Origin of the sequence: Kitasatospora purpeofusca (genome assembly GCF_000718025.1) — a bacterium.
GTDB classification, from domain to species: Bacteria; Actinomycetota; Actinomycetes; order Streptomycetales; family Streptomycetaceae; genus Kitasatospora; species Kitasatospora purpeofusca.
Window position 1 is genome coordinate 451,830 of record NZ_JODS01000001.1, and the last position, 56,137, is coordinate 507,966.

The window sequence follows — 56,137 nt, forward strand, 5'->3', positions numbered from 1 at the left end:
GGTGGAGTGGTTCAGGGTGATGAAGTGCAGGCCGGGGGCACCCTCGGCGAGCAGCCTCTCGGACATCGCGGTGGCGTGCTCCATCCCGATCTCGCGCAGCGCCACCGGGTCGTCGATGACCGCGCGCAGCCCGGCCTCCAGCTCGGCCGGGAAGGGCGCGCCGCTCAGCTGGGGGAACCGCTCCAGCTGCCGGGCGTTGGTGACCGGCATGATCTCCGGGATGATCGGCGTCTCGCAGCCGGCGGCCGTCACCCGGTCGCGCAGCCGCAGGTAGTCGTCGACCTCGAAGAACATCTGGGTGATGGCGTAGTCGGCGCCGGAGCGGATCTTCGCCACGAAGTGCCGGATGTCCTCGTCCCAGTCGGTCGACCGCGGGTGCATGTTGGGCGAGGCCGCCACGCCGACGCAGAAGTCGCCGATGCCCTTGATCAGCTCGACCAGCTCGTAGGCGTAGGTGACGCCCTCCGGGTGGCGGACCCACTCGCCCATCGGGTCGCCGGGCGGGTCGCCGCGCACCGCGAGGACGTTGCGGACACCCTGGTCGGCGTACTGGCCGATGATGTTGCGCAGCTCCGCGACCGAGTGGTCGACTGCGGTCAGGTGGGCGACCGGGGTGAGCGTGGTCTCGGTGGCGATCCGGCCGACCATGTTCACCGTGCGCTCCCGCGAGGAGCCGCCGGCGCCGTAGGTCATGCAGACGAAGTTGGGGTCGAGCGGTTCGAGCCGCCGGATGGCGTCCCAGAGCTTCTGCTCGCCGACCTCGGTGCGGGGCGGCATGAACTCGAAGGAGAAGGACCGCTTGCCCGCCGCCAGCAGGTCGCGGACGGTCTGTGCGCGGTCCGGTCTGGTCGAAGCGATACCGAGTGCCATGGTGGCAGGTTAGCCGTCGGCGGAAGGGCACGGACAACTCCGTCCCATGTTTTGAGACATTGGATGGACGGGGGGCGAACCCCGGACGGACGGCACCGGGGGCGGGTGCGACACCCGTGTGAACAGCGCTTCACCCGTCCGGCCGGAACTCGCCCGTACGGCTGTTCTCCTCCGCCCCGGATACCCTTGCTGCACCACAGCTACCTCCGGAGCCCCATCGTGACCTCGTCCAGCCCGCGGCCGGCCAACCCCATTGACATGGAGGACGTGCGCGAGCGCGTCAACGCCGCCCTCGTCGGCTTCATGGACGGCCAGTCGGCCCTGCTCAGCAAGGTCTCCCCGCAGCTGGACCCGGTCACCGACGCGCTGCGGGACTTCCTGCTGGACGGCGGCAAGCGGCTCCGCCCGGCCTTCTGCTACTGGGGCTGGCGCGGCGCCGGCGGCCCGGCGAGGGGCGAGGGGATCACCCGGGCGGCGGCGGCGCTGGAGCTGCTTCAGGCCAGCGCGCTGGTCCACGACGACCTCATGGACCGCAGCGACACCCGGCGCGGCCTGCCCTCCGTGCACCGCCGCTTCGAGGCGCTGCACCGCGCCCGGGGGTGGCGCGGCGACCGCGAGCAGTACGGCGCCTCGGCCGCGGTGCTGCTCGGCGACCTGCTGCTGATCTGGTGCGACGAACTGTTCCTGAACTCCGGCCTGGACCCGGAGGCGGTGCTGGCCGCCAAGCCGATGTTCGACCTGATGCGCACCGAGGTCATGGTCGGCCAGTACCTGGACGTGCTGGAGCCGGTCGCCGGGGACTCCACCGACGGCGGCGCGCTGGAGCGGGCGCAGACCGTCCTGCACTACAAGTCGGCCAAGTACACGATCGAGCGGCCGCTCCAGGTCGGCGCGCTGCTCGCGGGCGCCGAGCCCCGGCTGGTGGAGGCCTACGGGGCGTTCGGCCTGCCGCTGGGCGAGGCGTTCCAGCTGCGGGACGACCTGCTCGGTGTGTTCGGCGACCCGGCGGTCACCGGCAAGCCGGCCGGCGACGACCTGCGCGAGGGCAAGCGGACGCTGCTGGTCGCGCACGCCATGCGGGGGCTGCCGGCCGACGAGGCGCGCCGGTTGGACGAGCGGCTGGGCGCACCCGACCTGACGCCCGCCGAGGTCGCCGGGCTGCGCGAGCTGGTGGCCCGCAGCGGGGCCCCGGAGCGGGTGGAGCGGCGGATCGACGAGCTGCTGCGCCAGTCGCTGGGGGCGCTGGACGCGGCCCCGCTGGCGGACGGGCAGGCCCGGACGGCCCTGCTGGCACTGGCCGAGGCCGCCACCGTCCGCAAGTACTGAGCCGGACGACGACGGCCCCGGAAGAGCGCGAGGGCCTCGGAAGGGCCCACGGGCCCCGGGGTCAGACGGCGCGCAGCCGCCGGGCGAACTCGGCGGCCGCCGCGCCCGGGTCCTCGGCCGCGGTGATGGCCCGGACGACCACCACCCGGTGGGCCCCGGCGGCCAGCACCTCGTCCAGGTTGCCGAGGTCGATCCCGCCGATGGCGAACCACGGCCGCCCGGTGGACAGCTTCGCCGCGTACTCGACCAGGCCGAGTCCCGGCGCGAAGCGGCCCGGCTTGGTCGGGGTCGGCCAGACCGGACCGGTGCAGAAGTAGTCGACGCCGGGCTCGACGGCCGCCGCGTCCACCTCCGACTCGGCGTGGCAGGAGCGCCCGATCAGCACGTCCTCGCCGAGGATCGCGCGCGCGGCCGGCACCGGCAGGTCGTCCTGCCCGAGGTGCAGCACGTCGGGGCCGGCCGCGTGGGCGACATCGGCCCGGTCGTTGACCGCGAGCAGCTTGCCGTGCCGGCGGCAGGCGTCGGCGAAGACCTCCAGCGCGGCCAGCTCCTGCTTGGCCTCCAGGCCCTTGTCCCGGAGCTGGACGATGTCCACGCCGCCGGCCAGCGCGGCGTCCAGGAACTCCGCCAGGTCGCCCTGCTCGCGCCGGGCGTCGGTGCACAGGTACAGCCGGGCGTCGGCGAGCCGGTCGCGCCGGTCCGTCACCACGCCATCGCCTGGGCCCGGCGCTTGACCTCGGTGGCCCGGTTCTCGCAGAGCGCCTGCATCGGGGTGCCGGGCAGCGACGGGTCCTCGGTGAACATCCACACCAGGATCTCGTCGTCGTTGAAGCCGCTGTCGCGCAGCACCGTCAGCGTGCCGAGCAGGTGCTTCACCAGGCCGGTCTCGTCGATGAAGGCCGCCGGGACCTGCAGCGACTTGTTGGGGCCGCGGCGGACGGCGATCAGCTCACCCTTCTTGACCATGTTGCGGACCTCGGTGATCACCACACCCCACCGCTCGGAGATGTCCGGCAGGTAGAGCCACGCGGGGACCAGGGATTCAATCTTGGCTTCGATCTCACTCACCCCCCCAGACTGCCACCTCCGCAGCCCCCCGCGCACCAATAGCCCTCCCGGCGGCCGCCCCGCGGCTACCCGGCGAGCGCCGACTTCAGCGGAACGGCCGGGTCGGCCGCCCGGGCCCGGTCCAGTACGGCGCCGCGCTCGACCAGCCGGCGGCCCTGGGTCAGGTCGCGCGGCCGGTCCACGGCGAGCAGCGCCCGCAGCACGCCGTCGCGCAGCCACAGCACCGACCAGTCGGCGTCGTCCGGCGAGCCGCGCCAGAGCAGCTCGTCCTCCGCGCCGTGCCGTCCGGCGTACTGCACCATCCGCCCGAACTGCTCCGACCAGAAGTACTGCACCGGGTCGTACGGCGGCGCGTCCGTGCCGAGCAGGGTGGCGGCGGCGGCCTCGCCGGACTGCAGCGCGTGGTCCCAGTGCTGGACGGTCAGCCGGGTGCCGGAGCGCGCCGAGGGGTAGCCGACGCAGTCGCCGGCCGCGAGCACGCCCGGCACGGTGGTGCGCAGCCGCTCGTCCACCAGGACGGCGCCGGCCGCGTCCAGCGCGACGCCGGTGCCGGCCAGCCAGCCGGTGGCCGGGCGGGCGCCGATGCCGACCACGACCTCGTCCGCGGGCAGCCGCGAGCCGTCGGCGAGCAGCACCGCGCCCGGTTCGACGGCGGCCACCCCGGTGCCGCAGCGCAGCCCGATCCCGGCCTCGGCGTACCAGGCGGCCATCGCCCGGCCGACCTCGGTGGGCAGCGCGCCGGGGACGGGCGCCGGACCGGCCTCGACCACGGTCACCTCGCAGCCGGCCGCCCGGGCGGCGGTGGCCACCTCGGCGCCGATCCAGCCCGCCCCGACCAGCACCAGGCGCAGGCCGGGGCGGAGCAGGGCGCGCAGCGCCAGCGCGTCGTCCAGGGTGTGCAGCAGGTGGGCCCGCTCCGCTCCGGGCAGGACCCGCGGTTCGGAGCCGGTGGCGATCAGCAGCGCGTCGTACCGGACGTCCCCGGCGTCGGTGTGCAGCGTGCCGGCCGCGCCGGGGCCGCCCGGGGTGAGCCCGGTGGCGCGGCGGCCGGCGAGCAGTTCGACGTCGAGCTGCCCGAAGTCGAGGTCGAGCGCGGTGCTGTCGGTCTTGCCGAGCAGGACGTCCTTGGAGAGCGGCGGCCGGTCGTAGGGCGCGTGCGGCTCCTCGCCGACCAGCGTGATCCGCCCCTCCCAGCCGTCCCGCCGCAGCACCGCGGCGCACTGCGCCCCGGCCAGCCCGGCGCCGACCACGACCACCCGATCCGTCTGTCCCGTACCGCTCAGCTCAGCCACGCCCGTCACTGTACTGAGCCCGGTCGCAGGCCCTCGGACCTAGGACCGCCTCCGGGCCGGGGCCCTCACGGGCACCTTCAGCGGCCGGACCCCCCGGAGTTAAGGTGGGGGCACCATCACGGGAGCCCGGCGGACCGGGCTGAGAGGCGGGCTGGCACGGCCCGCGACCGTCCGAACCTGATCCGGGTCATACCGGCGAAGGGAGAGCAGCGACTTTGACACGCTTGGCATCGGGCGACCGCGCCGAGGTGCTGGTGGTCGGCGGCGGGATCATCGGGCTCGTGGTCGCCTGGCAGGCGGCCCGGCGGGGCCTCGGGGTCACCGTGCTCGACCCGGCCCCCGGCGGCGGCGCCGCCCAGGTCGCGGCCGGCATGCTCGCCCCGGTCACCGAACTCCAGTACGGCGAGGAGCCCCTGCTCCACCTCGGCATGGCCTCCAACGAGCGCTGGGCGGCCTTCGCCGCCGACCTGACCGAGGCGAGCGGCGGCCTGGACACCGGCTACCGGCAGTGCGGCACCCTCGCCGTCGCCCTGGACTCCGACGACCGCGAGGAACTGCGCGAACTGCACGCCTTCCACCGGCGGCTCGGCCTGGACTCGCAGTGGCTCACCGGCCGCGAGGCCCGCCGGCTGGAGCCGATGCTCGCCCCCGGCGTGCGCGGCGGACTGCACGTCACCGACGACCACCAGGTGGACGGCCGCCGGCTGGCCGCCGCCCTGGTCCGGGCCTGCGAACGGGCCGGCGCGGTGCTGCGCCGCGCCGAGGCCGCCGAACTGCTGGTCGAGGGCGACCGGGCCACCGGCGTCCGGCTCGCCGACGGCACGGTCCTCGGCGCCGGGCAGGTCGTGCTCGCGGCCGGCTCGCGCAGCCACCTGCTGGCCGGCCTGCCGCCCGGCGTGCTGCCCGCGATCCGCCCGGTCAAGGGCCAGGTGCTGCGGCTGCGGGTGCCGGAGGCCTACCGGCCGTTCCTGTCCCGCAACGTCCGCGCCGTCGTCCGCGGCGGCCACATCTACCTGGTGCCGCGCGCCGACGGCGAGCTGGTGATCGGCGCGACCACCGAGGAGCAGGGCCACGACACCACGGTCACCGCCGGCGGCGTCTACGAGCTGCTGCGCGACGCGCACGAGCTGGTGCCCGGCATCACCGAGCTGCCGCTGGTGGAGACCGGCGCCGGACTGCGGCCCGGCTCGCCGGACAACGCGCCGCTGCTCGGCCCGACCGCCCTGCCCGGCCTGGTCGCCGCCACCGGCCACTACCGCAACGGCGTGCTGCTGACGCCCGTCACCGGCGACCTCCTCGCCGAGTACCTGGCCACCGGCGACCTGCCGGAGCTCGCCCGCCCGTTCTCCCCCCACCGATTCACGAAGGTCCCGGCATGAGCCCCCGCACCAGCGACACCCCCCCGAACGTCCGGCTGAGCGTCAACGGCGAGCCGCGCGAGGTGCCCGCCTCGACCACCCTGGCCGAGGTCGTCGCCACCCTCAGCGAGGCCCACTCCGGGGTCGCCGCCGCCCTCAACGAGACCGTGGTGCCGCGCACCCGGTGGCCGCTCACCGCGCTGTCCGCGGGTGACCGGATCGAAATCCTCACCGCCGTCCAGGGAGGCTGACCGATGGCCGACGACCTTCTCACCATCGCCGGGGAGTCCTTCTCCTCCCGGCTGATCATGGGCACCGGCGGCGCCCCCAGCCTGGAGATCCTGGAGCAGGCCCTCCAGGCGTCCGGCACCCAGCTGACCACGGTGGCGATGCGCCGGGTCGACGCCGCCACCCAGGGCTCGGTGCTCGACGTCCTGACCCGCAACGGCATCCGGGTGCTGCCCAACACGGCGGGCTGCTTCACCGCCGGCGAGGCCGTGCTGACCGCCCGGCTGGCCCGCGAGGCGCTCGGCACCGACTGGGTGAAGCTCGAGGTGATCGCCGACGAGCGGACCCTGCTGCCGGACCCGATCGAGCTGCTGGACGCCGCCGAGACCCTGGTCGACGACGGCTTCACGGTGCTGCCGTACACCAACGACGACCCGGTGCTGGCCCGCAAGCTGGAGGACGTCGGCTGCGCGGCGATCATGCCGCTGGGCTCGCCGATCGGCTCCGGGCTCGGCATCCGCAACCCGCACAACTTCCAGTTGATCGTGGAGGGCGCCGGGGTCCCGGTGGTCCTGGACGCCGGCGCCGGCACCGCCTCGGACGTCGCGCTGGCGATGGAGCTGGGCTGCGCCGCGGTGATGCTGGCCTCCGCGGTCACCCGGGCCCAGGACCCGGTGCTGATGGCCGACGCGATGCGGCACGCCGCCGAGGCCGGCCGGCTCGCGTACCGGGCCGGCCGGATCCCGCGCCGCTTCCACGCCGAGGCCTCCTCCGCGATGGCCGGCCGCGCCGACCTCGACACCCGTGAGCGTCCCGCGTTCTGAGGAGAGTCCCGACGTCCGTCCGGTGTCACGAAGCGGGCACAGAGCGGCCCCCGGAGCGGTGTCTCCGGGGGCCCTCCGATCCCGACGGCCTAGACTCGCCGGGTGGACATGGCTTTGCGCGACCCCCTGATCGGTACCCTGCTCGACGGCCGGTACCGGGTCGAGCGGCGGATCGCCGCCGGTGGGATGTCCACCGTGTACCGGGGCACCGACACCCGGCTCGACCGGGTCGTCGCGCTCAAGGTGATGCACCCCTCGCTGGCCGGGGACGCCGCGTTCACCGCCCGCTTCATCCGCGAGGCCAAGGCCGTCGCCCGGCTCGCCCACCCCAACGTGGTCAATGTCTTCGACCAGGGCGCGGACGGCGGCCATGTCTTCCTCGCCATGGAGTACGTGCCCGGCCGCACCCTGCGCGACCTGCTGAACGACCGCGGCGCGCTCTCCGTCCGGGCCGCGCTGGACATCCTGGAGCCGGTGCTCGCCGCGCTCGGCGCCGCACACCGGGCCGGGCTGGTGCACCGCGACGTCAAGCCCGAGAACGTCCTGATCAACGACGACGGCCTGGTCAAGGTCGCCGACTTCGGCCTGGTCCGGGTGCTGAACGCCGCCGACGGCGTGGCCTCCTCCAGCACCTCGACCACCGACACCGTGCTCGGCACCGTCTCCTACCTGGCGCCCGAACAGATCCACCCCGGCGCCGAGACCGACCGGCGGGTGGACGTCTACGCGGCCGGCATCCTGCTGTACGAGATGCTCACCGGCACCCGGCCGCACACCGGCGAGAACCCGGTCCAGGTGATGTACCGCCATCTGCACGAGGACGTCCCGCCGCCGTCCGCGACCGTGCCCGGCGTGGTGCCCGAACTGGACGCGATAGTGGCCGGGGCCTGCGCCCGCGACCGCGACCTCCGCCCGTACGACGCGGTGGAACTGCTCGCCGCGCTCCAGCGGGTCCGCCGCGGGCTCACGCCTGCCCAGCTGGACGCCGAGCCGCCCGCCTCCACCCGCCCCAGCCCCCGGTACCCGACCGGCGAGGCGACCTCGGTGCTCACCCCGGTGGCCCCGGCGGCCCCGGTCGAGCGCACCAGCGTGCTGGACGTGCCGCCGGACGTCATGGAGCAGCTGCTCACCGAACCCCGCCCGTACGACGAGCCGCCGCCGGACCGGACGCCCCGCGGCCGCCGGTCCGGCTCGGCCCGGCGGTCCGGGTCCTCCCGCCGGCGGCTGCCGCGCAAGCCGCTGGTCTGGGCGGCCGTGCTCACCGCCCTGGTGCTGCTGGTCGGCGGGGCGACGTACGCGATCTCGGGCGCGGTGTACGGCACGGTGCCGGGCGTGCTCGGCAAGGACCGGGCCGAGGCGGAGCGGATCCTCGACGCCGCCGGCATGCACGGGCGGATCACCGAGGTGTACAGCGAGTCCGTCCCGGCCGGCCAGGTGGTCGCGGCCGACCCCGGGGTCGGCACCCGGTCCCGGAAGAGCGACACCGTGACGCTGACCGTCTCGCGCGGGCCGAAGCGGATCGCCGTGCCGGACCTGGTCGGCAAGCCGTCCGCGCAGGCGGCCCCGGCGCTGGCCGGGGTGCAGCTGGCGGCCGGCACGGTGACCTCGACGTTCAGCGACACCGTGCCGGAGGGCTCGGTGATCAGCAGCTCGCCCGCCGCCGGGGAGCAGGTGGCGGAGAACACTCCGGTGGCGCTGGTGGTCAGCAAGGGCATGGTGGCGGTCCCGGACGTGACCGGGATGAGCAAGGAGGCCGCGGAGAAGGCGCTCCAGGCGGCCGGGTTCGCGATGCAGAGCAACGGGGTCAACCTGTTCGGCACCGGCAAGGTGACCGGTCAGTCCCCGGCGGCCGGTGAGCGCAAGCCGCAGCGCACCGTGGTGACGGTCACCTTCCCGTTCTTCTAGGAGCCGCCCCGGTCTCCCCCTCCGGGAGCCGCCCCGGCCCGGGAGCGCGCGCCCCGCGCCCTACCGGAGCGGGCCGTCGCCCGGCTCCTCCTGGTGGGAGTAGCGCTGCTCGCGCCACGGGTCGGCCCGGTTGTGGTAGCCGCGCTCCTCCCAGAAGCCGCGCCGGTCGGCCCGCATGTACTCGACCGCCCGGACCCATTTGGGCCCCTTCCAGGCGTACAGCCGGGGGACGACCAGTCGGACCGGGAAGCCGTGCTCGGCGGTGATCGTCTCGCCGTTGCGGTGGGTGGCGAGCAGGGTGTCGGGGGCGGCGAAGTCGGCGAGCCGCAGATTGGCGCTGTAGCCGTACTCGGCCCAGACCATGACGTGAGTGACATCCCGGTCCGGGGGTACCAGGTCGAGCAGCAGTGCGGCGGACACCCCGGTCCAGTCGCTGTCGAGCACCGAGAAGCGGGTGACGCAGTGCAGATCGGCCCGGACGGTGGTGCGGGGCAGGGCGTTGAAGCCCTCGAAGTCCCAGCTGTGCTTCTCGGCCAAGGCGGTCGCACCGAACACCTGGAGGTCCCAGGTCAGGGGCTTGAACCGGGGCACCGGTCCGTAGTGCAGGGCGGGCCAGCCGCGTTGGACCCGCTGGCCCGGCGGGAGCCGGGGGTCAGACGGCGACGACGGTTCTTGTTCGGACTGACCCATGGATCCATGGTGACAGACGGCGGGCGGCGGGCCGCGCGCGCCCCTTGACCGCCTCGCACGCCCCGCTCGTACGGCTCAAGACCCGGCAAATCGGATATTCCGACACATGTCCTAGTGAGTGTGAACTTACTGGAATTTCTTCCCGCCCCGGTGCCAGGATGCGTGCAGCCGGAGGGTAACGGCCCCGTCCAGCTCCCACAGCAGCCCGCACGCAGAGCAGCAGGAAGGCAGCGCCATGAAGGGCGACACCGAAGTCATCGAGTTCCTGAACGAACAGCTCACCGCCGAGCTGACCGCGATCAATCAGTACTTCCTGCACGCCAAGATGCAGGAGAACTTCGGCTGGACGAAGCTCGCCAAGTACACCCGGCACGAGTCCTTCGACGAGATGAAGCACGCCGAGGTGCTCACCGACCGGATCCTCTTCCTCGACGGCCTGCCCAACTACCAGCGGCTGTTCCACGTCCGGATCGGCCAGACGGTCAAGGAGATGTTCGAGGCGGACCGGCAGGTCGAGGTCGAGGCGATCGACCGGCTCAAGCGCGGGATCGTGGTGATGCGCGCCAAGAACGACGTCACTTCGGCGAACATCTTCGAATCGATCCTGGAGGACGAGGAGCACCACATCGACTACCTCGACACCCAGCTCGAACTGCTGGAGAAGCTCGGGGAGGCGCTCTACCTCGCGCAGCTGATCGAGCAGCCGGAGTCCTGACCGGGGCCGGGCGCCGTGGCCCGCGGGCCGGGGCTCAGGCGACGCGCAGTGCTGCCACGGGTACCGGTGCCGGGACCGGCTCGGAGTCCTCGGAGTCGGCACCCGGATCGGCCAGACCCAGCTTGGCGGCCAGCCGAGCGGTCGGGCAGGGCCGGGCGCCGTGCTCGCCGAGCAGGGCCTGGATGCGCCGGACGCAGGATCCGCAGTCGGTGCCGGCCTTGCAGCCCTTGGCGATCCGGCGCGGGGTGTCGGCCCCCGCGTCTATCGCCCGCTTCACCTGGTCCTCGGTGACCGCATGGCACATGCACACGTACATCGCGGTCTCTCCCGGGGGCTGAGCGAGTGGATCTTGACTAAGGCTTGCCTTAGTTCACTAAGCCTCACCTTACCCGTCGATCCGGGCACGCAAAAGCCTCTCCGGCCGGGGAAAACCCCAGGCCGGAGAGGCTTCGCTCACATTCGGGCCGTTCTCAGACGGTGCCGCGGTACATCTCGGCGACCAGGAAGGCCAGGTCCAGCGACTGGCTACGGTTGAGCCGCGGGTCGCAGGCCGTCTCGTAGCGCTGGTGCAGGTCGTCGACCAGCACCTCGTCGCCGCCGCCGACGCACTCGGTGACATCGTCGCCGGTCAGCTCCACGTGGATGCCGCCCGGGTGGGTGCCGAGCGCCCGGTGCACCTCGAAGAAGCCCTTGACCTCGTCGAGCACGTCGTCGAAGCGGCGGGTCTTGTGACCGCTGGACGCCTCGAAGGTGTTGCCGTGCATCGGGTCGCAGATCCAGACCGGCTGCGCGCCCGAGGCGGTGACCTTCTCCACCAGGGTCGGCAGGGCGTCGCGGACCTTGCCCGCGCCCATCCGGGTGATGAAGGTGAGCCGGCCGGGCTCGCGCTCCGGGTCCAGCTTCTCGATCAGGGTGAGCGCCTCGTCGACCGTGGTGGTCGGGCCGAGCTTCACACCGATCGGGTTGCGGATCTTCGAGGCGAACTCGATGTGCGCGTGGTCCAGCTGACGGGTGCGCTCGCCGATCCACACCATGTGGCCGGAGACGTCGTACAGCTCGCCGGTGCGCGAGTCCACGCGGGTCAGCGCGGTCTCGTAGTCCAGGACCAGCGCCTCGTGGGACGAGAAGAACTCGACCGTCCGGAACTCCTCCGGCGCGACACCGCAGGCGTTCATGAACGCCAGCGCGTTGTCGATCTCGCGGGCCAGCTGCTCGTAGCGCTGACCGGCCGGCGAGTTGCGCACGAAGTCCTGGTTCCAGGCGTGCACCTGGCGCAGGTCCGCGTAGCCACCGGTGGTGAAGGCGCGCACCAGGTTGAGCGTCGCGGCGGACGCGTTGTACATCCGCTTCAGCCGCTCCGGGTCCGGGATCCGGGACTCGGGGGTGAACTCGAAGCCGTTCACCGAGTCGCCCCGGTAGACCGGCAGGGTCACGCCGTCGCGGGTCTCGGTCGACTTCGAGCGCGGCTTGGAGTACTGGCCGGCGATCCGGCCGACCTTCACCACCGGCACGGAGGCCGCGTAGGTGAGCACGGCCGCCATCTGCAGCAGGGTCTTGAGCTTGTTGCGGATGTGCTCCGCCGAGACGCCGTCGAAGGCCTCGGCGCAGTCGCCGCCCTGCAGCAGGAACGCCTCTCCACGGGCCACGGCTCCGAGTCGGGCGCGCAGCTGGTCGCACTCGCCGGCGAAGACGAGCGGCGGATACGAGGCGAGGTCCGCAAGGGTCTTGCGCAGAGCCTCTTGGTCCGGCCATTCGGGCTGCTGCGCCGCGGGCAGGGTTTGCCAGGTGTGGGGATTCGTCACGGTCACGCGGTCAAGGCTACGGGGTGCGGCAACCGAATTGTGACCACCGCCCGAGGGATGAGACACCTTGCGGACAATCGGGTGACGGGCCTCACGGCCGTCCGGGGATCCGCTAGGCTCGGTCCCGTGAACACGCCGCACACCCGATCCTGGTGGTGGGCCGACCCTCCGGGTGGCCCACAGTCAGCGCGTTCCTAGACGCACACGACGGCCGCCCCCCGGGGCGGCCGTCGGCGTTCCACCAGCCGGTCGGCAGCCTCCCGGAGCGGAAACCCCACCCCGCCGCAGAAGCCATCCCGGAAGGAACGCCGCCACCGTGACCAGTGCCGCCGACCTGCTCGCCCGCCTCACCGCCGCCGACGCGCCGGCCTTCGCCCTGCTGCACCGCCGCACGCCCCGCACCGCCCCGGACACCGTCGAGATCCTGCTCGGCACCGTCGGCAGCCACGACCGGCTGGCCGACCTGCCGGTCCGCCACGGCGTCCCCGCCGACGGCCCCGTGCACGACCTGCTGGCGCTGGTCCCCTACCGGCAGATCCGCGAGCGCGGCTTCGAGGCGCACGACGACGACACCCCGCTGCAGGCCCTCTCCGTCACCGAGCAGTACGCCCTGCCGCTGGCCGAGGTCACGGCCGCGCTGCCGCAGCTCCCGGTCGCCCTGACCGACGGCGGCTTCGACATCGCCGACGCCGAGTACGCGGAGATCGTCCGCCGGGTGATCGAGGACGAGATCGGCCGCGGCGAGGGCGCCAACTTCGTCATCCGCCGCGACTTCACCGCGACGCTCGAGGAGTTCTCGCCCGCGCTCGCCCTCACCCTGTTCCGGCGGCTGCTGGACCAGGAGCGCGGCGCCTACTGGACCTTCCTGGTGCACACCGGCGACCGGGTGCTCGTCGGCGCCTCCCCCGAGGTGCACGTCCGGCAGAGCGGCGGGACGGTCGTGATGAACCCGATCTCCGGCACCTACCGCTATCCCGCGGCCGGCTCCGACCTGGACTCGCTGATCTCCTTCCTCCACGACCCCAAGGAGTTGGAGGAGCTGACCATGGTGGTCGACGAGGAACTCAAAATGATGTGCACCGTCGGCGACCTCGGCGGCCAGGTGCTCGGCCCCCGGCTCAAGGAGATGTCCCACCTCGCGCACACCGAGTACGAGCTGCGCGGCCGCACCTCGCTGGACGTCCGCGAGGTGCTGAAGGAGACCATGTTCGCCGCCACCGTCACCGGCAGCCCGGTGCAGAACGCCACCCGGGTGATCAAGCGGTACGAGCGCGGCGGCCGCGGCTACTACTCCGGCGCGCTCGCCCTGATCGGCCGCTCGGCCAGCGGCGGCCAGCTGCTGGACTCCCCGATCTGCATCCGCACCGCCGACATCGACCCGGCCACCGGCCGGCTCGCCGTCCGGGTCGGCGCCACCCTCGTCCGCCACTCCGACCCGGACGGCGAGGTCGCCGAGACCCACGCCAAGGCCGCCGGGGTGCTCACCGCGATCGGCGCCCGCCCGGCGCCCGCCCGGACGGCCGGCCGGAACAGCCCGCGACTCGCCGACCACCACCGCGTCCAGGCCGCGCTGGACGCCCGCCGGGCCGGCCTCGCCCCGTTCTGGCTGCGGATGCAGCAGCCGGCCCGGATCACCGAGGAACTGGAGACCCTCGTCGTCGACGGCGAGGACACCTTCACCGCGATGCTCGGCCACCTGCTGACCTCGCTCGGCCACCGGGTCACCGTGGCCCGGTTCGACGAGCCGGGCCTGCGCGAGCGGGTCGCCGCCCACCCCGGCGCGCTGGTGCTCGGCCCCGGCCCGGGCGACCCGGCCGCCGCCGACGACCCCAAGATGGCCGTACTGCGCCCGATCGTCACCGACGCGCTGGCCGCCGTCCGGGCCGGCCGGCGCACCGCCCCGCTGCTCGCCGTCTGCCTCAGCCACCAGCTGCTGTCCGGCGCGCTCGGGCTGCCGCTGGTCCGCAAGGCGGTGCCGTACCAGGGCGCGCAGGAGAGCGTGGACCTCTTCGGCGAGCAGCGGACCGTCGGCTTCTACAACACCTTCACGGCGCGCTGCACCGACGCCGACGCCGCCCGGCTGGCCGCCGCCGGCGTCGAGGTGGCCCGGGACCCGCTGACCGGGGACGTGCACGCGCTGCGCGGGCCGGGCTTCGCCGGGCTGCAGTTCCACCCCGAGTCGGTGCTCACCAGGGACGGCGTGGAGATCGTCGCCGGGCTGCTGCGCGGAGCGGTGGCCGGCGTCCCGCGCTGAGCCGCTGTCACCGGGCCGATTCCGGTGACGCCCGGGCGGGGTGGTCTGTCCGCACACCCCGCCCGGGCGTCACACCGCGTCGTCCAGCCCCTGCTCGATCGCGTACCTGACCAGCTCGACCCGGTTGTGCAGCTGGAGCTTGCCCAGGGTGTTCTGGACGTGGTTCTGCACCGTGCGGTGGGAGAGCACCAGCCGATCGGCGATCTGCTTGTACGACAGCCCCTTGGCGACCATCCGCAGCACCTCGGTCTCCCGGGCCGTCAGCTGCGGGACGACCGGCGCGGCCGGGACGGGCGGCTCGGCCGCCAGCCGGCGGAACTCGCCGAGCACCAGCCCGGCCAGGCCGGGGGTGAACACCGCGTCGCCGACGGCGGTGCGGCGCACCGCGTCGAGCAGTTCCTCCCGCCCGGCCGACTTGACCAGGTAGCCGGTCGCACCCGACTTCACCGCCTCCAGCACGTCCGCGTGCTCGCCGCTGGCGGACAGCACCAGGACCCGCACCGACGGGTCGTGCCCGACCACCTGGCGGCAGACCTCGGCGCCGGAAAGGCCGGGCAGGTTGAGGTCGAGCACCACGACCTGCGGGGAGCAGGCACGGGCCCGGCGGACGGCCTCCTCACCCTCCCCGGCGGTGGCCACCACGTCCAGCCCGGCCTCGGCGAGGTCCCGGGAGACGGCGTCGCGCCACATCGGGTGGTCGTCCACCACCATCACCCGCACCGGACGGGCGGCGGCCGCCTGCTGATCGGTCGACAGGTCGGTGGTCATGCGCGGAACCCTTTCGCGGGAGGTGTCACAGGAGGCCGGCCGGGGCGCCGGACGAGGTGCGCGGGACCCTGAGCTCCACCTCGACGCCCTCCCCGGGCGCCGAGTACAGCTCCGCGGTGCCGCCGAGGTCCAGCAGCCGGCCCCGGATCGACTGGGAGACGCCGAGCCGCCCGGCCCGCTCCGCCTCGCCGAGCCGCCCGGGCGCGAAGCCCGGACCGTCGTCGCGGACCGAGACGGTGACGGCCTCCGGCTCGTCCTCGACCAGGATCCAGGCCCGTGCCCCGGGCCCGGCGTGCCGGCGCACATTGTCCACCGCGGCGCCGACGGCGGCGGCCAGCTCACCGGCGGTCCGCCCGGGCAGCAGCACCGGGGTGCCGGGGGCCGAGACGGTCACCCGCTCGTCGGTGTACGGGGCGAGCAGGGCCCGGAGGTCCTGCGGCTGCTCCGGCGCGCGCTGCTCGGGCAGCGGTCCGCCGCTCATCAGCGCGCGCAGGGCGCGTTCCTGCTCGCCGGCCAGCCGCCCCAGCTCGGTGAGGTCGGCCCCGCCGGCCGGGGGCTCGGTACCCCGGCGCTGGACCAGCGCGAGCACCTGCAGCACCCCGTCGTGGATGTCCCGGGAGAGCCGCTCCCGCTCCCGGGTGGCCGCCTCGACCTGGAGCGCCCGGGTGAGCGTCGCCTCACTGGCCCGGGCCAGTTCGATCACATAGCCGATCGCGCAGCCGGCCACCATGAGCAGCACGATGTTGTGGAGGTTGTCGCCGGTCGCGCCGCCGTGGCCGAGGATGTTGGCCACCCCGATCACCGAGCCGGCCGCCGCCGCCCACCGCCAGCCGCCCCGGCCGGCGAAGCCGAGCACGGTGCCGGCCGCCCAGATGGTGGGCAGGGTCGGCGCGCCGTGGCTGATCCGGGAGGGCTCGTCGACCATGCCGCTCATCACGATGCCGGTGACGACGAGCGTGAGATCGGTGGCGAGCACGTACCAGGTGCAGCGCTGCGGACCGGAGAAGGCCCGGGTGGAGGCGAGCGTCCAGAGGGTCAGCGCGCCGAGGTAGATCCAGCCCGCGACGGGGTGCAGGAACTCCAGGTAGGAGTCGAAGTAGCGGAGCAGCGCGTAGCCCAGGGCCAGCACCCGGAACGAGGAGATCGCCCGCCAGAGCGGCAGTTCGACGGACATGCCGCCCGCCGCCACCGCCGCGCCGACCGTGCCCGGGCGCGCCGCCCCGGCTCTGCCGCCGTCCGTCATCCCTGTCGCCCTCCCCCGGCGCCGGGTCCGCCCCGACTCAGGCCGGCCCGGTGTCCTTCTGCTGCTCCTGCGCGGCCTTCTCCTGCTGGGCCTTCTCCTGCTGGGCCTTTTCCGCCTCGGCCTTCTCCAGCTTCTCCGCCTCGGCCTTCTCGGCCTTGGCGGCGGCCTGCTCGGCCTTCTGCACGGCCTTGCGCTCGGCGTCGGCCTTCTTCTTGTCGTCGGCCAGCTGCCGCTTGGCGGCGGTCGCGTAGATGTCCACGTACTCCTGGCCGGACAGCCGCATGATCTCGTACATCACCTCGTCCGTCACCGAACGGAGGATGAAGCGGTCGTTCTCCATGCCGTGGTAGCGGGAGAAGTCCAGCGGGCGGCCGATCCGGATGCCCGGGCGGGTGCCGAAGTTCGGGATCACCTGGCCGGGCGGCTGCACCTTCTCGGTGTCGATCATCGCGACCGGGATGACCGGCGCGCCGGTGGCCAGGGCGACGCGGGCCAGGCCGCCGACCTTGCCCCGGTAGAGCTTGCCGTCGGGCGAGCGGGTGCCCTCCGGGTAGACGCCGAACAGCTCGCCCCGGTCCAGCACGGCGATCGCCGAGCGGATCGCCGCCTCGCCGGCGCCGCGCACGCCCGAGCGGTCGACCGGGAGCTGGCCGACGCCCTTGAAGAAGGCGGCGGTCAGGCGACCCTTGATGCCCGGCGTGGTGAAGTACTCCGCCTTGGCGATGAAGGTCACCCGGCGCTTGATCAGCGCGGGGAAGAAGAAGGAGTCCGAGAACGAGAGGTGGTTGCTCGCGATGATCGCGGCACCCTCGGTGGGGATGTTCTCCTCACCCTCGATCCACGGCCGGAAGAAGATCCGAAGCAGTGGCGCGACGATCATCTTCATCAGTCGGTAGAACAACCCGGGCCTCCTGTATTGCGGACCGGTCGATCCTAATGCCCTTCGGTGTCCGCCCGTGCCCCGCCCCGCCCCGGCGGGGTGTTCCGGGGGCGGGGCGGCCCGGTGCCCGGCGGGGGTGTACGGGGCGGGCGGGCACGTGGGACGATGCGAATTCCGCAGCCTCCGGTGCCGGCCGGTCCCCGGGCGCTCCCGCACGTCCAGCGCGTACCGCTCGTACCAGCGCCACCTCCAGCGCCACCCTCCAGCGTCCTCGCCCGCGAAGGAGCCCGCCATGTCGCTGCTGCCCGGCGCCGAACCGTACCGCCACCGGGGCGGGCCGGTGGGCGTCCTGCTCTGCCACGGGTTCACCGGCTCCCCGCAGTCGCTGCGGCCGTGGGCCGAGGACCTGGCCCGGGCCGGGTACACGGTCGGGCTGCCGGTGCTGCCGGGCCACGGCACCCGCTGGCAGGACATGCAGCTCACCCGCTGGGAGGACTGGTACGCCGAGGTCGAGCGGGAACTGCTCACGCTGGCCGGGCAGTGCGAGCGGGTCTTCGTCTTCGGGCTGTCGATGGGCGGCGGGCTGGCGCTGCGACTGGCCTCCGTGCACGGGCCGAGGATCGCCGGGCTGGTGCTGGTCAACCCGTCGGTGCGGTCGGACAACCCCGCGAGTGTCATTCTGCCGGTGCTGCGGCACCTGGTGCCGAGCGTGCCCGGCGTCGCCAACGACATCGCCCGGCCCGGCGCGGACGAGCTGGCCTACGACCGCACCCCGCTGCACGCCGCCTGGTCGCTGGCCCGGCTCTGGAAGGACGTCCAGGCCCGGCTGCCCCGGGTGACCCAGCCGGTGCTGCTCTTCCGCAGCCCGCAGGACCACGTGGTCTCCGCGGCCAACTCCGAGCTGGTGCTGGCCCGGATATCCTCGACCGATGTGACGGAGCGGCTGTGCCAGCGCAGCTACCACGTCGCGACGCTGGACCACGACGCGGGGGAAATATTCGCGGCCGCCCAGGACTTCATCCGACGGTTGGCTCCCGCGCACGCGGCGGGCGTCACTCCGGTGAAATCCGACCACCACCAAGGCTGAAGGGCCGGAAGTGCACGAGAGCAGCACGGCGGGCGGCGAGGACGACGCGCCCCGCGAGGACGGTGCGACCACGGGCGGCGCGCGGCCGGGCGCCGGGCGGGCCGACGGCGAGCAGACGGGCCGGGGCCCGGCCGGGGGCGCGGCGGCCCCGGCGACGGGCGGCGAGGCCACGACGGCCGGCGCGTCCGGGTCCGGCTCGGGTCCGGGGACGGCCTCGGGTCCGGTTTCCGGCTCGGGTCCGGTTTCCGGCTCGGGCACGGCTTCGGGCTCCGGCTCCGGTGACGCCCCGGTGGCGGGCGAGGGCGGCGGTACGGCCGAGCCGTCCCGGACGCGGCGCGCGCCCGAGCGCAGCCAGGCCGAGCAGGACGAGATCTTCGCCGCGCTGGTAGCCCAGTTCGACGACCCGGTGGACCTCAACAACCCCAACTGGCCCGAGGTCGAGAACCTCCGGGCACGCAACGAGCTCAAGGGCTTCAAGGACCCCGGCGCCGACCGGCTCCCCGGCGAGCCCGGCGACCTCTCCGACCTGGCGCCCCAGCCGCGCCCCCGCTCCGGCCGTCCGGTGATGCCGGCCGCCGGCTCCGCCGGGCCGCGCGACTTCGAGCTGTCCGAGGAGACCGACGAGGGCCACTTCGTCCCGCCGGAGCCGCCGCCGCTGCCCGAGGCCGACACCACGGCCAAGTTCGCCTGGCTGGCGGTGCTCGGCGGGCCGGCGCTGCTGCTCTTCGACGCGGTGGTCTGGCGCGAGGTCTCCGGCTGGCCGGCCTGGGTCGGGGTGGCCTCCTTCCTCGGCGGTTTCGCCACCCTGGTGGTCCGGATGAAGGACCGCGACGAGGACGAGCCCGAGGACCCGCACGGCGGCGCCGTCGTCTGACGCTCCGCTTCCCTCGCCCGGGCCGCTCCCGGACGTCCGTCGCACGGCCTCCCGGGCACCGCCCGGGAGGCCGTCGGCGTGCCGGACCGGTTCCGCGGTCACTCCTCGGGGTGGAGTTCGGCGGCCAGTGGGTGCAGTGGCGCCCGGCCCTGCCGGGCCGTCGCGGGGGGCGACCCGAAGCTGTGTGCCGACGCCCCGGGACCGGGTGCCCATCGTGCACGAAGGGGCCCGTCCGGGGTGGCGGGTGCGCGGTGCACCCGTGAGGCGACGCCGCCGCCGCGAGGACCTCGGCACGAGGACCACCGGACCAGGGGTCGGCGTGACGACGAGGAGACTCGAAGTGGACCGTTTGCCCATGTCCAAGTCCAAGTCCAAGCCCGAGCGCGGGTCCGGACCGAGATCCGGCGCCTGGCCGGGATCCGGTCGGCTGGGCGCGGCGGTGGCCGCTGGCCTGCTGCTCGCACTGGCGGTCCCCGGGGCGGCGCTCGCCGCGCCCGGCGACCTCGATCCGGCCTTCGGCACCGGCGGGAGGACGACCACCGACTTCGGCGGCGGGGGCGACGAGGCCCGCGGTGTCGTCGTCCAGACGGACGGCCGGATCGTCGTGGCCGGCTACGCGGGTGCCGGCGACGACTTCGCCCTCGCCCGGTACAACACCGACGGCTCGCTGGACACCGGCTTCGGCACCGGCGGCAAGGTGACGACGGACTTCGCCGGCGGCTCGGACGAGGCCCGCGGCCTCGCCCTCCAGGCCGACGGCAGGATTGTGGCGGTCGGGCGCAGCGAGGTGCCCGAGGGCGGCGTCGGCTGGTTCTCGGTGGCCCGGTACAACACCGACGGCTCGCTGGACACCGGCTTCGGCACCGGCGGCAAGGTGACCGTCGACTTCGGCACCGGCGGCGCCGACGACGCGTTCGGCGCGGCGGTGCAGGGTGACGGGCGGATCGTCGTCGCGGGTCTGACGGGGGGTGACTTCGCGCTGGCCCGGCTCAATGCCGACGGCACCCTCGACAGCGGCTTCGACTCCGACGGCAAGGTCACCACCGACTTCGACGGCGGTGCCGACGCGGCCCGCGCCGTGGCGGTGCAGAGCGACGGGAGGATCGTCGCCGCCGGGTACACCGGCAGCGGCGGAGGCAACTACGACTTCGCCCTCGCCCGGTACACCGCGAGCGGCGCCCTCGACACGGGCTTCAGCAGCGACGGCAAGGTCGCCACGACGTTCGGCGGCGTCGAGTTCGCCCACGCGGTGGCCCTGCAGCCCGATGGGAAGATCGTCGCCGCCGGGTACACCGGCGGCGATTTCGCGCTGGCCCGCTACAACAGCGCCGGCAACCTCGACGGCGGTTTCGACACCGACGGCAAGGTCACCACCGACTTCGGCGGCAGCGAGATCGCCTACGGCGTCGCGGTGCAGTCCGGCGGCGCGATCGTCGCCGTCGGCTCCACGGTGTCGGGCGGCGCCAGTGACTTCGCGCTCGCCCGCTACACCCCGAGCGGCGCCCTCGACACCGGCTTCAGCGGCGACGGCAGGACCACCACCGACTTCGGCGGGGGCTTCGACCAGGCGCTGGGCACCGCCGTCCAGGCGGACGGCCGGATCCTCGCGGCCGGCTTCAGCGACGGTGACGCGGCCCTCGCCCGCTACGACGGCGCGGCCGGCACGCCGGCCGGGGTCGACCTCTCGGTCACCAAGACCGGTCCCGCCACCGTCACCGCCGGCGGCCAGGCCCCGTACACCGTGACGGTCACCAACAACAGCGCCGCGGCCGCCACCGGGGTGACCCTCACGGACTCGCTGACCGGCCCGGGCACCGTGCTCTCGGCCACGCCGGGCCAGGGCAGCTGCACCACCACCGCCACCGGCGCCAACTGCGCTCTCGGCACCCTCGCGGCGGGCTGAACGCCCCGGCCGGTGTCGACCTGGCCGTCACCCGGAGCGCTCCCAGCACCACCAGCATCGGCGACACCCCGTCGTACACCGTGACGGTCACCAACCGCGGCACCGGCCAGAGCGCCACGGGCGTCACCCTCACGGACTCGCTCACCGGCCCGGGCACCGTGCTCTCGGCCACGCCGGGCCAGGGCAGCTGCACCACCACCGCCACCGGCGCCAACTGCGCTCTCGGCACCCTCGCGGCGGGCCGGCCAACAACACCGCCACCACGAACACCGGCGTCAACAACGCCCACGGCTGCACGATCATCGGTACCGCCAACGGCGAGACCCTGTTCGGCACCGGCGGCAGCGACGTCATCTGCGCCCTCGGCGGCAACGACACGGTCAACGCGGGCGGCGGCAACGACACCGTCTACGCCGGCTCGGGCAACGACACGGTCGACGGCGGGTCCGGCAACGACACGCTCCTCGGCGGCCTCGGCAACGACCGTCTGACCGGTGGCATCGGCAACGACTCGCTCAACGGCGGCCCCGGCACCGACACTCTGAACGGTGGCTCCGGCACCGACAGTTGCACCGCGGCGGCGGGTGACACCGTCATCAGCTGCCCTTAGCACTCCCCCGGCGGTACGTCGGCGCGGCGCGGCACCCGAGCGGGTGTGCCGCGCCGCGCGGCCGTGTCACCGGCCGGCGGCGCCCGGTCCCGGTGCGGGCAGCCGGAGCACGGCCAGGACCGGCAGGTGGTCGGTGGCGGCGAGCAGGTCGGCCCCGGTGACGCCGGGCAGTCCGTGCGGGACGCCGCAGGACAGCACCTCGATGTCGGGGGTGGCGAAGACGGCGTCGAGCCGCTGGTAGGGGTTCTCCGGCACGGAGGTCATCTCGCCGCCCCAGGGCGCCACCGTGTAGCCGTCCTGGAGCCGCTCGGCCAGCGACCGCCAGCCGGGCCCGTCCGGGTGCTCGTTGAAGTCCCCGGCGATCACGCCGGGTCCGGCGTACCGCAGCTGTCCGGCGAGCAGTCCGAACTGCCGCAGCCGCTCGTCCGCGTCCAGGCTGAGGTGGCAGCTGGTGACGGTGAACGGCGCCGCGTCGGCCACCTCGACCAGCGCGGTCGCGAAGCCGCGCGCGTGCAGCCCCCTGGTCTTCGGCAGCAGCCGGTCGTGGACGGCCAGCAGCCGGACGCCGGGGCGGCCTAGCAGCAGCGGCCCGGCCGCGGTCCGGCCGCCGCCGCTCAGCACCACGGTGCCGGTCGCCCGGGCGAGCCAGGCGGCCTGCCCCTCGGGGCGCCAGTAGCGCGGCGACTCCTGTACGCAGACGAGGTCCGGCTCGCAGGCCCGGATCACCCGGGCGAGCGCCTGCCGGTCGTCCCGCAGGGAGCGGACGTTGTAGCTGAGCAGCCGGATCCTGCCCGGTGCGGGCGGCGGAAGTTCGGCCGGTGCGGCGGTCATGGGCGGTCCTCCCCTGGGCGTCCCGGACGACGCTACCGCCCGGACCGCCGGGGCCGCCGACGGCGCGACACCGCCCGGCGGAGCGACACCTCCCGACGGAGCGGGAACGACGGCGGCCCGGTCCGCGCGGGACCGGGCCGCCGTCGGCGGTGCGGGGGGACGGGTCAGACCGTGCGGGCCAGGTCGGCCGCGCCGGCGATGCCGGCGGCCGAACCGGTCGAGGCGAGCACCACCTCGGCGCGCGGGCGGTGCACCCCGCCGGTCAGGTAGTGCTCGAAGGCCTTGGCGACCGGGTCGAGCAGCAGCCGGCCGGAGTCGGAGACGCCGCCGCCGAGCACGAAGACGGCCGGGTCGAAGAGCGCCGCGAGGTCGGCCATCCCCCGGCCCAGCCAGTCGGCCAGCTCGGCGTAGCACTCCAGGGCGAGCGGGTCGCCCTCCTCGGCGGCCTGGGTGATGTGGATGCCGCGGATGGTCTCGGCGACGCCGTCGTTGAGCTCCAGCATCCGCTTGCCGCGCACGGAGTCCTCGGCGGCGCGCTCCCGGCCGTACCGGCGCAGGGCGCGGCCGGAGCCGTACTGCTCCCAGCAGCCCCGGCCGCCGCAGCCGCAGGGCAGGCCGTCCGGGACCATGTTGAGGTGGCCGATCTCGCCGGCCACGCCGAACCGGCCGCGGTGCAGCCGGCCGTCCAGGACGAGGCCGCCGCCGATGCCGGTGCCGACGGTGATCAGCACCATGTCGCTGTAACCGGCCGCGGCGCCGAAGCGGTACTCGGCCCAGGCGGCGCAGTTGGCGTCGTTCTCGACCACCGCGGGCAGGCCGGTCAGCTCCTCGACCCGGCCGCGCAGGGGCTCGTCCTCCCAGTCGATGTTGGGGGCGAAGATCACCGTCGAGCGCTCGCGGTCGACGAAGCCGGGGGCTCCGATGCCCGCAGCGGTCACGTCGGGGTACTGCTCCTTGAGTTCGCGCACGGCCTGCGCGATGGCGTCGACCGCCCACTGCGGGTCGGCCGGGGTGGGCACCCTGGTCCGGGCCAGGATCTCGCCGGCCTCGTCGACCACGCCTGCCGCGATCTTGGTCCCGCCGACGTCGACGCCGATGGTCAGAGCCATGTGTCCCTCAGCTATTCACTCGTTCCCGCTGGACGGAACGGTACCGCCCAACCAAGCCCCCGTACACACCGTCGCATACATTAACCGAAGACAATCCGCTCCCAACCCGCCCGAGCCCCTTCAAAAGTCGTACATTTTCACCGGTGGCATCACAGGGTGAAGCCACGATGTGACCCGGAGGGGATCAGGGGTTCACTGCTTGGCGGACGGTCCCTCAGCTGCGTCGTCGAGGTCCACCCGTTCGGTGCGGGTCGGCTCCCCGGCGGTCCAGCGGTGCTCGTGGCCCGCCACGGCGGCCCGGTAGGCGGCCAGCAGCTCGGCCCCGGCGGCGGCCAGGCCGGTACCGGCGGCGGCGAGGTGGTCGTACACCTCGGGCTGCTTCTCGCGCAGCCGGTCGGCCAGCCCGGCCAGCGAGAGCAGGGTCTCGGCGCTCGCCTCCTGGGCCTTCTCGCCGACGACGGAGGCGAACCGGCGCACCTCGTCCACCAGCGGGCCCAGTTCCGGCCCGAACGGGTGCTCGGCGGTGGGCTCGTTCCGGTCGGTGGTGGTCATCGCGCGCGCCTCCTCAACAACGGTGCCCGCGCCCGCGGCCACCCGCCCCGACGCTACCGGACCCCGTTGGGCCCCCTGCACGGAAGACAGGCGGGCGACCCCCGCCCCGAGCCCCGCGAAGGAAAGCGAGCGGGCGACCCCCGCCCCGAGCCGAAGAGGCGCGCCGGTGCCGAAAGGGAGGCGCGAGGGAGCGACGAAGGAGCGAGGGAGCAACGACCGTCGGCACCGGACAGAAGCGCCCCGGAGGCGAGCGGGCGACTATCGGGGCCAGAGAGCCGGGTCCGGGGCGAAGCGGATCGCCAGCACCCCGTCCTGCAGCCCCGCACCGGCGACCGTGCACCGCCGCAGCGCCGACGGCAGGGCCAGCACCCGGCGGTGCGCGCCCAGGCCGACCACCAGCTCGTCCCCGCGCCGGACCAGGTCCAGGTCCTCCCGCGCGGCACCCGGCAGTTCCAGGCGCCAGACCAGCAGGCCGTCCGCGGCCCGCCGGTCCTCGACGGTCCACGGCCCGGCGGCCCGCGCCTCCGGGCCGGGCCCGGTGCCGTAGAGGCGGTCGGCGACGGCCTCCAGGGTGGCCTCGGCGGGCCCGGTGGTGAGCAGCGGGATGCCGTCCAGAGTGGCGGCGAGCGCGGTCAGCTCGTCCCGGCGGCGACCGGCGAGGGCGGCCAGCCACGGGTCGGGCGAGTCGGCGGCGGCGTCGGGCAGCACCCCGTGCACCACCACGGCGTCCGGGCGGTGGCCGTGCAGGGCGAGGCCGGCCCGGATCCGCCGCAGTTCGGCGAAGGGGTGGGTGTCGGCGGCGGTGACCAGGCGGACGCTGGTTCCGGGCGCGGTGATCGCGGCGCGGGCCTCGGCGAGCGCGCCGGCGGCCTTGGCGCGCGTCTCGTACAGCCAGTCGGCGGGCATCGGGACCCCGGCGAGGCCGGCCAGCAGGGGCCGCAGGGCCCGGGCGGCCTGGCGCTGCTCGGGGACGAGCCGGGCCAGGTAGCGCTCCAGCTGCTCGGGCAGGGCGAGGGTGGCGATGAGGTCGGCGGGCGGCGGGGCGAGCACCACCAGGACCTCGGCCTCGACCGCGGGCAGCGCCCGGAGCAGGGCGAGCCGGGCGGTGCCGGGGAGCGCGGTGAGCTCCTCGGGGTCGAGCGGGTCGGCGCCGAGCAGGTCGAGGGCGGGCTTGAGCCGACCGCCGATCTCGTCGAGCGCGTGCCGGAAGGCGGCCTGCTCGTCGGTCCTGGCGACGGCCAGGCCGGGCGCGTACCCGGCCGGCTCGGCCTCCAGCCGGACGCCGAGCACGGCGTCCAGGGTGCGGTGCGGGTCGTCGGCCGCGAGGAGCAGGGTGCGCCGGCCCTGCCGGGCGGCGTGCAGGGCGGTGGCGGCGGCCACCTCGGGCGCCGCCGGGTCGCCGCTGACCAGGATGGTGCGTGTCGCCGTCATGCCGTACCGCCCCTGTTCCTCCGCGCCGCCGGGCCTCAGAGCGCCGTGCCGGCGGCGGTGTCCTCGACCCGCTTCTTCAGGCCGGCCAGGGCCCGGTCGATGATGACCTTCTCCGCCTTGCGCTTGATCATGCCCAGCATCGGGATCTTGACGTCCACCGCGAGCTGGTAGGTGACCTCGGTGCGGTCGGCGCCGAGCGGGGCCAGGGTGTAGGAGCCGTCGAGCGAGCGGAGCATCTGGCTGCGCACCAGGGTCCAGGCGCACTCGCGGTCGCCGTCCCAGGTGTAGGCGAGGACGTGCTCGTCGCGGATCGCGCCGGCGTCGAGGACCAGCCGGACCTGGGCGGCGCGGCCGTCCTCCGCCGTCTCCAGGACCTCGATCTCCTTGACCTCGCCGGTCCAGGCCGGGTAGGCGGCGAAGTCGGCGATCACGGCCATGACCGTCGCCGGGGTCGCGTCGATGGTGATGCTCGACCTGGTGTGCTCCGCCATGGAATGGCCCTCCGCGTCGTCCCGTGCTGGTCCGGCCGAGCCTGCTCGGCCGGGTGCGCCCGGAGCAGGCTATCGCGCCCCGCGATCAGGGCGGTCCCTCGGTACGCCCCGGAGCGCCCGGGTGCGCCCCCGCCGCGGGGGCGTACGGTCCGTGGCCGACGGCTACCGGCCGGTCACCTCCGGGCTGCCGTAGGGTGCCATTCGAACGACCTGGTCCCGACCTGGTCGGACGGGTCAAGGTGTGACACTTCGAACACCGGAGCCGACCCCCCTGGTCGAAGCTGCCTACCGGGCAGTAACGTCCTGCCGTCCCGCAGCGTCGCGAACGAGGAGCAGTCTTGCTCGACTTCAGCCTTCCGGCCCTCTACCAGGTACCGAGCGGCGGTAACCTCTCCGACCTCGTGCACCAGAACGCCGAGCGGCACCCCGATGTCGCGGTGCTCAGCCGCAAGGTGGACGGCCAGTGGCAGGAGTTGACCGCCGCCCAGTTCCAGGTCGAGGTGCGGGCGGCCGCGAAGGGCCTGATCGCCGCCGGTGTCGAGCCGGGCGACCGGGTGGGCGTCATGTCCCGCACCCGGTACGAGTGGACGCTGCTGGACTTCGCGATCTGGACCGCCGGCGCGATCACGGTGCCGGTGTACGAGACCTCCTCCGCCGAGCAGGTCGAGTGGATCCTCGGTGACTCCGGGGCGGTCGCGGTGTTCACCGAGACCGACACCCACACCGCGGTGGTCGCGGAGGTCCGGGAGCGGCTGCCGGAGCTGCGGCACACCTGGCAGATCGAGGGCCCGGCGCTCGCCGCGCTGGCGGAGTCGGGCCGCGAGGTCACCGACGCCACCGTCGACGAGCGCCGCTCGGTGGCCGACGCCGACGCGATCGCCACCATCGTGTACACCTCGGGCACCACCGGCCGCCCCAAGGGCTGTCAGCTGACCCACGGCAACTTCATGGCCGAGTGCGGCAACGTGGTGGAGCGCCTGGCCCCGCTGTTCCGCACCGGCGAGAGCTCCGTCCTGCTGTTCCTGCCGCTGGCCCACGTGCTCGCCCGGATCGCCGAGATCGCCCCGGCGATGGCCCCGATCAAGCTCGGCCACGTCTCCGACATCCGGGACGTCACCGCCGAACTGGCCGCCTTCCGGCCGACCCTGATCCTGGGTGTGCCCCGGGTCTTCGAGAAGGTGTACAACACCGCCCGGGCCAAGGCGCAGGCGGACGGCAAGGGCAAGATCTTCGACAAGGCCGCCGACACCGCGATCGCCTACAGCCGGGCGCTGGACGCGGGCGGCGCGGGCCTGCTGCTCAAGCTCAAGCACGCCGTCTTCGACAAGCTGGTCTACAGCAAGCTGCGGGCCGCGCTCGGCGGCCGGGCCACCCACGCGATCTCCGGCGGCGCGCCGCTGGGCGAGCGCCTCGGGCACTTCTACCGGGGCATCGGCTTCACCGTGCTGGAGGGCTACGGCCTGACCGAGACCTGCGCGGCCACCGCCTTCAACCCGTGGGACAAGCCGAAGATCGGCACGGTCGGCCAGCCGGTCCCCGGCGCCGCCGTCCGGATCGCCGAGGACGGCGAGGTGTTCTTCAAGGGGCCGCACGTCTTCACCGGCTACTGGAACAACCCGCAGGCCACCGCCGACACCCTGAAGGACGGCTGGATCGCCACCGGGGACATCGGCTCGCTGGACGACGAGGGCTATCTGACCATCACCGGCCGCAAGAAGGAGATCATCGTCACCGCGGGCGGCAAGAACGTCGCCCCGGCCGTGATCGAGGACCGGATCCGGGCGCACGCCCTGGTCGGCGAGGTCATGGTGGTCGGCGACCGCAAGCCCTTCGTGGCCTGTCTGATCACCGTCGACGAGGACTTCTTCCCGAACTGGAAGCAGCTCAACGGCAAGCCCGCCGACGCCACGGTGGCCGACCTGCGCGAGGACCCGGACCTGCTGGCCGCGCTCCAGCAGGCGGTGGACGACGGCAACGCGGCGGTCTCGCAGGCCGAGGCGGTGAAGAAGTTCCGGCTGCTCGACACCGTCTTCTCCGAGGAGAGCGGCCATCTGACGCCCTCGCTCAAGCTCAAGCGCAACGTCGTGCTGAAGGACTACGCGGCCGACGTCGAGGCGATCTACCGCAAGTAGCACCGTACGCACGCGGCTGCGGCCCGCCCCCGTCGTCCGGGGGCGGGCCGCAGCCGCGTGCGCGTCGGGCCGGGCGTTCAGCCCGCCAGCAGCGAGGTCAGCCGCCCGGCCAGCAGGTCCCAGCGCCAGGAGCGGTCCACCCAGCGCCGTCCGGCCTCGCCCATCCGCCGCCGCAGCTCCTCGTCCCGCAGCAGCCGGACGATCCGCTCCGCCGCCGCCGCGGGCGTGCCGCCCGGCACCACGTAGCCGGTCTCGCCCTCCAGCACCGCGTCCGGCGCGCCGCCGGAGTCCCCCGCCACCACCGGCAGGCCGGTCGCCGAGGCCTCCAGGTAGACGATGCCGAGCCCCTCGACGTCCAGTCCCCCGCGCCGGGTGCGGCACGGCATGGCGAAGACGTCGCCGGCGCCGTAGTGCGCGGGCAGCTCCTCCCACGGGACCGAGCCGGTGAACCGGACGGAGGAGCGCACGCCCCGGGCGTCCACCAGCTTCTCCAGCTCCGCCCGGTACGGGCCGCCGCCGACGATCAGCAGCACGGCGTCCGGCACCTCGGCGAGGATCTGCGGCATCGCCTCGATCAGGGTGTCCTGCCCCTTGCGCGGCACCAGCCGGGAGACGCAGACCACCACCGGGCGGTCCGCCAGCCCGAGCCGCTCGCGCACCGCGGCGCCACCGGAGTCCGGGTGGAAGGTCCGCTCGTCCACGCCGGGCGGCAGCTGCGCCATCCGCGCGGCCGGCTCCGGGCCGACCGCGGCGGCGATCCGGGAGCGGGTGTACTCGCCGAGGTAGGTGAGCACGTCGGTGCCCTCGCCGATCCGGCGCAGCAGCTGCCGGGCCACCGGCAGCTGGGCCCAGGCGGCCTCGTGGCCGTGGGTCATGCCGAGCAGCCGGCCGGCCCCGGCCCGGCGCAGGGCGGGGGCCATCAGCCCGAGCGGCGCGGCGGCGCCGAACCAGACCGAGTCGCAGCCCTCCGCCCGCAGGATCTCGGCGGCCCGGCGGGTGACCCGGGGTGTGGGAACCATCACCTTCGTACGGTCGCGCACCACCGGGAAGGGCTGCTCGGCGTCGAAGCGCGCGACCTCGGTGCCGTCGCGCCAGGTGGAGGCGTACACCACGATGCTTCCTGCGGGCTGACGGACGGCCATGTTGTGCACGAAGGCCTGGATACCGCCGGGCCTCGGCGGGAAGTCGTTGGTGACGATCAAGGTCTTGTGCATCAGGCCACGGCTCGCTCGGTCGGGGGGTGCTCGGTGTACCGCTGGGTGATCCGTACGATAGGTCAACACGACGACCCGCCGGGAACGGATCCGTGCAAGGCAACCGTTCCCTCCCCGGGTCTGTCCTAGGACAAGGGTGGTCGGCGTGTCCGGCCCGGCCCCGCGGTGGCGGCCGGTCCCGACCCGCCCGGACTGCCCGGGCGTCCGTCGCGCGGCGCCGCCGACGGAACGTCCGAGACGAACGAGGGAGCGTTGTGGAGTTGGCCCCGGCCACCGAGTCCGGTACACCCAGCGGCGCCGAGGGCTCCGGCACGGCGCTCGCCGTCCGCCGCGAGCCCGTGCAGCGCACCACGCGCCCCTCCGGCCGTTCCGGCGCGCTGCTGGCGCTCGGCGCGAGCTGGGTGGCCACCCGGACGCTGCTGATGCTCCTGGTGACCGGCGTGTTCCGGATGCCCGGTGGGGACATCACCGCCGACGTCTGGCTGATCTACCACGGCTGGTACGGCGTACTGCAGACCGGCACCTTCCCGCTGGACGACGTCACCTGGCAGTACCCGCCGGGCGCCGCCCTGGTGATCCTGCTGCCCGGCCTGCTGCCCTGGTCGTACCTGGTCTCCTTCTGGGTGATCTGCGGCATCGCCGACGCGCTCGCGATGGGCCTGCTGGTCCGCACCGGGCTGCGCAAGGGCCGGGCGCTGACCGGCGCCTGGGTCTGGGTGGCCGGCGTCCCGCTGCTCGGCCCGATGATCTACAACCGCTACGACGTGATCGTGACCGCGATCGCGGTGGCCGGCCTGCTGGCGCTGATCCGCCGCCCGGCGATCGGCGGCCTGCTGCTCGGGCTCGGCGGCATCGTCAAGATCTGGCCGCTGCTCGGCCTCATCGGCACCCCGTCCGGCCGCCGCACCCGGCGGTCCTGGACGGCCGCGGCCGCCACCACCGCCTCGATCGGCTTCCTGCTGGCGGCGGGGATGAACGGCGCGTTCGAGTTCCTGACGTTCCAGAAGGACCGCGGCATCGAGGTGGAGTCGGTCGGCGCGCTGCCGATCCACTTCGCCCGGATCGCGGGCGGCTGGGACGGCAAGGTGATGATGAACTACGGCTCGGTCGAGATGCTCGGGCCGTGGGTTCCGCTGGTCAGCAAGGTGATGCTGGCCGGTACCGTGCTCGGCTTCGGCTGGCTGCTGCTGTGGCGCTTCACCGCCCGCCGGCGCAACGCCGCCACCATGTACGACGCGGCGCTCGCCGCGCTGCTGATCTTCACCGTGACCAGCCGGGTGATCAGCCCGCAGTACCTGGTCTGGCTGGTCGGCGCGGCGGCGGTCTGCCTGACCGTGCGCGGCACCAGCCAGCGGCCGGTGGCGCTGCTGATCCTGGCCGCGACACCGCTGACCCTGGTGGAGTTCCCGCTGGTCTTCGGCGACGTGGTCGCCAGCAGGCCCGGCGCGATCGCCGTCCTGACCGCCCGCAATCTGCTGCTGCTGGTCGCGACCGTGCTGTCCTGCATCCGGCTCTGGCGCTCGACCCGGCGCACCGACCGGGTCCCGGCCACCGTGGTGCTGGCCCGCCCGGAGCCGGTGCCGGCCGCCGCGTTCTCGGTGCGGCCGGGCATCGCGTACGAGCAGGACCTGCTGGACGGCGTGGACGGCACGGCACGGCCCGCGGCCGCCCCCAGCGAACGGCGCTGACCCCGGGCGGACAAGGCCGGCCGGGACGGCGCCGGAGCGCCCGGCTCAGCCCGCCAGGGCGCGGACCTCGGCGAGCCAGAGCCGGGTGAACTCGGCCAGCCCGAGGCCCAGCCGGTCCCGGAACAGCCCGTCCAGCCACGCCTCCCGGTCCGCCCCGGGGGCGGCCGCGCCGGCCGCCCGGTAGAGCGCCACCAGGCGCTGCGGGCCGTACCGGCGGGCGATCAGGTCGCAGGCCAGCCAGGACTGCTCGTAGGCCTGCGCCAGGCCCTCCCCGCCGGCCGTGAGGGCGGCGTCCGCGGGCAGCGCGACGGGCAGCCGTCCGGCCGCGACGTCCCGGGCCAGCTCCGGCGCGATCTGCCGGGCCGTGCGGCCGGAGTCCCGGTAGCCGGTCCAGTCGGCGACCCCCTCGGAGAGCCAGAGCGGTGTCCAGGCCCGGGTGTCGGCCCGGGTCGCCACGTGCACCGCCTCGTGGGTGACCACCACCTGCCGGCCGAAGTCGCTCAGCCGGGCGTACACCTCGGGGTTCACCAGCACCCGGTCGGCCGGGGCGTGCAGGGGCGCGCCCGGCGCCGAGACGGTGACCGCGGCGAGGTCCGACCAGCCGGGCCGGTCGTCGGCCAGCAGCCGGGCGAACTGCTCCCCCGTGGCGGGCAGTTCGAGCAGCAGCCGGCCCGCCCAGGAGCTGCCCCAGAGCGCCTCCACGGCGGACACCGCCCGGTCGCCGACCACGGCCGCCCCCGCGCGCGCGGCCGGGCCGTCGGTGTCCGCGCCGTCCACCCCGAGCACCAGGCAGCGCGCCCCGGCGGCCGCCCCGACGGTGCCGAGGTCCCACAGCGGCGGCGGCCCCCCGGCGCCCTCCTCGCGTTCGATCCGCGGGCCGCCGGCGGTCCGCAGCAGCGTCAGCCGGCGCGGGTGCACCACCGGCTGCTCGTCGTACCCGGTCACCGTGACGGTCAGCTCGGCGGTGGCGGTGGACCGCCCGGCCCGGTCCACCGGTCCGAGCAGCAGGTTCCGGTAGCCCGCCCGCAGCGGTAGCGGGGGCGGCCCCGCGCCCAGCGCCCGGGCCCGCTCGGCGAGCAGCGCCGAGACCTCGGCGTACTCGTCCGAGGCCGCCGCGGCGGGCCGCGCGGGGACGGCCCCGGGCAGCGACAGCTGGGCGAGGCCGCCGGCCGCGAGCAGCAGGGCGGTGCGCCGGGACGGGCCGCGGCCGCCGGCGGGCTCCGGGCGGCTCAGAGCCGGATCACCCCCGAGACCGGCATGGCGTTGACGCTCTCGTAGCGCACCCGGGCACCCGGGTAGGGGGCGTGCACGATCACCCCGCCGCCGGCGTACATCCCGACGTGGTGCATGTCCCGGTAGAAGATCACCAGGTCTCCCGGCCGTGCTTCGGAGATGCTGACCCGCTGCCCGGCGAAAGCCTGGGCCTGCGAGGTGCGCGGCAGGGTCACTCCGGCCTGCCGCCAGCTGTAGTACATCAGACCGGAGCAGTCGAACGCCTTGGGCCCGGTGGATCCGTAGACGTAGGGCGAGCCGATCATCCGCACCGCGGCGGCCAGCGCGGCGCCGCCGCGCTCGGAGGCGGGCGGGGTGGTGCCGAGGTCCAGGCGGTCGGTGCCCCGGGTGGCGCGCTGCTCGGCCTCACGGGCGTCCTGGGCGGCGAGCCGGGCGCGTTCGGTGACGCCGAGGCTGTTGAGCAGCCGCTGCGCCTTGGCGAGCCGCTGCTGGATCTGCTGCTTGCCGTCGGCCAGCACCCTGCGGGTCTGTTCCAGCTCGGCGAGCTTGGCCGAGGCCTCGGCCCGGCGCTGGTCGAGCACCCGCTGACGGCCCAGCACCTCGTGCAGGGTCTCGTTCTGCCGCTCGGCGGCCTGGTCGAGGGTGCGGGCCCGGGAGAGGTAGCCCTCCGGGTCGGTGGAGAGCATCAGTTGGACGGTCTGCGCCATGCCACCGCCCCGGTACTCCGCCCCGGCCACGGTGGCGAGGTCGCCGCGCAGCCGGTTGAGCTCGTCCTGGGAGAGGGCGATCTGCTGCTGGAGCGTGCCGGTCTCGTGCTGGAGCCGCTGCTGGGCCTCCTGGGCGGCGTTGAACCGCTCCGAGGCCTGCTCGGCCTCGTCGTAGAGCTGCTCCACCTGGGCCTTGACGTCCTTGCGGTTCGCCGGGGCGTCGGGCGCGCCGGGGACCGCCTGCGCGGTGCCGCCGGTCGCCACGCCCAGCGCGGTGGTGGCCGCCGCGGTGAGCACCAGCGCCCGGGCGAGCGTGTGGACACCTGACAGCGGGGAACGGCGGTGCGCGGTCATTCGACGTCAACTCCGATCCTGGGCCCGGACCCGCCGCCGCACCGGACCGAGCGGCTGTCGAAGCGGGCGTCCGGTGGCAGACGTTAGCGAGTCAGGGCAACCGTTTCCAAACCCCTCCGAATCCGAATATTCAGTCACTGATCGGACATCAGACCGGTTCGCCCGCCGGAGCCACCGGTGACCGGGGCAAAGCCGCAGGCCCGGCCTCCCCCGCGGGGAGACCGGGCCTGCCGGGAGTCTGCCGACCCGGGGGTCAGAGGCGCACGATGGTGTTGACCGGCATGTTGGACGCCGACTCGTAGCGGACCGACGCGCCCGGCTTCGGGGCGTGGATGACCTGGCCGCCGCCGACGTAGATGCCGACGTGGTGGCGGTCGCCGTAGAAGATCACCAGATCGCCGGGCTGGGCCTGGGAGATGTCCGAGCCGATCCGGGTACCGGCGTTGGCCTGCTCCTGCGAGGTGCGCGGCAGCGACACACCCGCCTGGGCGTACGCCCAGCCGGTGAGGCCGGAGCAGTCGAACGAGTTCGGGCCGGTGGCGCCGTAGACGTACGGGGCGCCGAGCTTGCTCTCGGCGGCGGCGATCGCGGCGGCGGCGCGCGAGCCGTTGGCGGCGGGCGCGGCGGGCGCGGCCGGCTTGGCCGCGGCGGCGGGCGCGGGCGTCGAGGCGCTCAGGTCGGTGCGGTTGGTGTCGCGGGTGGCGCGCTCGGCGTCCGCCTTCGCCTTGGCGGCCTTGGCGGCCTCGGCCTTCGCGGCGTCAGCCTTGGCCTTGGCCTCGGCGGCGGCCTTCTCCTCGGCCGCGCGCAGGGCCTGGCGCTCCTGCTCGGTGAGCGTGTTGAGCAGCTGCTGGGCCTTCGCCAGCTTGCCCTGGACGTCGTCCTTGGCGGTCTTCAGCTGCTGGGTGGTGGACTCCAGCTCGCCGAGCTTGGTCTGGGTCTCGTTGCGGTCCTGGTCGAGCCTGCGCTGCTGCTCCTGGAGCTCCTTCAGCGCGCCGGACTGGGTGGAACCGGCCTGGTTCAGGGCGTCGGCCTGGCTGAGGAAGTTGTCCGGGCTGGCGGACAGCATCAGCTGGACGGTCTGCGATATGCCGCCGGTGCGGTACTGCTCGCCGGCGATCTCGGAGAGGCCGCCCTGGGCCTCCGTCACCACGGCCTGCTGGCGGGCCACCTTGTCCTGCAGCTCGGCGACCTGCTTCTGCAGCTCCTGCTGCTTGGCCTGGGCGCCGTTGTAGTTCTCGGTCGCGACCTCGGCCTGCTCGTTGAGCTGGTCGACCTGCTCCTTGACCTGGTCCTTGGTCGGCGCGGGGTCGGCGTGGGCGCCGGACTGCGCGGAGAGGGCGACGGCAGCGGCGGCGAGACCGGTCATGATCGAGACCCGGGTACGGCCGACGGGCTTGGGACGACGATGGGACGCCACGAAGGCGGACTCCTTCTTCCTCATCCGCCTACCGGGTGAGCTGACGGGTTCGGGCGGAAGCGTGCCCTACGACGCCTCACCGTCCGCGCGAGCGGCCGACCTGGCGCCGATTCACCCCGGAGGAACGTGGTTCCCCGGCTCCGCTCCACCAGCGGACCCCCGACTGCTGGGTCTGGTTCGGACGGGCACCTGAGGCCCCGCCCGGCTGCTTCGCGAACTCGGCGGCGAACCCCACCGCCACCCAGGCTGGGTGATCGACTGTGCGAGGTTCGAAGCACGACCCTAGTAACAGATCCGTGATCCGTTCAAATCCTTGTCAGAAAAAAGCCAGAAGAATACCCAAGTTCCTTTGTGAATATGACCGAGCGTGATCACATCCCCACATCAGGCTGATCATTTCCACCTGGACGGCCCAACGCCCGACCCAAACCTCAGCGCCACCCCCGATCGGAGGTGGCGCTGATCACAGGGGCCGAGAACCGCCCCCGGGAGTGTCGTGGCGGACCGTCAGACCCGGCGGATCGTGTTGATCGGCATGGCGTCGGCCTTCATCACCTTCACCACGTCACCGGTGTGCGGCGCGTGGACGACCATGCCGTTGCCGATGTACATGCCGACGTGGCTGCGGTCGGGGCGGTAGATGATCAGATCGCCCGGCTGCGCCTCGGCCAGCGAGGAGACCTTGCTGCCGTAGTTGCCCTGCGCCTGCGAGGTCCGCGGCAGCGAGACGCCGGCCTTCCCGTACGCCCAGACCATCAGGCCGGAGCAGTCGAAGGTGCTCGGACCGGTGGCGCCCCAGACGTAGGGCGAGCCCTGCTTGCCCATCGCGTTGGCGACCGCGGCACCGGCCATGCCGCTGGCCTGCGGCAGGCTGCCCAGGTCGGTCCGCTCGCTGCCGCGCGAGGCGCGGTCGGCCTGCTGCTGCGCCGCCTTCACGGCCGCGCGGTCGGCGGCGCTGAGCGAGTTCAGCAGGTCCTGGGCGTCCTTGAGCTTCTTGCCGACCTCGGCCTTGGACTGGTTCAGGTCCTTGGTGGTGCTGTCCAGCGAGGCGAGCACGGCGGCCGCCTCGACCTTCTGCTGGTCGAGCCGGCGCTGCTGGTCCTGCAGCCCCTTCAGCGCCTCGGCCTGGCTGGAGCTGGCCTGCTGCACGCTGGAGGCCTTGTCCAGGTACCCGGACGGGTCGGAGGTGAGCATCAGCTGGACGGACGGGTCGATGCCGCCGGTGCGGTACTGCTCGCCCGCCACCTCGGCCAGCCCCGCCTGAAGCTGGGTCATCTGCTCCTGGCCGCGGGCGACCTGGTCCTGGAGCTGGTCCGCCTGCTTGCGCAGCTGGTCGGCCCGCTCCTTGGCGCCGTTGAACCGCTCGGTGGCCTGCTCGGCCTCCTCGTTCAGCTGGTCGATCTGCGCCTTGACGTCGTCCTTCTTGGGCGACGGGCTCGGCGCTGCGTGTGCGGCGACCTGGGCGGAGAGAGCGACCGCGGTCGCAGCGGCCGCGGTGAGCACGGAGACCCGCGCGCGGCTCGGCTGCTTGGGACGGCGGTGGGAGGCCAAAAGGACCGGCTCCTTCTTCCAATGGCCTCACCCGTTGGGGTGAGAATCCGGAAAATAGGTTTGACGCCAGACCCTAGTGAAGATCCACGTTTCGCGCCACTCCCACGATTACTTGAACCTGCCGCCCGCACCGGGACTTCACGAAACCCGCACATGACTGCAATCCCGGCGCTGACCAGCCGTCATTACCGTCGGTTTGCACTCCGGAGAGCTAAGGACGGGACAGCCGGTTCAGCAGCAGCACCGAGGCGACGGGGCGCGCGCCCGCCTTCCGCACGCCGTCCGCCACCTCCTTGTCCGCCGAGACCACCACCACCGGACGGCCCTGCGGCTCCGCCCGGACCAGCCGGCGGATCAGCTCGTCCGCCGTCTCACCGGTCCGGCTGAACCGCACCCGCACCCCGCGCGGTGGCGCCATGATCACCGGCACATCGAGGTCCTGGCCGTCGAACACGCAGGTGACCTCCGCCTGGGTGCGCTGCGCCAGCATCGCCAGTCCACCGAGCAGCCGGATCCGCTGCTGCTCCAGCGGCAGCGTCGGATAGCCCGTCTTGGTGACGTTGTAGCCGTCCACCACCAGATGGACCTGCGGAATCGCCAGCAACTGGTCCAGCAGCGCCGGGTCGTCCTCGGCCAGCCCGCGCCGTGCCACGTCGTGCGGCGAGGCCGAACCCGGCACCACCGCCTCCACCAGGTCCGCCGGACGGATCTGGGAGACCGGCAGCGCCAGCTCCCGCTGGAGGCCCTGGGCCGACTGCAGCACCGTGTCCAGCAGCAGCCGCAGCCGCATGTCCTCGACGCCGCGCCCCTCGCGGGCGGAGCGCCGGCCCTGCTCGGCGGAGTTCTCCAGTTCCGTGACCCGGTGCCGCAGCCGCCGCGCCTCGGTCTCCGCCGCGCCGCGCTCGGCCGCCGCCTGCGCCCTGACCGCCTCCAGCTCGGCGGCGACCTTCCGGGTCTCCGCCTGCGCCCGGCGGGTGTCACTCTCCAGCGAACGCAGCCGTCGGCGCAGCGACTCGGCCTCCTTGCGGACGTCCTCCGACTCGGCCCGCTGGCGCTCCAGGTCGGACCGGGCCGTGCTCCGCAGCTCGGCCAGCTCGGCCTGCAGCTTCTCGACCAGCCGGGTCGCCTCGGCGACCGCGCCCTCGGTACCGGCCCGCTCGGCCTCCTCGCCGGCCTCGGCCACCAGCCGGCTCCAGCCGGCGGACCGCACGAGATAGGCGGCCGCGGCCACGTCCATCGGGTCGGCGGCGCCCGGCACTGCACCCGCCTCCAGGGCCCTGACCAGGTCGGGCTGACCCAGCCGCAGCCGCTCCGCTATCCGCACCCGGAAGGCCGGCTCCGCCTCCAGCGCCGCGGCCAGCGCGGTCGCCGCGTACTTGGCCCGGCGGGCGGGGGTGAACTTGGCGTACTGGCGCAGCGACTGGGGCAGTTCGCCGAGCGGCAGACCGCCCAGCGCGTCGGAGGCCAGACCGACCACCCGCCGGCGCACCCCCTCCGGGAGCGGGCGGTCCAGCGCCTCGGCGGCCGGTCCCGCCGACTCCTCCGAACCGTCCGGCCCCGTCGGCCCGTCCGACCCGACCGCTCCGCCGTCCGCTGCCGCCGGCTCCTCACCGGCGCCGGACTCCTCGCCCGCGGGCGCCTCCGCCGGGGCCTCGGTGCCGGAGGGGGCGGCCACTGCCGCGTCCGGCGCCTGCGCGTCCACAGCGGGCTGCCGCCCCTGCGGCCCGGCGGGCTCCTTCGCTGCGTCCACCACGTCCTCGGCTCCGATCCTGTCCAGCGGGGTACGGCCCTCGGCCGCCACCCCCGTCACACTCCGCGCGTTCTCTCTGTATTGTCCCGTGCGGCGGGCGGCCACGCCGCTCACCGCCCACCGCACGGACCGGGCGGTCAGCCCTGCTCGGGAGCCTCGGCGGCCTCGGCCGCCTCGTCGGCGCCGGGACGGGCGACCAGCTCGACCTGGTCCACGGCGTTGCACCAGCGGCAGCGCACCGACTCCACGGTCTCGCTGAGCACCTGGGTCTCCTCGACCTTGGACTCGCCGGCCAGGTCGAAGTGGAGGAACTCGGTCACCCGGGCGGTCCGGGTCACGTCGAAGCGGGTCAGGTTTCCGCAGAGCGTGCAGCGCCAGCGCGTCTCGGCGGTCAGGGCGGGGACGGTCATCGGGGGTCCTCTCGGGTGGTCCCGGAACGGGCTCAGGCGCTCCCCCCGGAGCCCCGGCGTCGGCGGCGGGAGGCGGGAATGCCCGCCCCAAGCCTATTGCCTGGGGCAACCTTCCCGGCCACCGGCCGAACACTCCCGGGCGGTAGCCCACCTGCCGTAACCGCGCGGTGCCCGGCCGGTACCGGGGGGATGCTGGAGCCCATGGCGATCCCGGTCCCCCACCCCGGCGCGCACCGCGGCCGACCGGCCGCCACCGCTCCGGCCGTCTGCTACGCGCTGATCGCGCTGAACACCGCGGTCTTCCTGCTCGGACCGGCCGCGGGGCTCAATCCGCTCTACGGCCGGGACCAGGCCCGGGTCTGCGCCGAGCAGCGCTACGAGCAGCGCTGGGGGGCCGTGCCCGCCGAGCTCCTGACCGGCCACCCGCTGACCGCGGACCAACTGGCGGAGGCCCCCGAGCCGGTGCCCGGCTGCCCGGCCTCGGCCACCCCCGGCAAGCATCCGGCGCTGTCCGTGCTCAGCGCGCTCTTCCTGCACGCCGGCTGGCTGCACCTGCTCGGCAACCTGCTCTTCCTCCACGTCTTCGGCCCCGCCGTGGAGCACCGGCTCGGGCGCCCCCGGTTCCTCCTCTTCTATCTGGCGGCCGGCGCGCTCACCACCTACGGCTTCGCGCTGGCCGAGGCGCACTCGGCGGACTCGACCCGGGTGCTGATCGGCGCCTCGGGCGCGATCTCCGCCGTGCTCGGCTCCTACCTGCGCTTCCACCCGCACGCCCGGGTCACCACGCTCGTCCCGCTGCTGCTCTTCCTGCCGCTGCGGTTCCCGGCCTGGCTGGTGCTGGGCCTCTGGTTCGCGCTCCAGTGGTGGTCGGTGCACTCCGCCGGACCGGGGGTGGCGTACCTGGTGCACGTGATCGGCTTCATGGCGGGCTTCCTCTTCGCCTGCACCGTGGCCGAGCGCCGCCCCCGCCGCACCCGTCCCCGCGACGGTGCGACCGACGCCCGCTACCCTGGCGGCACCTCACAAAGGAGTACGCCACCGTGATCACCGCCATCGTCCTGATCAAGACCAGCGTCGACCGCATCCCGGAGATCGCCGAGGCGATCGCCGCCATCGAGGGCGTCAGCGAGGTCTACTCGGTGACCGGCGGCTACGACCTGGTCGCGATGGTGCGGGTGCGCCGGCACGACGACCTCGCCGAGGTGATCCCCGGCCGGCTGAACAAGGTCCCGGGCGTGGCGCACACCGAGACCCAGATCGCCTTCCGCACCTACTCCCAGCACGACCTGGAGGCCGCGTTCGCGATCGGCCTGGAGGAGTAGCCGACCGCGAGCCCGCCGGAGCGACGGTCCTCGACGGGGCCTCAGCCCTCCCGGCGGGTGTCCGCGACGCAGCGGCCGCCCTCGTTCCGGTAGCTCCACGCCGCGCCGTCCGTGACCAGCTCGCGGACGGCGGTCAGGAACCGGTCCACGTGCTCGTCCGGGGTGCCGGCGCCGAAGCTCACCCGGATCGCGTTCAGGCTGCGCTCGCCCGGCAGCGAGGCCTCCGGCGCGCCGCACTCCGAGGGCGCGGCCTCCTCGTCGCCGAGCAGGGTGCGCACCAGCGGGTGGGCGCAGAACAGGCCGTCCCGCACCCCGATGCCGTACTCGGCGGACAGCGCGGCCGAGAAGTGCGAGCTGTTCCAGCCCCGGACGACGAAGGACAGCACGCCCACCCGGTCCGCCTCGGCGCCGAACAGGTTCAGCACCCTGACCTCGGGGATCTCCGCCAGACCGGCCTTCAGCCGGGCCACCAGCGCCCGCTCGCGCGCCTCCAGCGCGTCGAACCCGGCCTCGGTGAGCGCCCGGCAGGCCGCCGCGATCGCGTACACGCCGATGACGTTCGGGGAGCCGGCCTCGTGCCGGGCCGGGCCGGTGTGCCACTGTACGGCCACCGTGCCGTCGGTCTCCCGGGCCACGGTCCGGGTGGCGCCGCCGCCGGCCAGGTAGGGCTCGGCCTCGTCCAGCCAGTCGGCCCGGCCGGCCAGCACCCCGGCGCCGAACGGCGCGTACAGCTTGTGGCCGGAGAAGGCGATCCAGTCGACCCCCAGCTCGCGCACCGAGACCCGGTGGTGCGGGGCCAGCTGCGCGGCGTCCAGCACCACCCGGGCGCCGTAGCGGTGGGCGGTCCTGGTCAGCTCGGCGACCGGCCAGAGCTCACCGGTGACGTTCGAGGCGCCGGTGACACAGAGCAGCTTCGGGCCCTCGGGCGCCTCGGCGAGCGCGGCGTCGAAGGCGGCGACCGCCTCGGCGTGCGAGCGGGGGGCGCGCAGACAGGTGACGGTCAGACCGGCGTGCGCCCAGGGCAGCAGCGAGGCGTGGTGCTCGGTCTCGAAGGCGAACACCTGGGTCCCGGCCGGGACGGCGCCGGCCAGCAGGTTGAGCGAGTCGGTGGTGGCGCGGGTGAAGACCACCTGGTCGCCCTCGCGCAGGTCCAGGAACTCGGCGACGGTGCGGCGGCTCTGCTCGAACAGGTCGGTGGAGAGCTGGGACAGGTAGCCGGCGCCGCGGTGCACGCTGCCGTAGTAGGGGGCGTAGGCGGCGACCTCGTCCCAGACCCGCTGGAGCGCCGGGGCGCTGGCGGCGTAGTCGAGCGCCGCGTAGGCGACCTTGTCGCCGTTGGCGAGCGGGACCTCGACATCGTGGCCGAGAACGGCGAGGGGGGTGCTGAGGCCGGTAGCAACAGACATGGGAATGCACTCCGTCTACGGGTCTGGGACCCCGGGAGTGCGTGATGATCCGGGTGTCCGCGCTTGCCACGCGGACGGTTCGCCGCACGGCCCGGTCCTCACCCAGGGCACCCCGCCACGGACGGAGGGTTGCCGGACAGCAAGCTGGGGCTTGTCGCTGTCGCTCATGACCTGGCCAAGACTGTAGGTCGGGTCCGCCCGCCGGTCAAACAAGGGTCCACATCCCGGACAGGCGTCGGGGCCCACCGGGAGGATTCCCGATGGGCCCCAACCGCCGTGTCACACCCGGGCGGTGGCCTCCGACCAGTGCTTCAGCAGGTCCCGCGCGGCACCCGAGTCGACGGCCGCCGCGGTACGCCGCATGGCCGCGCCGAGCTGCTCGGCGAGCGGCGCGTCGGTGAGGTCCAGTGCCACCAGCGCGGCCGCCGAGTTCAGCAGCACCGCGTCCCGGACCGGCCCGTGCTCCCCGGCGAGCACCCGGCGCGCGACCTCCGCGTTGTACGCCGGGTCCGCGCCGCGCAGCGCCTCGATGCCGACCGGCTCGATGCCGACCTCGCGCGGGTCGAAGGAGGTCTCGGTGACGGCGCCGTCGCGGACCACCCACACCCGCGAGGTGGTGGTGATGGTCAGCTCGTCCAGTCCGTCGTCGCCCCGGAAGACCAGCGCGGTGGCACCGCGCCGGGCGAGCACCCCGGCGATCAGCGCCGCCAGGCGGGTGTCGAAGCAGCCGATCGCGTGCGCCGTCACCCGGGCCGGGTTGGTCAGCGGCCCCAGGATGTTGAACGCGGTGGGCACCCCGAGGTCGCGCCGGGCCGGCGCGGCGTGCCGCATCGACGGGTGGAAGGTCGCGGCGAAGCAGAAGGTGAGCCCGACCTCCTCGGCGATCTCGGCGACCCGGCGCGGCCGGAGGTCCAGGCTGATGCCCAGCTTCTCCAGCACGTCCGAGGATCCGCTGGACGAGGAGGCCGCCCGGTTGCCGTGCTTGACCACCTTGGCGCCGGCCGCGGCCGCGACGATCGCCGACATGGTGGAGATGTTGACGGTCTTGGCCCGGTCGCCGCCGGTGCCGACGATGTCCACCGCCGGGCCGGGGATGTCCAGCGGCTCGGCGTGCGCGTACATCGAGTCGACCAGTCCGGAGATCTCCTCGACCGTCTCGCCCTTGGCCCGCAGCGCCACCATGAACCCGGCCACCTGCACCGGGGAGGCCTCGCCGCTCATGATCCGGTCCATCGCCCACGCGGTGGCCGAGCGGTCGAGGTCCTCTCCCCTCAGCAGCGCCGACAGGATGTCCGGCCAGGAGCGGACCACCTGCGCGGGGTCGCTCCCACCGTTCGCAGGCTGCACGTTCACCATGGCTGACTCCGGCTCTCGCTGCCCCGGCTACCCGGGGAAGGACGTAGGGACGGAGTCAGCCTATCGAGCGGCGGGCCGCCGGGGCTCCGCCGTTCACCCTTCTTCTCTTGTCGTGAGACGCCGGGTGGAACGCGGGGCGGGACCGGACTAGCGGACGGCGGGCGCCCGCTTGGCCAGCCGGGCCCGCAGCAGCGTGGCGGCGGCCTCCGCCAGCGCCACCGGGTCCACCGGCTGGGAGATCGCCGCGTCGGCCCGGCTCCAGGCGGCCAGCCAGGAGTCCTGCGGCCGGCCGATCAGCACCAGCACCGGCGGGCAACCGTAGATCTCGTCCTTCAGCTGCCGCGCGAGCCCGAGCCCGCCGGCCGGCACCGCCTCACCGTCCAGGACGCAGAGGTCGACACCACCCTTCTCCAGCGCCTTGAGCACCGCGGGGGTGGTCGCGCACTCCAGGTAGGCCAGCTCCGGCAGGTCCTCCGCGGGCCGCCGCCCGAGAGCGGTCAGCACCTGCTCACGGGTGGTTCGGTCGTGGCTGTAGACGAGAACGGTCAGCGTCTCGTCGGTCGTGTACGCCATGGGCCCTGCTCCCTCACGTGTGATCCGGACCACGTTCGCCTCTCCCCGGATGCTACTCCCGATCACCGCCCGCCGAGCCCCTCCCGCGCGATCTCTTCCCGACGGCGCCGCGTCCGCCACTGGTCCGGCCGGAGCACGGCGCGTCACCCCCGCCCGCACGGTCCACCCGTACGGCGGACGAGTGGAACTTCCCCTTACCCCCGAGGACCCCCGAAGGCCCGCCACGACACGCCGGACAGGGTCCGGACGGGCCCTTCGAGCAACCGTCAGAAAAGGGACACGCCGCTGCTCAGCGGCAGTACGGACGCCCCGTCGGGCCCCAGGGGGGCATACCGCACGCACCGGACACTCCGAGGGTGACCCCCCGACGTGAAGACGGAATAAGGGACCGACATAATGTCCGTCGTGGCGACAGCAACAGCAGTAGAAACCGGGCACGCGCACGGATCGGTCAACCGGCCGAACATGGTCAGCGTCGGAACGATCGTCTGGCTCAGTTCCGAGTTGATGTTCTTCGCGGCCCTCTTCGCGATGTACTTCACGCTCCGCTCCGTCAAGGGGCCGGAGTTCTGGACCGAGAAGGCGCACGCCCTCAACGTGCCCTTCTCCTCGGTCAACACCACGATCCTGGTGCTCTCCTCGCTCACCTGCCAGCTCGGCGTCTTCGCCGCCGAGCGCGGGGACGTGAAGAAGCTCCGCTCGTGGTTCGTCATCACCTTCGTGATGGGCGCGATCTTCATCGGCGGCCAGATCTTCGAGTACACCGAGCTGGTCAAGAAGGACGGCCTGTCGCTGTCCTCCGACCCGTACGGCACGGTGTTCTACCTGACCACCGGCTTCCACGGTCTGCACGTGACGGGTGGTCTGATCGCCTTCCTGCTGGTCCTGGGACGGACGTACGCAGCCAAGCGCTTCACGCACGAGCAGGCCACCGCCGCCATCGTGGTGTCGTACTACTGGCACTTCGTCGATGTCGTGTGGATCGGCCTGTTCGCGACCATCTACCTGATCAAGTAACCAGCTGATCAGGTCGCTGGCCACCGGCCTCGGGTCCCGCCCTCACCGGCGACGGCCCGATTTCGCCGGTGGCGACGCTCCCACCGACCGACCGCGCGCGCAGCCCTAGACAAGGCAGCCTCGTGCCGGCCAGACCGGCCGCCGGGTGCAACCACCAGTCGACCAGATCCTGACACCGGGGTTATTCCGTGAAAAAGCTCTCCGCACGACGGCGCCACCCACTGGCGGCGCTGGTCGTCCTACTTCTCGCCCTGGCGGCAACCGGGGGGCTGTACGCCGCGTTCGCGCCCGCCGGCAAGGCGCAGGCCGACGTGGCGGCGCAGTCGCTCGCGATCGATGAGGGCAAGAAGCTCTTCGCCGTGGGCTGCTCCTCCTGCCACGGCCTGAACGGCGAGGGCAGCAGCGACGGCCCCAGCCTGGTCGGCGTCGGCTCCGCCGCGGTCGACTTCCAGGTGGGCACCGGTCGTATGCCGGCCCAGCAGCCCGGCGCCCAGGTGCCGCGCAAGCCGAACATCTACTCGCAGGCCGAGATCGACCAGCTCGCCGCCTTCGTCGCCTCGCTCGGCCCCGGTCCGGTCACGCCGACCGAGGAGCAGTACACCTCGACCAACCCGGACGACCTGTCCAAGGGCGGCGAGCTGTTCCGCACCAACTGCGCCCAGTGCCACAACTTCGCCGGCCAGGGCGGTGCCCTGACCCAGGGCAAGTACGCCCCGTCGCTGGAGGGCGTGGACGCCAAGCACATCTACGAGGCCATGCAGACCGGCCCGCAGAACATGCCGTCGTTCCCGGACAGCACCATGCCCGAGGAGCAGAAGAAGCAGATCGTGGCCTTCGTCCGCCACACCACCAACGATGAGCCCAACCCCGGCGGTCTCACGCTCGGCAGCCTCGGTCCGGTGACCGAGGGCCTGTTCGGCTGGATCTTCGGTCTCGGCGCGCTCATCGCGGTCGCGATCTGGGTCGCCGCCCACACCACCAAGGCCAAGAAGTCATGAGCCACGACATGTCAGAAGAGAAGCTCCCGGAGTCCCACGGCTCCGCCGGGCACCACGAGGTGGCCGCCCACGGCGATCCGTTCGCCGACCCGGGCCTGCCGGCCCACGAGCCGCGCCGCACCGACATCGACGAGCGGGCCGCCAAGCGGGCCGAGCGCCAGGTGTCGCTGATGTTCGTGGTCTCGATGCTCGCCACGATCGGCTTCATCGCCTCGTACGTGGCCATCGACCCGGACAAGATCGTCTACATCTGGCCGCTGGGCCACGTCAGCGCGCTGAACTTCGCGCTCGGCATGACCCTCGGTCTGGCGCTGTTCCTCATCGGCGCGGGCGCGGTCCACTGGGCCCGCACCCTGATGTCGGACCACGAGATCCCGGCCGAGCGTCACCCGATCGAGGCCGACGACGAGGTTCGCGCCGACGTCATCGAGCAGTTCCGGACCGGTGCCGCGGAGTCCGGCTTCGGCCGCCGCAAGATGATCCGCAACACCCTCATCGGTTCGATGGCCCTGGTGCCGCTGTCCGGTGTGGTCCTCCTGCGCGACCTGGGCCCGCTGCCCGAGGACAAGCTGGAGCACACGGGTTGGGAGGAGGCGACCGACGCCAAGCCCCTGCAGCTCATCAACATGAACACCAACCAGCCGATGAAGGCCGAGGACATCATCACGGGGTCGCTGACCTTCGCGATGCCCGAGGGCCTGAGCACCCACGACGAGGACTTCCAGCAGCGCATCGCCAAGGACGCCCTCATGCTGGTGCGCATCGCGCCGGAGAACATCAAGGACGACAAGTCCAAGGAGAAGGGCTTCGAGGGCATCCTCGCCTACTCCAAGATCTGCACCCACGTCGGCTGCCCGATCAGCCTGTACGAGCAGCAGACCCACCACGCGCTCTGCCCCTGCCACCAGTCGACCTTCGACCTGGCGGACGGCGCGCGCGTGATCTTCGGCCCGGCCGGTCACCCGCTGCCGCAGCTGAAGATCACCACTGACGAGAAGGGCTTCCTGGTCGCCCACGGCGACTTCGACGAGCCCGTCGGCCCGAGCTACTGGGAGCGTGCTCGATGAGCAGTACGAGCAGCACCACCTCCGGCGCCGCCAAGCCGGCCAGCACGCGCGCCAAGCCCGCGAACAAGTGGGAGCAGGCCGCGGACTGGACGGACGGTCGGCTGGGGATCTACTCCCTCGCCAAGACCAACCTGCGGAAGATCTTCCCGGACCACTGGTCCTTCATGCTGGGCGAGATCTGCCTCTACACGTTCATCATCATCATCCTGACCGGTGTCTACCTGACGCTGTTCTTCAAGCCCTCGATGGGCGAGGTCGTCTACAACGGCTCGTACATCCCGCTCAAGGGCATCCCGATGTCCGAGGCGTACGCGTCGACGGTCGACATCAGCTTCGAGGTGCGCGGCGGCCTGCTGGTCCGCCAGATCCACCACTGGGCGGCCCTGGTCTTCGTCGCGGCGATGTTCGTGCACATGATGCGCGTCTTCTTCACCGGCGCGTTCCGCAAGCCCCGTGAGATCAACTGGGTCTTCGGCTTCCTGCTGCTGGTCCTGGGCATGTTCGACGGCTTCTTCGGCTACTCGCTGCCCGACGACCTGCTCTCCGGCACCGGTATCCGGTTCATGGAGGGCGCCGTCCTGGCGACCCCGCTGATCGGCACCTACGTCCAGATGTTCCTGTTCGGGGGCGAGTTCCCCGGCCACGACATCGTGCCGCGGTTCTTCACCATCCACGTGCTGCTGATCCCGGGCATCATGCTCGGCCTGCTGGTGGCGCACCTGATCCTGGTCTTCTACCACAAGCACACCCAGTGGGCGGGCCCGGGCAAGACCGAGAAGAACGTCGTCGGCATGCCGCTGATGCCGGTCTACATGGCCAAGGCCGGTGGCTTCTTCTTCCTGGTGTTCGGTCTGATCGCGGCCATCTCGGCGATCGCCTCGATCAACCCGATCTGGGCGTACGGCCCGTACCGTCCCGACCAGGTGTCCACGGACGCCCAGCCGGACTGGTACATGGGCTTCTCCGAGGGCCTGATCCGCATCATGCCGGGCTGGGAGGTCAGCCTGTGGGGCCACACCCTGAACCTCGGTGTGGCGATCCCGCTGATGGTCCTCTTCCCGATGGTGCTGGTCTCGATCGCCGCCTACCCCTTCATCGAGGGCTGGATCACCGGCGACAAGCGCGAGCACCACATCCTGGACCGTCCGCGCAACGCCCCGGTCCGCACCGCCCTGGGTGCCGCCTGGATCAGCCTCTACCTGGTCCTGCTGGCGGCCGGTGGCAACGACCTGTTCGCCACCCACCTGCACCTGTCGATCAACTCGGTCACCTACTTCGTCCGCGTGGGCATGTTCGTGGTCCCGGTCATCGTCTTCATCGTCACCAAGCGCTGGTGCCTCGGCCTCCAGCGCCGTGACAAGGAGAAGGTGCTGCACGGCCGCGAGACCGGCGTCATCAAGCGCCTGCCGCACGGCGAGTTCGTCGAGGTGCACGCCCAGCTGCCGCAGAAGGACCTGCACAAGCTCACCGCGCACGAGCAGATCGAGCCGTTCGAGCTGCCGGCCGAGACGGACGAGAACGGCGTGGCCAGCAAGGCCAACGTCCTCGACCGCACCCGGGCGAAGCTCTCCCGCGGCTTCTACGGCGAGGGCAGCCAGATCCCCAAGCCGACCTCCGAGGAGCACCACGAGATCACCAGCGGCCACGGCCACCACTGATCCCGTACGCACCCCGCGTCGCACCCCGAGGGCCGCCGACCAGAGTTCTTCTGGTCGGCGGCCCTCGGGCTTTCCCGTCCCCGGGGGCGCCCCGCGATGCCCCCGCCGAACGTCAGGAGCCTCCTGTGCAGCTGTCCGTCGACCCCGCGGCCGGCACTCCCCCGTACGAGCAGATCCGGGCCCAGATCGCCGAACAGGCCCGGACCGGCGAACTGGCGACCGGACTGCGGCTGCCCACCGTCCGCGCGCTGGCCGAGCAGCTCGGGCTGGCCGCCGGGACGGTCGCCCGCGCCTACCGGGAGCTGGAGGCGGACGGGGTGGTGGAGACGCACGGCCGGCGCGGCACCCTGATCGCCGCCGTCGGCGACTCCGCGCACCGACTGGCCGCCGCGGCCGCCGCGGAGTACGCCGAGCGGGTGCGGCGGCTCGGGCTGCCGGCGGCGGACGCCCTGGCCGCCGCCGACAACGCGCTGCGCCTGGCCTACCGGGAGGAGGGCGCCACCGAGGGCCTGCAGGGGCCCTGAGGGCCCTCGGGGCCGGTCCTCAGAGCTGCGGGGCGATCATCCCGCCGGCGGGGGCCCTGGTGGCCGGCGTGGTGGTGCTGACGGGCTGCCCGAGGGCGCTGTGCCCGACCCACTCGCCCCAGCCGATGTTCCAGTCCCCGAAGCCGTTGCCGAACGGCTCCATGCTCTTGCCGCGGCTGTTCACCACCGTCACCAGGTCCCCCACCCTGGTGTTCTGGTAGAACCAGTGGGCGTTCTCGGTGCTCATGCCGGTACAGCCGTGGCTGACGTTCTCCACCCCCTGGGAGCCGACCGACCAGGGCGCCGCGTGCACGTACTCGCCGCTCCAGGTGACCCGGGTGGCCCACTCGACGTCGAGGTCGTAGGACTCCTGGCTGCCGGCCGCTATACCGATCGTCTCGCCGCTCATCCGGACCTTGCGCTCCTGGCCGAGCACCACCTTGACGCCGTTGCGGGTGTCGAAGCCGGGCTTGCCGGTGGTGACCGGGATCGTCCGGACCACCTGGCCGTCGCGCTTGAGGGTCAGCTCGTGGGCGGCCGCGTCGACCACCGTCTCGACCCGCTCGCCGATCCGCATCGACAGCGCCGCCCGGTCGCCGCCGTACAGGCCGTCCGAGATCCGGCCGCCGGTGGCCTCGAAGGCCAGCGCGACGACGGTGCCGGTGGGCCAGTACTCCTCGGGGCGGAAGTGCAGGTTCTTGTCGTCCACCCAGTACCAGGCACCGGTCACGGCGGGCTGCGAGGTCACCGTCAGCGCCCGCTCCACCTCCTGGCGGGCCTGCGGGTCCTTGACCGCCTCGGACAGCTGCACGGTGAGCGGCTGGCCGACCCCGTAGACGCCGCTGCCGGAGGAGTCGGGACCGAGCTTGGCGGTCAGCAGCCGCTGGGCGGCCAGGGTGGCGAAGCCGGAGGTGGTCTCGCCGCGCCCGCCGCTGCCGTCGTCGGCGGCGATCCGCACCGTGTAGGCGGTGGCCGCCTTCAGCCGGCCGGTGGTCTGCCAGCTGCGCTGGTCCTCCGAGAGCCGTCCGGCGACGATCCGGCCGTCCGGGCCGACCACGGTGACATCGGTCAGCCGGCTGCCCGGCTCCGCGGTGACCGTGACCGGCTGCGAGGGGTCCACCTTGTCCGTGGCGGAGAGGTGGACCAGCCGGGCAGCGTCGACCTTGCGGACGGAGTCCGCGACCTCCTCGCCGCCGGAGCTGCAGCCGGCCAGCGGGGCCAGCACAACGAGGGCCAGCGTGATGCCGCCTAGACCCGCGATTCCGCGCCTGTCGGCCATGACCGCCTCCCAGGGTTTCGCACGATTGGTCAGATCGTAGGAACCCCCTCCGGGTGAGCGACATTCGAACGGCGTCCCGTTGGGCCGCCGGGGTGAGGCCGTCACTCCGGGGACGCAACAGGGCCGGGCTTCCCGTGCGGGAAGCCCGGCCCTGTGGGAGAGAACCGGTCCTACTGGTTCTGGTTCTCGCCCCGGTAGAACTCGAAGACCCAGCCGAAGAGGCCGATCAGGATGACCGGGATCGACCAGTACAGCAGCCACCAGCCGAAGATCACGCCGAGGAAGGCCAGCGCGCCGCCGACCGCCAGCGAGAGCGGCTGCCAGCTGTGCGGGGCGAAGAAGCCCAGCTCGCCGGAGTCGTCCGCGACCTCGGCCTCGGGGTTGTCACCCGCGCCGCTGTCCACCCGGCGGGCGGTGAAGGCGAGGTAGTACCCGATGAAGGCGCACAGCGCGAAGGCGAGGAACAGCGCGGTGGTACCGGCGGCCTCGATGCCGTGGTCGGAGTTGTTGGTCCACAGGCCGTAGGTGATCGCCATGGCCAGCACGAAGACCGCCAGGCCCAGGAAAATCTTGCCCTGTTCCCTCATCAGGCGTCGCCTTCCTTCTTGCCCTTGCCGAGCTTCGGGGCGTCGTACTTGGCCGGGGTCACACCGGCGAAGTGCTTGGCCGGCTCACCGTGGTACTCCAGGTAGTCCAGCGCGGCGATCTCCGGGTAGTGGAGGTCGAAGGCCGGGGATTCGGAGCGGATCCGGGGCAGGGTGAGGAAGTTGTGCCGCGGCGGCGGGCAGGAGGTCGCCCACTCCAGCGAACGGCCGTAGCCCCACGGGTCGTCGACCTCGACCTTCTCGCCGTACTTCGCCGTCTTCCACACGTTGTAGAGGAACGGCAGGATCGACAGGCCGAGCAGGAACGAGCCGATGGTCGAGACGGTGTTCAGGGTGGTGAAGCCGTCCGAGGCCAGGTAGTCGGCGTAGCGGCGGGGCATGCCCTCCGCGCCGAGCCAGTGCTGCACCAGGAAGGTGGTGTGGAAGCCGATGAACAGCGTCCAGAAGGTGACCTTGCCGAGGCGCTCGTCGAGCATCTTGCCGGTCATCTTCGGCCACCAGAAGTGGAAGCCGGCGAACATCGCGAAGACGACGGTGCCGAAGACCACGTAGTGGAAGTGGGCGACGACGAAGTACGAGTCCGAGACGTGGAAGTCGATCGGCGGGGAGGCCAGCAGGACACCGGTCAGACCACCGAAGAGGAAGGTGACCAGGAAGCCGACCGTCCAGAGCATCGGGGTCTCGAAGCTCAGCGAGCCCTTCCACATGGTGCCGACCCAGTTGAAGAACTTCACACCGGTCGGGACCGCGATCAGGAAGGTCATGAAGGAGAAGAACGGCAGCAGCACCTGTCCGGTGACGTACATGTGGTGGGCCCACACCGTCACGGACAGACCGGCGATCGCGATGGTGGCCGCGATCAGGCCGGAGTAGCCGAACATCGGCTTGCGGCTGAAGACCGGGATGATCTCCGACACGATGCCGAAGAACGGCAGCGCGATGATGTACACCTCGGGGTGGCCGAAGAACCAGAACAGGTGCTGCCAGAGCAGCGCGCCACCGTTGGCCGGGTCGAAGACGTGTGCCCCGAACTTGCGGTCCGCCTCCAGGGCGAACAGCGCGGCGGCGAGCACCGGGAAGGCCAGCAGGACCAGCACGGCGGTCAGCAGGACGTTCCAGACGAAGATCGACATCCGGAACATCGTCATGCCGGGCGCGCGCATGCAGATGATCGTGGTGATGAAGTTGACCGCACCGAGGATCGTGCCGAAGCCGGAGAAGGCCAGACCCATGATCCACATGTCCGCGCCGATGCCCGGCGAGCGGACCGCGTCGGAGAGCGGCGCGTAGGCGAACCAGCCGAAGTCGGCGGCGCCCTGCGGGGTGAGGAAGCCGGCCACCGCGATCAGCGAGCCGAACAGGTACAGCCAGTAGGCGAACATGTTCAGCCGCGGGAAGGCGACGTCGGGCGCGCCGATCTGCAGCGGCATGATCCAGTTCGCGAAGCCGGCGAAGAGCGGCGTCGCGAACATCAGCAGCATGACCGTGCCGTGCATCGTGAACGCCTGGTTGAACTGCTCGTTCGACAGGATCTGGGTCCCGGGACGAGCCAGCTCGGCGCGCATGACCAGGGCGAGGATGCCACCGATCAGGAAGAAGGCGAACGACGTGCCCAGGTACAGCGTGCCGATCGTCTTGTGGTCAGTGGTGGTCAGCCACTTGATGATGGTGGAACCCGGCTTCCGGGTCCGCTGCGCCCCGACCGTGACGGCCCCGGCGCCCCCGCCGGCCGCGGCGGGCTCGTTGAGGATGGTCACTTCTCTTCACTTCCCATGGTCGTGATGCCGGAGGGCACCGCGCCGGTCTGACCCTTGGCCCTGAGGTCCTTCAGGTGCTGGTCGTACTCGGCACGGTCGACGACCTTCACGTTGAACAGCATGCGCGAGTGGTCGACGCCGCAGAGCTCGGCGCACTTGCCCTTGTACTCACCCTTGACGGTCGGGGTGACCTCGAACTTGTTGACCACGCCCGGGACGACGTCCATCTTCATCATGAAGTTGATGGGCCAGAAGTCGTGGATCACATCACGCGAGGTGAGGCGGAACTGCACCGTCTCGTTCACCGGCAGGTACAGGGTGGGGGCCTCGTTGGGCGTGCCCACCTCGTACGCGGCCTGCTGGTTGGCCGGGTCGGGGTTCTCGGTGTTCTCGTAGTTGAACGCCCAGCTCCACTGGAAGCCCACCACGTTGACCATGTGCTGTGGCTTCTCGGAGACGGAGATCAGCTTCGACTCGTCGCGGGCGACGAAGTAGAAGAGCACCGAAACGATGATGATCGGGACCGCGGTGTAGAGCGCCTCGATGGGCACGTTGTACCGGGTCTGCGGGGGGACCTGCACACCGGTGCGGCTGCGCCGGTGGAAGATCACGCTCCAGATGATCAGACCCCACATCAGTACGCCGACCACCAGCGCCGCGATCCAGGAGCCCTGCCACATGTGGAGGACCATCGGCCCTTCCTTGGTGACAGGACTCGGGAGGCCAAGCCTGGGGAGGTCGTTGGCCGAGCAGCCGGTGGCGGTCGCGATGACGAGGCCCAGTGCCAGCGCCTGAGGCAGCTTCCGCCGCATCGTGCGCCGCGGCGAGCGGTCGGAGCCGTTGGGACTCACGTAGCGCCTTCCCGAAGTCTCGCCCGCCTTCGCGTCGCCCCGGGGAGGCTTTCCCTCCCCGGCGACCCGACCACGGGCACGGTTTGAATGCTTATGCGGGCCAAACCCTACTCCAGCCTTATGCGCTGCTGACGGGCAGGTCCCAGTAACGCGCCGCCCGGACACCCGATCAGGCCCGGCAGGGGCTGCGCCGCAGGTCATCCTAGGCATTAGGGGTCCGTACGCCCGATCGAGGGATGACCTCGGACAACGTGGTGACGCCCCGTCGGGAGCGGACTATCCGGACATTCGGGATGATCGACTGACGGAGGGTGAGCCGTCGGCGGAAGCCCGGACACGCCCGTCGGTGTCGTTAAATGTGACCGTGTACTTCGATGTGGCCTCCACCGCACCGCTCCACCCCGTCGCACGGCAGGCACTGACCGCCGCCCTGGACGAGGGATGGGCCGACCCGGCCCGGCTCTACCGCTCCGGACGCCAGGCCAGGATGCTCCTGGACGCCGCCCGGGAGACCGTGGCCGAGGTGATCGGCTGCCGGGCCGACGAGATCGCCTTCACGTCGAGCGGCACCCAGGCCGTCCAACTCGGGGTGCTGGGCGCGCTGCGCGGCAACCGGCGGCGCGGCGGGCACCTGGCGCACTCCGCCGTCGAGCACTCCAGCGTGCTGCACAGCGCCGAACGCCACCTCGCCGAGGGCGGCGAGGTCACCTCGGTGCCGGTGGACCGGCACGGCCGGGTGGACCCGGAGGAGTTCGCCGCCGCGCTGCGGCCGGACACCGCGCTCGCCGTGCTGCAGTCCGCCAACCACGAGGTGGGCACGGTGCAGCCGGTCGCCGAGGTGGCCGCGCTCCGCGGCGAGGTGCCGCTGCTGGTGGACGCCGCGCAGAGCGCCGGACGGGTGGACCTGCCCACCGGCTGGTCGCTGCTCACCGCCAGCGCGCACAAGTGGGGCGGACCGGCCGGGGTCGGGGTGCTCGCGGTGCGCAAGGGCGTCCGCCACGTCTCGCCGCTGCCCGCCGACGAGCGGGAGGCGGGCCGGGTGCCGGGCTTCGTCAACGTGCCGGCGATCGTCGCGGCCGCGGCCTCGCTGCGCGCGGTACGGGCCGAGGCGGAGCGGGAGAACGCCCGGCTGCACGAGCTGGTCGAGCGGATCCGGGCCCGGGTGCCGCGGCTGGTGCCCGAGGTGGAGGTGGTCGGCGACCCGGTGCGGCGGCTGCCGCACATCGTCACCTTCTCCTGCCTGTACGTGGACGGCGAGGTCCTGCTGGGCGAGCTGGACCGGGCCGGGTTCGCGGTCTCCTCCGGCTCCTCCTGCACCTCGTCCACGCTGACGCCGAGCCATGTGCTGGCCGCGATGGGCGTGCTCACCGAGGGGAACGTCCGGATCTCACTGCCGTTCGGCACCGCCGGGGCGGACGTCGACCGCTTCCTGACGGTGCTGCCGGAGCTGGTGGCCGGCGTCCGCGCGCCGCTGGGCCTGGACCTGCCCGCGCCCGCCGCGGCCCGGGAGTCCGACGGGGGCCCGCTGGTCCTGGACGCGCTGGGCAAGCGCTGCCCGCTGCCGGTGATCGAACTGGCGAAGCGGATCGGCGAGGTCCCGGTGGGCGGCACGGTCGTGGTGCTGGCCGACGACGAGGCCGCCCGGCTGGACGTGCCGGCCTGGTGCGGGATGCGCGAGCAGGAGTACCTGGGCGAGGCCCCGGCCGCCGAGTACGGCGGCGACCGGGGCTCGGCCTACCTGGTGCGGCGGGTCAGTTGACCAGGTGCGCCCGGACGTCGGCGCCGGCCTCGTCGCCGTAGGCCGCGACGAAGCGCTGCAGGAAGTCGTGCGGGCGCAGCTCGTACTCCTGGGTGCCGACGGTCTCGATCACCAGGGTGGCCAGCATGCAGCCGAGCTGGGCGGCGCGCTCCAGCTCCAGCTCCCAGGAGAGGCCGGCCAGGAAGCCGGCCCGGAAGGCGTCGCCGACACCGGTCGGGTCGACCTTGGCGGCCTCGGGGGCGCAGCCGACCACGATCGGGGACTCGCCCTTGCGCTCGATCCGGACGCCCTTGCTGCCGAGGGTGGTGATCCGGGTGCCGACCCGGGTGAGGATCTCCTCCGCGTCCCAGCCGGTCTTGGACTCGATCAGCGCGGCCTCGTACTCGTTGGTGAAGAGGTACGCGGCGCCGTCGACGATCTGGCGGATGTCGTGGCCGTCGAGGCGGGCCAGCTGCTGCGACGGGTCCGCGGCGAAGGCGTAGCCGCGGGTGCGGCACTCCTGGGTGTGGCGGACCATCGCCTGCGGGTCGTCGGCGCCGATCAGCACCAGGTCGAGGCCGCCGACGCGGTCGGCGATCGGCTTGAGCTCGATGCTGCGGGCCTCGGCCATGGCGCCGGTGTAGAACGAGGCGATCTGGTTGTGGTCCTCGTCCGTGGTGCACATGAAGCGCGCGGTGTGCCGGGTCTCGGAGATGTGGACGGACCGGCAGTCCACGTTGTTGCGCTCCAGCCAGCTGCGGTACTCGGCGAAGTCCGCGCCGGCCGCGCCGACCAGGACCGGGCGCAGGCCGAGCACGCCCATGCCGAAGGCGATGTTCGGCGCGACGCCGCCGCGGCGGATGTCGAGGGTGTCGACCAGGAAGGACAGCGACACGGTGTGCAGCTGCTCGGCGACCAGCTGGTCGGCGAACCGGCCGGGGAAGGTCATCAGGTGGTCGGTCGCGATCGAACCGGCGACGGCGATACGCACGGGGTCTCCTCAGGATGGCAGCGGGGCCATGGAACAGCGGGGGGTGCAACCCACCTACGGTACCCGGCGGGCCCGGGGCACCAGCAAGACGCCGGGTGCGTTCCCGGCCGTCCGCTGTCACCCGCCGCCCCCGAAGGTGTACTACCCCGGGGTAGCTCTGGTGGCTGCCGGACGCCCGGCCTAGGGTCGCAGTCAGGGGCCCCTCCCGGCCCCGACCGGACCGTGGCGGCGCTGCCACGGCAGGTGGATCGGAGTTGATGGCCGATGTTGCCCAGTCACCACCCGCTGCGGGTTCCGCCCGCCCTGCTCGGCGACGCCGACGGGGAGTCGCTCGACGCGCTGGTGGACTCCTCGCGCCGGCTGCGGCGGTTCTGGCCGCTGCTGGCCGCCGGTCCGCAGGACAGCGCGCCGGCCGGCTCCGGCTTCCG

The 56,137-nt window shown here is 73.2% G+C and carries 52 protein-coding genes, 1 pseudogene and 3 riboswitches (2 of these 56 only partly in view); of the genes and pseudogenes, 23 read left to right on the forward strand and 30 right to left on the reverse strand.

Annotation, left to right across the window (positions count from 1 at the left end):
• On the reverse strand, positions 1–870 hold the 5' portion of the coding sequence (gene metF / locus IF01_RS0102095) for a methylenetetrahydrofolate reductase [NAD(P)H] (protein WP_030391468.1). It extends 45 nt beyond the left edge of the window; only the first 870 of its 915 coding nucleotides appear in the window; the start codon lies at positions 868–870; its stop codon lies beyond the left edge, outside the window.
• Positions 871–1,128: 258 nt separating this feature from the next.
• On the opposite strand from metF, the gene IF01_RS0102100 reads away from it, so the two are divergent.
• Complete coding sequence (locus IF01_RS0102100) at positions 1,129–2,196, forward strand: polyprenyl synthetase family protein (RefSeq protein ID WP_030391469.1); 1,068 nt, start codon at positions 1,129–1,131, stop codon at positions 2,194–2,196.
• A 61-nt stretch (positions 2,197–2,257) separates the two neighbouring features.
• Here IF01_RS0102100 and thiE read toward each other — a convergent pair whose 3' ends face one another.
• From thiE to IF01_RS0102115, 3 genes are all read right to left on the reverse strand, one after another.
• Positions 2,258–2,905 carry a thiamine phosphate synthase gene (gene thiE / locus IF01_RS0102105; protein ID WP_030391470.1) on the reverse strand — a complete coding sequence of 216 codons (648 nt, stop codon included), beginning with the start codon at positions 2,903–2,905 and terminating at the stop codon, positions 2,258–2,260.
• A complete protein-coding gene (locus IF01_RS0102110; RefSeq protein ID WP_030391471.1) occupies positions 2,899–3,264 on the reverse strand; it encodes an Rv2175c family DNA-binding protein in 366 nt (121 codons plus the stop codon). The genes thiE and IF01_RS0102110 overlap by 7 nt, the downstream gene beginning before the upstream one ends.
• Before the next feature lie 65 nt (positions 3,265–3,329).
• Positions 3,330–4,556, reverse strand: a complete 1,227-nt coding sequence (locus IF01_RS0102115) for an NAD(P)/FAD-dependent oxidoreductase (RefSeq protein WP_051754821.1) — start codon at positions 4,554–4,556, stop codon at positions 3,330–3,332.
• 108 nt (positions 4,557–4,664) lie between these two features.
• Positions 4,665–4,777, forward strand: a riboswitch (TPP riboswitch).
• Here IF01_RS0102115 and thiO point away from each other — a divergent pair.
• The 4 genes from thiO to pknB all read left to right on the forward strand — a co-directional run bounded on the left by thiO (position 4,772) and on the right by pknB (position 8,871).
• Positions 4,772–5,935 (forward strand): glycine oxidase ThiO, encoded by a 1,164-nt coding sequence (gene thiO, locus IF01_RS0102120; RefSeq protein WP_030391473.1) that lies wholly within the window; start codon positions 4,772–4,774, stop codon positions 5,933–5,935. Its footprint overlaps the riboswitch before it by 6 nt.
• Positions 5,932–6,165: a sulfur carrier protein ThiS gene (thiS, locus tag IF01_RS0102125; protein ID WP_030391474.1), complete on the forward strand. Its 234-nt coding sequence runs from the start codon at positions 5,932–5,934 to the stop codon at positions 6,163–6,165. The genes thiO and thiS overlap by 4 nt, the downstream gene beginning before the upstream one ends.
• 3 nt (positions 6,166–6,168) lie before the next feature.
• Complete coding sequence (locus tag IF01_RS0102130; protein ID WP_030391475.1) at positions 6,169–6,966, forward strand: thiazole synthase; 798 nt, start codon at positions 6,169–6,171, stop codon at positions 6,964–6,966.
• A 102-nt stretch (positions 6,967–7,068) separates the two neighbouring features.
• The gene (pknB, locus tag IF01_RS0102135) at positions 7,069–8,871 is read left to right on the forward strand and encodes a Stk1 family PASTA domain-containing Ser/Thr kinase (RefSeq protein ID WP_157855139.1); all 1,803 of its coding nucleotides are present in this window, start codon (positions 7,069–7,071) and stop codon (positions 8,869–8,871) included.
• 60 nt (positions 8,872–8,931) lie between these two features.
• On the opposite strand, the gene IF01_RS0102140 is transcribed toward pknB, so the two are convergent.
• Positions 8,932–9,561 (reverse strand): sulfite oxidase-like oxidoreductase, encoded by a 630-nt coding sequence (locus tag IF01_RS0102140; protein ID WP_030391477.1) that lies wholly within the window; start codon positions 9,559–9,561, stop codon positions 8,932–8,934.
• Positions 9,562–9,796: 235 nt separating this feature from the next.
• On the opposite strand from IF01_RS0102140, the gene bfr reads away from it, so the two are divergent.
• The gene (gene bfr / locus IF01_RS0102145) at positions 9,797–10,276 is read left to right on the forward strand and encodes a bacterioferritin (protein WP_030391478.1); all 480 of its coding nucleotides are present in this window, start codon (positions 9,797–9,799) and stop codon (positions 10,274–10,276) included.
• Between the two features lie 34 nt (positions 10,277–10,310).
• On the opposite strand, the gene IF01_RS43450 is transcribed toward bfr, so the two are convergent.
• Both IF01_RS43450 and IF01_RS0102155 read right to left on the reverse strand, forming a co-directional pair.
• The gene (locus IF01_RS43450) at positions 10,311–10,592 is read right to left on the reverse strand and encodes a (2Fe-2S)-binding protein (protein ID WP_051742008.1); all 282 of its coding nucleotides are present in this window, start codon (positions 10,590–10,592) and stop codon (positions 10,311–10,313) included.
• A gap of 154 nt (positions 10,593–10,746) precedes the next feature.
• A complete protein-coding gene (locus IF01_RS0102155; protein ID WP_030391480.1) occupies positions 10,747–12,084 on the reverse strand; it encodes a class II 3-deoxy-7-phosphoheptulonate synthase in 1,338 nt (445 codons plus the stop codon).
• A gap of 310 nt (positions 12,085–12,394) precedes the next feature.
• Here IF01_RS0102155 and IF01_RS0102160 point away from each other — a divergent pair, with 310 nt between their 5' ends.
• Positions 12,395–14,332, forward strand: a complete 1,938-nt coding sequence (locus IF01_RS0102160; protein ID WP_030391481.1) for an anthranilate synthase family protein — start codon at positions 12,395–12,397, stop codon at positions 14,330–14,332.
• 69 nt (positions 14,333–14,401) lie between these two features.
• On the opposite strand, the gene IF01_RS0102165 is transcribed toward IF01_RS0102160, so the two are convergent.
• Genes IF01_RS0102165 through IF01_RS0102175 form a run of 3 tightly spaced genes read right to left on the reverse strand, consistent with a single transcriptional unit; the run spans position 14,402 to position 17,229 of the window.
• Entirely contained in the window at positions 14,402–15,100 is a 699-nt protein-coding gene (locus tag IF01_RS0102165) for a response regulator (RefSeq protein WP_030391482.1), read from the reverse strand.
• Positions 15,101–15,125: 25 nt separating this feature from the next.
• Entirely contained in the window at positions 15,126–16,343 is a 1,218-nt protein-coding gene (macS, locus tag IF01_RS0102170; protein WP_369826237.1) for a MacS family sensor histidine kinase, read from the reverse strand.
• Positions 16,344–16,380: 37 nt separating this feature from the next.
• A complete protein-coding gene (locus IF01_RS0102175; RefSeq protein WP_037778794.1) occupies positions 16,381–17,229 on the reverse strand; it encodes a lysophospholipid acyltransferase family protein in 849 nt (282 codons plus the stop codon).
• Positions 17,230–17,515: 286 nt separating this feature from the next.
• On the opposite strand from IF01_RS0102175, the gene IF01_RS0102180 reads away from it, so the two are divergent.
• From IF01_RS0102180 to IF01_RS49570, 5 genes and pseudogenes are all read left to right on the forward strand, one after another.
• The gene (locus tag IF01_RS0102180) at positions 17,516–18,310 is read left to right on the forward strand and encodes an alpha/beta hydrolase (protein ID WP_037778630.1); all 795 of its coding nucleotides are present in this window, start codon (positions 17,516–17,518) and stop codon (positions 18,308–18,310) included.
• Positions 18,311–18,320: 10 nt separating this feature from the next.
• Positions 18,321–19,184: a hypothetical protein gene (locus tag IF01_RS51325; protein WP_051754823.1), complete on the forward strand. Its 864-nt coding sequence runs from the start codon at positions 18,321–18,323 to the stop codon at positions 19,182–19,184.
• A 340-nt stretch (positions 19,185–19,524) separates the two neighbouring features.
• Complete coding sequence (locus IF01_RS41195) at positions 19,525–21,087, forward strand: DUF11 domain-containing protein (RefSeq protein ID WP_157855140.1); 1,563 nt, start codon at positions 19,525–19,527, stop codon at positions 21,085–21,087.
• Positions 21,088–21,143: 56 nt separating this feature from the next.
• Positions 21,144–21,278: pseudogene (locus IF01_RS49560) on the forward strand (hypothetical protein); the annotation flags it as partial.
• 161 nt (positions 21,279–21,439) lie between these two features.
• Positions 21,440–21,697: a calcium-binding protein gene (locus tag IF01_RS49570; protein WP_279617245.1), complete on the forward strand. Its 258-nt coding sequence runs from the start codon at positions 21,440–21,442 to the stop codon at positions 21,695–21,697.
• 66 nt (positions 21,698–21,763) lie between these two features.
• Here IF01_RS49570 and IF01_RS0102195 read toward each other — a convergent pair whose 3' ends face one another.
• The 5 genes from IF01_RS0102195 to IF01_RS0102215 form a co-directional block, all read right to left on the reverse strand.
• Positions 21,764–22,528, reverse strand: a complete 765-nt coding sequence (locus tag IF01_RS0102195; RefSeq protein WP_051742013.1) for an endonuclease/exonuclease/phosphatase family protein — start codon at positions 22,526–22,528, stop codon at positions 21,764–21,766.
• 164 nt (positions 22,529–22,692) lie between these two features.
• On the reverse strand, positions 22,693–23,637 hold the full coding sequence (locus IF01_RS0102200; protein ID WP_030391489.1) for an ROK family glucokinase: 945 nt from the start codon (positions 23,635–23,637) through the stop codon (positions 22,693–22,695).
• Between the two features lie 192 nt (positions 23,638–23,829).
• Complete coding sequence (locus tag IF01_RS43460; protein WP_051742016.1) at positions 23,830–24,189, reverse strand: DUF5304 family protein; 360 nt, start codon at positions 24,187–24,189, stop codon at positions 23,830–23,832.
• 258 nt (positions 24,190–24,447) lie between these two features.
• Entirely contained in the window at positions 24,448–25,620 is a 1,173-nt protein-coding gene (locus tag IF01_RS0102210) for an ArsA family ATPase (protein WP_030391491.1), read from the reverse strand.
• Positions 25,621–25,655: 35 nt separating this feature from the next.
• On the reverse strand, positions 25,656–26,111 hold the full coding sequence (locus tag IF01_RS0102215; RefSeq protein WP_030391492.1) for an SRPBCC family protein: 456 nt from the start codon (positions 26,109–26,111) through the stop codon (positions 25,656–25,658).
• 338 nt (positions 26,112–26,449) lie between these two features.
• Here IF01_RS0102215 and IF01_RS0102220 point away from each other — a divergent pair, with 338 nt between their 5' ends.
• Positions 26,450–28,243, forward strand: coding sequence for an AMP-dependent synthetase/ligase (locus tag IF01_RS0102220; RefSeq protein WP_030391493.1), 1,794 nt, complete (start codon positions 26,450–26,452; stop codon positions 28,241–28,243).
• 77 nt (positions 28,244–28,320) lie between these two features.
• Here the strand turns inward: IF01_RS0102220 and IF01_RS0102225 are convergent, their stop codons facing one another.
• Positions 28,321–29,457 carry a glycosyltransferase family 4 protein gene (locus IF01_RS0102225; protein ID WP_030391494.1) on the reverse strand — a complete coding sequence of 379 codons (1,137 nt, stop codon included), beginning with the start codon at positions 29,455–29,457 and terminating at the stop codon, positions 28,321–28,323.
• A 254-nt stretch (positions 29,458–29,711) separates the two neighbouring features.
• On the opposite strand from IF01_RS0102225, the gene IF01_RS0102230 reads away from it, so the two are divergent.
• Entirely contained in the window at positions 29,712–31,145 is a 1,434-nt protein-coding gene (locus IF01_RS0102230) for a glycosyltransferase 87 family protein (protein WP_063764109.1), read from the forward strand.
• A 45-nt stretch (positions 31,146–31,190) separates the two neighbouring features.
• On the opposite strand, the gene IF01_RS0102235 is transcribed toward IF01_RS0102230, so the two are convergent.
• The 6 genes from IF01_RS0102235 to IF01_RS0102260 all read right to left on the reverse strand — a co-directional run bounded on the left by IF01_RS0102235 (position 31,191) and on the right by IF01_RS0102260 (position 38,567).
• Entirely contained in the window at positions 31,191–32,138 is a 948-nt protein-coding gene (locus tag IF01_RS0102235; RefSeq protein ID WP_051754825.1) for a hypothetical protein, read from the reverse strand.
• 236 nt (positions 32,139–32,374) lie between these two features.
• Positions 32,375–33,439 carry a C40 family peptidase gene (locus IF01_RS0102240; RefSeq protein ID WP_030391497.1) on the reverse strand — a complete coding sequence of 355 codons (1,065 nt, stop codon included), beginning with the start codon at positions 33,437–33,439 and terminating at the stop codon, positions 32,375–32,377.
• 253 nt (positions 33,440–33,692) lie between these two features.
• Positions 33,693–34,856, reverse strand: coding sequence for a C40 family peptidase (locus tag IF01_RS0102245; RefSeq protein ID WP_030391498.1), 1,164 nt, complete (start codon positions 34,854–34,856; stop codon positions 33,693–33,695).
• A 10-nt stretch (positions 34,857–34,866) separates the two neighbouring features.
• Positions 34,867–35,020, reverse strand: a riboswitch (cyclic di-AMP (ydaO/yuaA leader).
• 343 nt (positions 35,021–35,363) lie between these two features.
• On the reverse strand, positions 35,364–36,407 hold the full coding sequence (locus IF01_RS0102250; protein ID WP_030391499.1) for a C40 family peptidase: 1,044 nt from the start codon (positions 36,405–36,407) through the stop codon (positions 35,364–35,366).
• Between the two features lie 211 nt (positions 36,408–36,618).
• Positions 36,619–37,920, reverse strand: a complete 1,302-nt coding sequence (locus IF01_RS0102255) for an NYN domain-containing protein (protein ID WP_051754856.1) — start codon at positions 37,918–37,920, stop codon at positions 36,619–36,621.
• 374 nt (positions 37,921–38,294) lie between these two features.
• Positions 38,295–38,567, reverse strand: coding sequence for a hypothetical protein (locus IF01_RS0102260; protein ID WP_030391501.1), 273 nt, complete (start codon positions 38,565–38,567; stop codon positions 38,295–38,297).
• Between the two features lie 201 nt (positions 38,568–38,768).
• Here IF01_RS0102260 and IF01_RS0102265 point away from each other — a divergent pair, with 201 nt between their 5' ends.
• Positions 38,769–39,611 (forward strand): rhomboid family intramembrane serine protease, encoded by an 843-nt coding sequence (locus IF01_RS0102265; protein WP_244215399.1) that lies wholly within the window; start codon positions 38,769–38,771, stop codon positions 39,609–39,611.
• Positions 39,608–39,889: an Lrp/AsnC ligand binding domain-containing protein gene (locus IF01_RS0102270; RefSeq protein ID WP_030391503.1), complete on the forward strand. Its 282-nt coding sequence runs from the start codon at positions 39,608–39,610 to the stop codon at positions 39,887–39,889. Before IF01_RS0102265 ends, IF01_RS0102270 begins: the two co-directional genes overlap by 4 nt.
• A gap of 41 nt (positions 39,890–39,930) precedes the next feature.
• On the opposite strand, the gene IF01_RS0102275 is transcribed toward IF01_RS0102270, so the two are convergent.
• From IF01_RS0102275 to IF01_RS0102285, 3 genes are all read right to left on the reverse strand, one after another.
• On the reverse strand, positions 39,931–41,295 hold the full coding sequence (locus IF01_RS0102275; RefSeq protein ID WP_030391504.1) for an aminotransferase class V-fold PLP-dependent enzyme: 1,365 nt from the start codon (positions 41,293–41,295) through the stop codon (positions 39,931–39,933).
• A gap of 54 nt (positions 41,296–41,349) precedes the next feature.
• Positions 41,350–41,467, reverse strand: a riboswitch (SAM riboswitch).
• Between the two features lie 107 nt (positions 41,468–41,574).
• On the reverse strand, positions 41,575–42,651 hold the full coding sequence (gene trpD, locus IF01_RS0102280; protein WP_030391505.1) for an anthranilate phosphoribosyltransferase: 1,077 nt from the start codon (positions 42,649–42,651) through the stop codon (positions 41,575–41,577).
• Between the two features lie 147 nt (positions 42,652–42,798).
• Complete coding sequence (locus tag IF01_RS0102285) at positions 42,799–43,224, reverse strand: hypothetical protein (protein WP_030391506.1); 426 nt, start codon at positions 43,222–43,224, stop codon at positions 42,799–42,801.
• Positions 43,225–43,620: 396 nt separating this feature from the next.
• Here IF01_RS0102285 and ctaE point away from each other — a divergent pair, with 396 nt between their 5' ends.
• From ctaE to IF01_RS0102310, 5 genes are all read left to right on the forward strand, one after another.
• Positions 43,621–44,241 (forward strand): aa3-type cytochrome oxidase subunit III, encoded by a 621-nt coding sequence (ctaE, locus tag IF01_RS0102290; protein ID WP_030301107.1) that lies wholly within the window; start codon positions 43,621–43,623, stop codon positions 44,239–44,241.
• A gap of 188 nt (positions 44,242–44,429) precedes the next feature.
• A complete protein-coding gene (gene qcrC, locus IF01_RS0102295) occupies positions 44,430–45,239 on the forward strand; it encodes a cytochrome bc1 complex diheme cytochrome c subunit (RefSeq protein ID WP_030391507.1) in 810 nt (269 codons plus the stop codon).
• Entirely contained in the window at positions 45,236–46,306 is a 1,071-nt protein-coding gene (qcrA, locus tag IF01_RS0102300; protein WP_030391508.1) for a cytochrome bc1 complex Rieske iron-sulfur subunit, read from the forward strand. Before qcrC ends, qcrA begins: the two co-directional genes overlap by 4 nt.
• Entirely contained in the window at positions 46,303–47,964 is a 1,662-nt protein-coding gene (gene qcrB, locus IF01_RS0102305; protein ID WP_030391509.1) for a cytochrome bc1 complex cytochrome b subunit, read from the forward strand. Before qcrA ends, qcrB begins: the two co-directional genes overlap by 4 nt.
• A 125-nt stretch (positions 47,965–48,089) precedes the next feature.
• On the forward strand, positions 48,090–48,488 hold the full coding sequence (locus IF01_RS0102310) for a GntR family transcriptional regulator (protein WP_030391510.1): 399 nt from the start codon (positions 48,090–48,092) through the stop codon (positions 48,486–48,488).
• A 19-nt stretch (positions 48,489–48,507) separates the two neighbouring features.
• Here IF01_RS0102310 and IF01_RS0102315 read toward each other — a convergent pair whose 3' ends face one another.
• The 4 genes from IF01_RS0102315 to ctaC all read right to left on the reverse strand — a co-directional run bounded on the left by IF01_RS0102315 (position 48,508) and on the right by ctaC (position 52,980).
• Complete coding sequence (locus IF01_RS0102315) at positions 48,508–49,767, reverse strand: L,D-transpeptidase (protein WP_051754827.1); 1,260 nt, start codon at positions 49,765–49,767, stop codon at positions 48,508–48,510.
• A gap of 170 nt (positions 49,768–49,937) precedes the next feature.
• The gene (locus IF01_RS0102320) at positions 49,938–50,354 is read right to left on the reverse strand and encodes a cytochrome c oxidase subunit 4 (RefSeq protein WP_030391512.1); all 417 of its coding nucleotides are present in this window, start codon (positions 50,352–50,354) and stop codon (positions 49,938–49,940) included.
• Positions 50,354–52,129: an aa3-type cytochrome oxidase subunit I gene (gene ctaD / locus IF01_RS0102325; RefSeq protein WP_030391513.1), complete on the reverse strand. Its 1,776-nt coding sequence runs from the start codon at positions 52,127–52,129 to the stop codon at positions 50,354–50,356. The genes IF01_RS0102320 and ctaD overlap by 1 nt, the downstream gene beginning before the upstream one ends.
• Positions 52,126–52,980, reverse strand: coding sequence for an aa3-type cytochrome oxidase subunit II (gene ctaC / locus IF01_RS0102330; protein WP_030391514.1), 855 nt, complete (start codon positions 52,978–52,980; stop codon positions 52,126–52,128). The genes ctaD and ctaC overlap by 4 nt, the downstream gene beginning before the upstream one ends.
• 364 nt (positions 52,981–53,344) lie before the next feature.
• On the opposite strand from ctaC, the gene IF01_RS0102335 reads away from it, so the two are divergent.
• The gene (locus tag IF01_RS0102335) at positions 53,345–54,739 is read left to right on the forward strand and encodes a cysteine desulfurase/sulfurtransferase TusA family protein (protein WP_030391515.1); all 1,395 of its coding nucleotides are present in this window, start codon (positions 53,345–53,347) and stop codon (positions 54,737–54,739) included.
• Here IF01_RS0102335 and IF01_RS0102340 read toward each other — a convergent pair.
• The gene (locus IF01_RS0102340; RefSeq protein ID WP_030391516.1) at positions 54,732–55,709 is read right to left on the reverse strand and encodes a carbohydrate kinase family protein; all 978 of its coding nucleotides are present in this window, start codon (positions 55,707–55,709) and stop codon (positions 54,732–54,734) included. The two genes, IF01_RS0102335 and IF01_RS0102340, sit on opposite strands and share 8 nt — an antisense overlap.
• Positions 55,710–55,973: 264 nt before the next feature.
• Here IF01_RS0102340 and IF01_RS0102345 point away from each other — a divergent pair, with 264 nt between their 5' ends.
• Positions 55,974–56,137: the 5' portion of a hypothetical protein gene (locus IF01_RS0102345; protein ID WP_030391517.1), read on the forward strand. The gene runs 55 nt beyond the window's last position; 164 of the gene's 219 nt are visible here — the first part of the coding sequence; the start codon lies at positions 55,974–55,976; its stop codon lies off the right edge, out of view.

Bases quoted from the DNA above. Each gene is read 5' to 3' on its own strand.
- IF01_RS0102100 (WP_030391469.1), top strand. From the start codon at position 1,129: ATGGAGGACGTGCGCGAGCGCGTCAACGCCGCCCTCGTCGGCTTCATG.
- thiS (WP_030391474.1), top strand. From the start codon at position 5,932: ATGAGCCCCCGCACCAGCGACACCCCCCCGAACGTCCGGCTGAGCGTC.
- IF01_RS0102130 (WP_030391475.1), top strand. From the start codon at position 6,169: ATGGCCGACGACCTTCTCACCATCGCCGGGGAGTCCTTCTCCTCCCGG.
- IF01_RS0102140 (WP_030391477.1), bottom strand. From the start codon at position 9,561: ATGGGTCAGTCCGAACAAGAACCGTCGTCGCCGTCTGACCCCCGGCTC.
- bfr (WP_030391478.1), top strand. From the start codon at position 9,797: ATGAAGGGCGACACCGAAGTCATCGAGTTCCTGAACGAACAGCTCACC.
- IF01_RS43450 (WP_051742008.1), bottom strand. From the start codon at position 10,592: ATGTACGTGTGCATGTGCCATGCGGTCACCGAGGACCAGGTGAAGCGG.
- IF01_RS0102165 (WP_030391482.1), bottom strand. From the start codon at position 15,100: ATGACCACCGACCTGTCGACCGATCAGCAGGCGGCCGCCGCCCGTCCG.
- macS (WP_369826237.1), bottom strand. From the start codon at position 16,343: ATGACGGACGGCGGCAGAGCCGGGGCGGCGCGCCCGGGCACGGTCGGC.
- IF01_RS0102175 (WP_037778794.1), bottom strand. From the start codon at position 17,229: ATGAAGATGATCGTCGCGCCACTGCTTCGGATCTTCTTCCGGCCGTGG.
- IF01_RS0102180 (WP_037778630.1), top strand. From the start codon at position 17,516: ATGTCGCTGCTGCCCGGCGCCGAACCGTACCGCCACCGGGGCGGGCCG.
- IF01_RS0102195 (WP_051742013.1), bottom strand. From the start codon at position 22,528: ATGACCGCCGCACCGGCCGAACTTCCGCCGCCCGCACCGGGCAGGATC.
- IF01_RS0102200 (WP_030391489.1), bottom strand. From the start codon at position 23,637: ATGGCTCTGACCATCGGCGTCGACGTCGGCGGGACCAAGATCGCGGCA.
- IF01_RS43460 (WP_051742016.1), bottom strand. From the start codon at position 24,189: ATGACCACCACCGACCGGAACGAGCCCACCGCCGAGCACCCGTTCGGG.
- IF01_RS0102210 (WP_030391491.1), bottom strand. From the start codon at position 25,620: ATGACGGCGACACGCACCATCCTGGTCAGCGGCGACCCGGCGGCGCCC.
- IF01_RS0102215 (WP_030391492.1), bottom strand. From the start codon at position 26,111: ATGGCGGAGCACACCAGGTCGAGCATCACCATCGACGCGACCCCGGCG.
- IF01_RS0102225 (WP_030391494.1), bottom strand. From the start codon at position 29,457: ATGCACAAGACCTTGATCGTCACCAACGACTTCCCGCCGAGGCCCGGC.
- IF01_RS0102240 (WP_030391497.1), bottom strand. From the start codon at position 33,439: ATGACCGCGCACCGCCGTTCCCCGCTGTCAGGTGTCCACACGCTCGCC.
- IF01_RS0102260 (WP_030391501.1), bottom strand. From the start codon at position 38,567: ATGACCGTCCCCGCCCTGACCGCCGAGACGCGCTGGCGCTGCACGCTC.
- IF01_RS0102265 (WP_244215399.1), top strand. From the start codon at position 38,769: ATGGCGATCCCGGTCCCCCACCCCGGCGCGCACCGCGGCCGACCGGCC.
- IF01_RS0102275 (WP_030391504.1), bottom strand. From the start codon at position 41,295: ATGTCTGTTGCTACCGGCCTCAGCACCCCCCTCGCCGTTCTCGGCCAC.
- trpD (WP_030391505.1), bottom strand. From the start codon at position 42,651: ATGGTGAACGTGCAGCCTGCGAACGGTGGGAGCGACCCCGCGCAGGTG.
- IF01_RS0102285 (WP_030391506.1), bottom strand. From the start codon at position 43,224: ATGGCGTACACGACCGACGAGACGCTGACCGTTCTCGTCTACAGCCAC.
- ctaE (WP_030301107.1), top strand. From the start codon at position 43,621: ATGTCCGTCGTGGCGACAGCAACAGCAGTAGAAACCGGGCACGCGCAC.
- qcrA (WP_030391508.1), top strand. From the start codon at position 45,236: ATGAGCCACGACATGTCAGAAGAGAAGCTCCCGGAGTCCCACGGCTCC.
- qcrB (WP_030391509.1), top strand. From the start codon at position 46,303: ATGAGCAGTACGAGCAGCACCACCTCCGGCGCCGCCAAGCCGGCCAGC.
- IF01_RS0102315 (WP_051754827.1), bottom strand. From the start codon at position 49,767: ATGGCCGACAGGCGCGGAATCGCGGGTCTAGGCGGCATCACGCTGGCC.
- IF01_RS0102320 (WP_030391512.1), bottom strand. From the start codon at position 50,354: ATGAGGGAACAGGGCAAGATTTTCCTGGGCCTGGCGGTCTTCGTGCTG.